Origin of the sequence: Nonomuraea sp. NPDC005650, assembly GCF_040605375.1 — a bacterium.
Taxonomy (GTDB): Bacteria; Actinomycetota; Actinomycetes; order Streptosporangiales; family Streptosporangiaceae; genus Nonomuraea.
Map to the genome: position 1 here is coordinate 120117 of NZ_JBEXCR010000024.1, position 54826 is coordinate 174942.

Sequence of the window (54826 nt, forward strand, 5' to 3'; positions counted from 1 at the left end):
CCGGACAGTTTGCCGGAATGGAACGCGTCAACCCAGGGCGTGATCGAGATTGAAGGCGGCGCTGATCAGCGCCAGGTGGGTGAACGCCTGGGGGAAGTTGCCGAGCTGCTCCCCGGAGCGGCCGATCTCTTCGGCGTACAGGCCCAGGTGGTTGGCGTAGCTGAGGATGTTGTCGAAGACCCGGCGGGCCTCCTCCACCCGGCCCGCCCTGGCCAGCGCCTCGACGTACCAGAACGTGCAGATCGAGAACGTGCCCTCCGAGCCCTGCATCCCGTCGGGGCTGACCTCGGGGTCGTAGCGGTACACCAGCGAGTCGGAGACCAGCTCCTCGGCGAGGGCGTCCAGCGTGGACAGCCATTTCGGGTCCATGGGCGAGACGAACTTGGCCAGGGGCATCATCAGCACCGACGCGTCCAGCACGTCCTCGCCGAAGTGCTGGACGAAGGCGTTGAGCGTGGACGAGTAGCCGTGCCGCATGATCTGGCGGTAGATGCCGTCGCGGGCCTCGCGCCAGCGCGGTATGTCGGCCGGGAGCCCGCGGTGGATGGCCATGCGCATGGCCCGCTCGATGGCCACCCAGCACATGAGCCTCGAATAGACGAAGTCCTTGCGCCCGCCGCGGGTCTCCCAGATGCCTTCGTCCGGCTGGTCCCAGTTTGCGGAGACCCAGTCGACCAGCGTGCACAGCTCGTCCCAGCGGTCGCTGGAGATGGGCTTGCCCCATTTGTCGTACAGGTAGACGGAGTCGATGAGCGCGCCGTAGATGTCCATCTGGAGCTGGCCGGCGGCGGCGTTGCCCACGCGTACCGGGGCCGATCCGCGGTAGCCCTCCAGGTGGGGGAGCTCGCGCTCAGGGAACTCGACGCGGCCGTCGATGCCGTACATGATCTGCAGCGGGCCCGAGTGGTCGCCGCGGCCGAGCGTGACGTGCTCCGACAGGAAGTTCATGAACGCCTCGGCCTCTTCGGTGAAGCCCAGCCTGAGCAGCGCGTACACGCAGAAGGCCGCGTCGCGCACCCACACGTAGCGGTAGTCCCAGTTGCGCGGGCCGCCGATCTGCTCCGGCAGGCTCGTGGTGGGCGCCGCGACGATGCCGCCGGTCGGCGCGTACGTGAGCAGCTTCAGCGTCAGCGCCGAGCGGTGCACCATCTCCCGCCACCTGCCGCGATAACGGGAGCCGGACAGCCACGACCGCCAGAACCGCACCGTGTCGGCCAGCTCCTGCTCGGCCTCGGCGAGCGCGCACGACTTCGGGCCGAGCCCCGCGCCCGCCCGGTCGAGGGCGAAGACGGCCTGCTCGCCCTCGGAGAGGGTGAACCGCGCCCGCACGTCGCGCCCGTCGCTCTCCAGCGGCACGGTCGAGGTCAAGGTCAAGGAGAGCTCGGATGACTCGAACGTGGCCAGCCCGTCGTGCATCCGCACGGTGTGCTCCTGCGCGGCGTAGTCGAACCGGGGCGCGACCAGCACGCGGAACGGCAGCGAGCCGCGCACGCACACCAGCCGCCTGATCAGCCGGTGCCGGTCGGCCTCATGCGTCTCCTCCTCGACGACCGGCATGAAGTCCTGGACCTCGGCCACGCCCTCGTCCGCGAAGAAGCGGGTGACCAGCACGTTCGTGTCGGGGATGTAGAACTGCTTGGTCCGGATGTCGAGGTCGGCGGCCAGCTCGAAACACCCGCCCCGCTCGGCGTCCAGGATCGAGCCGAACACGCTGGGCGCGTCGAAGCGCGGGCAGCAGTACCAGTCGATCGTGCCGTCCGTGCCGACCAGGGCGACCGTCCGCAGGTCGCCGATCAGCCCATGTTCGCCGATCGGCAGATATCCCATGACATCAAACTAGACCCGTCAAGGTCGGCAGTTGCCAAAACATCCGGCAAGGGATGTACTGCCTCGTGGGTCCGGACGGCCTCGGGGAGACTGCCACGATGGATTTCTCGATTCTGGGATCCTTGCGCGTTCAAGGCGCAGAAGAGCCGGTTCGGCTGAGCGCCAAGCAGCGCGCGGTCCTCAGCGTCCTGCTCCTCCACCCCAACGTCGTCGTTTCGACCGAGCGCTTGGTCGCTGCCGTGTGGGACGACCCGCCGCGCTCGGCCGTGGCGAACCTCCAGACGTACGTCTCACAGCTGCGCCGCGTCATCGGCGGCACCACGCTCCACCTGCGCACGGAGTCCTCCGGGTACGCGTGCGAGCTGGCGCCCGACCAACTCGACCTGCTCGCGTTCGAGGAGGCCGTACGCCGGGCGCGGCGCGCGCGGCAGTCGGGCGAGCACCAGGCCGCGGAGCAGGCCTACAAGGCGGCGGTGTCCCTGTGGCGGGGCCGGCCCGCGGAGGACGGCCGGCTCGGCAGCGCGATGGAGCCCAGGATCGCCGAGCTGGAGGAGCAGCTCCTCCTGGCCAGGTCCGAGTGGATCGACGTCCGGCTGGAGCTCGGCGGCGAAGACCTGGTGGCCGAGCTGCGCACGCTGGTGGCCGCCCACCCGCTGCGGGAGCGGCTGTGGGCGCAGCTCATGCTGGCCCTGCACAGGAGCGGCCGGCGCAGCGAGGCGCTCGACGCCTTCCGCCAGGCCCGCGCGGTGCTCAGCAACGAGCTCGGCATCGAGCCGGGCCGCGAGCTGGCCGACCTGCACGCCGCCCTGCTGGCCGGCGACCCCGCGCCGAGCGCCACCGTCTCCCACCGCGCGCCGCTGTGCCAGCTGCCCGCCGACACCTCCGACTTCGTGGGCCGCAAGGCCGAGCTGGACGCGCTGCTCCCCGCCGCGCGGGCCCGGCCGGACCGGATGTCGCCGCCCATCGTGGTCGTGTCGGGGCTGCCCGGGGTGGGCAAGACCACGCTCACCGTGCACGCCGCTCACCTGTTACGCGCCGACTACCCCGACGGCCAGGTCTTCCTGCGGCTGGGCCGGGACGCCGCCGGCCCGCGCCGCCCCGAAGACCTGCTCGGCGAGCTGCTGCGGTCGCTGGGCGTGGACGGCACGCTGGTCCCGGGGCCGCTGGAGGAGCGGGCGAGCCTGCTGCGGCAGCGCCTGGCCGACCTGGGCGTGCTCATCGTGCTCGACGACGCCCAGGACGAGACGCAGGTGCGCCACCTGCTGCCGGGCACCGCGCGGAGCTGCGTGCTGGTGACGTCCAGGTCGCGGCTGCCCGCCCTGGAGGGGGCCACCCGGCTGCAGCTCGATCTGCCCGGCGAGCACGACGCCCGGCTGCTGCTGGAGCAGGTGGCGGGTGGGGCGCGCTTCCGCGCGGCGCCGGAGGCGGCGCGGGCGATCCTCAAGGCCTGCGGGTTGCTGCCGCTGGCGATCAGGGTGGCGGGCGCGCGGCTGGCGATCCGCCCCTCCTGGCCGGTCGGCGTGTTCGCCAGCAGGCTGGAGGACCGGCGGCTCGACGAGCTGATCGTGGGCGGGCTGGACGTGCGGGGCACGTTCGGGGAGAGCTACGCGGCCCTGCCGGAGCCGGCGCGGCGCGCATTCAGGCTGCTCGGGCTGGCCGACCTGGGGAGCATCGCCGAGTGGTCGGCGGCGGCGCTGCTCGGCTCGACCGGGCTGGAGGCGGACGCGGCGCTGGAGACGCTGGTCGCCAGGGGGATGCTCGACTCGGGCGAGGTCGACGGGGCCGGGCAGCCGCGTTACCGGCTGCACGACCTGTTACGCGTGTACGCCGAAGAGCGGGCCCGGGTGGAGGACGACCCGGCGGAGCAGCGGGCGGCGCTGGCCCGGCACGTGCTGGAGTGCCTGCGCCGGCTCAGGGCGGCGACCAGCGACCTGCCCATTCCGACGGCGCCGCCCTACCCCCAGGCTGAGGCGCCGGCTGAGGTGGGCGACGGGGTCGGGATCGCGTGGCTGGCCGCGGAGCGCAGGACGCTCGTCCACAGCGTGTCGGCGGCCGTCGAGCTGGGGATGGCGGAGGAGGCGGCCGAGCTGGCGCACCATCTGTCGGCGTACCTGAACCTGGAGGGGTTCTTCGACGACGTGGAGCGGCTGCAGCGGATGGTGATCGCGGCGGCGCCGAGCGAGCGGATCGCGTTGCGGGCCGAGCTCCTGCTGGCCGCGGTGCCGCTGGCGCGCGGGGCCTACCCGTCGGCGGGGGAGCACTTCCAGCGGATATATCGGGATTGTTTGCGGATCGGGGACTCGCACGGGGCCGCGTACGCGCTGATCAACCGGGTGGCCTGCCTCCACGGGACCGGGCTGTTCGAGGAGGGGCTGGAGGACGCGTACCGGGCTATCGCCCTGCTGGAGGAGCTGGGCGACGAGGGCGGGCTCGACTACGCCTGGACGTGGCCCGTCTACATCCACATGGAGCTGGGCCGGTACGGCGAGGCGGTGCGGCTCTGCCAGGAGCGGCTGGCCAAGGCGGGGGACGACCGGCGGGCGCGCGGCGACCTGCTGCGGGCCCTGGGCACCGCCTGCTACCTGCGCGGCGAGGTGGCCGAGGCCGTGCGGTGCTACCGGGAGAGCTTGGTGGTCAGCGAGCTGATCGGGGATCGCGTCGCGGCCAGCAAGGGGCTGCGCAGGCTCGGGGAGGCGCTGGGGGCGCTCGGGCGGTTCGACGAGGCCGTGGAGGCGCTCGACCGGGCCAGGTCGCTCTTCCGCGAGTGCGGGGACGGGCTGGGGGAGGCGCTGGCCACGTACGCGCTGGGTGAGGTGCGGCTGCGGCAGGGGCGCGCCGCGGAGTCGCTCGGCCTGCTGGTCACCGCCCGCGACGGGCTCGGGCCGGGCGGGCCGCCGACCTGGCGGGCCCGCGTGCTCAGGGAGCTCGGCCGCGCGTACGCCGAGCTGGGCGAGCACCCGTGCGCGGCGGCGGTGTGGCGCGAGTCGGCCGAGCTGTTCGAGAGCGGCCCGGAACGGGCCCAGGTCGAGGCGCTTCTGGGCGCGGACCAGGGCTGACGGACCCGGGGTGACGGACTCGGGCTGACGGACCCGGGCTCGGGCTTGGGCTGACGGACCCGGGCTCGGGCTTGGGCGTGCGGCCTCATCCCGCCGGGCGGTGGCCTCATTCCGCCGGGCGGTGCCGCACCACGGGGACGGTCTCGACGCCCGCCTGCCGGGCCGCCCGCCGGGCGCTTCCCGGCGTGGGGCCCTCGCCCGCGAGGTCGCCGTCGGCCAGCGCCACCCACACGCCCGGAGGGATCGCCTCGCCCAGCGCCCGCTCCACCAGGGGTCGCGACGGCGCCGGGACGGGGCGGGTGCGCCAGAAGAGCCACTGCGCGACGATGAGCGGGCCGAGCGTGGTCAGCAGCGGGATCGCGCCGCTCCCGGCCAGGAAGGCCGTGGCCGCGGCGGCCAGGAGCGCGGCGTCGATCCCGGCGGCCAGCCAGCCGGCGCGCCTGCCGTACCTCTTGTACGCCACCAGCGGCCACAGCGTGAGCATGAGGCAGTCGCCCAGCCCGACGAGCGAGGCGTCGGCGCCGTAGCGGGTGGCCAGCACCGGCGCGAACGGCAGCCCGTCCAGCCGCGCCACGAAGTCGAGAGTGAGCGAGCTGAGCCCGGTGGCGAACGTGTCGTAGCAGGTCAGAGCGGCGGCCAGGGCGGCCACCTGGGCCGGGGTGACGGCCGTCTGGACCCAGAGGTTGACCACGCCGACGACGAGCAGGACCACCGCCACGTCGTTCAGCACGAGGACGGCGGGCTCCCAGCCGGCGAAGTACGCGGCCACGTCGCCGCCGCACAGCAGCCCCGCCGCGATCGCCGCCGCCCGCCCGCCGAGCACCGGCGCCAGGGTGAGCTGCGTGATCGTGAACACCACGACGCCGAAGACCGTCACGACGATGCCGACGGGGATGTGCAGGTACGCGAAGGGCATCGCGATCAGCGCCACGATCATGACGGCGATGTCGGACCCGACGAACTTGCCGACCGGCGGGCGCGGAATCTCGTACCGGGACAGGAACAGCGCCGCCAGCGCGACGGTCAGCGCGATGAGCGCGTGCAGGCCTAGGACGTGCGCGGTCATCGGACTCCGATCGGGAGGTGCGCGGCGTGCTCGAAGCTCTGCTCGATCAGGTCCGCCCGGACTTGGCAGGGGTGCGGCAGGTCGTCGGGGCTCTCGACCAGCACGATGCCCTTGAGCCTCGTCCCGGCGGCCCGCTCCTCCAGCCGGCCGAGCAGCGCCGGGTCGTCCTTGCCCGACACCACGTGCAGAATCCCGTCCTCGATCGCGAACCTGCTCGGCAGCGGCAGCGCGTGCTCGGCCTGCAGCAGGTCCAGCACGTCACGGGTGGTCACCTCGCCGTCCACGGCGCGTCCCAGGACGCGGGAGGTCGCCGGGATCGCCGCCAGCGCGCACGTGGGCGGCTCGGGCAGGGTTCTGACCAGGTCGCCGGTGACGTACCGGAGCAGCAGCGTGGTGTCGCGGAAGGTGGAGTACGGGGTGACGACCAGGACGCCGAGCGAGTCCGGCCCGGCGGGCTCCATGGTGACCGGGTCGAGCACCTCGACCAGCCCCTGGTCGGAGGGCAGGTGCAGGTGGCCGTCGGCGCAGACCCGGCCGGTGACGGGTGCGATCTCGGTCATGGAGTAGCCGTCGTAGACACTGGCCCCCAGGGCCTCCTCGGCGCGCAGGCGCAGCGCGTCGGTGAGCACCTCGCCGCCGGAGGTCACCTCGACCAGCCCGAAGTCGCGCGGGCTCCAGCCGCCGCGCTCGGCCTCCTGCACCAGCGCGGCCAGGTAGGAGGCGGTCACGTTCAGGTGTGTGATCAGGGGCTGCTTGCCGGGGACGTGCATGGGAGTGGCCAGCCGGTCGAGGGTGGCGCGCGGGTCGATCATGCCGAGGTGCACGAAGCCCGCGCCCGTCATCGGCACCGCCCGCTCGGCCACGATCTGGGCGATGGAACGGGAGCTGATGGCGTTGGCCCACAGATGCTCGGAGCGCAGGCCCCCGTTCAGCATGGCGGCGAGCGCGGCCATGGACGACATCAGCTCGATCTCGTACGCGGAGAACCACACGAGCGTGGGGCTGCCGGTCGTGCCGGTCGTGTGCGCGAGCACGGCGGGACGGGCCAGGTCGGAGACGAACGCGGCGGACATGCCGCGCAGTGCCTGCTTCGGGGTGGGCGGGACGGCGGCCAGGTCGTCCGACTCCAGGCCGCGGTAGTACGGGACCTCCGCGCGGGCGTGCTTGATCGTGCGGCGCAGGCGCCGCTTCGTGAGGTCCTCCTGGATCTCCGGGTCGGCGGCGGCCAGCATGTCGTCGGAGCCCTCCCCGGGCGATCCGAACGCCTCCATGGTCGCCCGCGTGTCCTCCACCAGCGCCCGCACGTCCTTGATCCGGAACCTGCGGCCGGACAGCATCGTCCACGCGTAGCCCAGTTGCCGCACCGCTGTGCCGAACACGCCTCACCCTCCTGTCGCGATGGTGCAGTGTCCCCCAGGCCGGGAGTGCCCGGGGGACACCCGGGTGTCAGCCGTTGAGGACGAAAACCGCGGTCGACAGCGTGCTGATGGCGTACTTGGCGTACCGGCGAACGGTCTTGACCATGGGACTCTCCCTCGTTGTTCGGGACGAGGGGCCTCTTGCGCCCCTCTGCCGTAAACGATCAGGCCGGGTCCTACAGGGCCGCTACAAACCCGCTACATGCCTGCGCCGCCGCAGGACCAGGCCGGTGGCGGCGGAGGTGAGGACGAGCAGGGAGCCCAGCGCGACCAGCGCCCGCCCGTCGGGCCCCGCCTCACCACCGCCCCCGGTGTCGGCCGCGCCCGCCGGGGTCCTGGTGGAAGTCGGCTTCGTGTGGGTTTCTGTGGGGTGGGGCTTGCGGTCTCGCTGGTCTCGGGGCTGGGGACCGTGGTCTGGCCGGTCCCGGGGATGGTGAGGGGTTCCGAACTGCTCGGGAAATGCGAGCGAACGTGAGCGAACGTGAGCGAACGCATGTTTCAATGAGTGCGTGAAGCTTGCTGAGTGGGCGCGGTCGCAGGGCATTCACCCGCAGACCGCTTACCGGTGGTTCCGGGAGGGCAAGATGCCTGTCCCGGCCCGCCGTCTGCCCACCGGCACGATCGTCGTGGACATCCCGGCTGCCGGGAACTCGGGCGGGGTCGCGTTGTATGCGCGGGTGTCTTCCCACGATCAGCGCGCCGACCTGGACCGGCAGATCGCTCGTCTGACCTCTTTCGCCACCGGTGCCGGACTGCGAGTGGCGGCGTCGGTGACCGAGGTCGGCTCCGGGGTGAACGGTCGGCGGCCCCAGCTGATGCGGCTGCTGGCGGATGCGTCCATCCCGGTCATCGTCGTCGAGCACCGCGACCGGCTGGCCAGGTTCGGCGTGGAATGCGTGGAGGCGGCGCTGGCCGCCCAAGGCCGCCGCCTGGTCGTGGCCGACCCCGGCGAAACCCCCGGCGAGGCCCCCGACGACCTGGTGCGCGACATGATCGAGGTGTTGACGTCGATGTGCGCGCGCCTGTACGGACGGCCCGGGGCTCGCAACCGGGCGCTGCGGGCGCTCACCGCCACCAAGGCCGCCGATCGGCAGACCCCATGAAGGTCGTCCAGGCCTACCGGTACGCGCTCGACCCCACCCCCTCGCAGGAGGGCGCGCTGGCCTCGCACTGCGGTGCGGCGCGCTTTGCGTTCAACTGGGGCCTGGGCCTGGTCAAGGCCGCTCTCGATCAACGGCAGGCGGAGAAGACCTACGGCATCAGCGGAGACCTGCTGACCGAGGTGCCCTGGTCGCTGCCCGCGCTGCGCAGGATGTGGAACATCGCCAAGGGCACGGTCGCACCGTGGTGGGCGGACAACTCCAAAGAGGCCTACAACAGCGGCTTGGATGGCCTGGCGCGGGCCTTGAAGAACTGGTCGGATTCCCGCAAGGGCGAACGGAAAGGCAAACGGCTGGGGTTTCCCCGGTTCAAGTCCAAGCACCGCGCCGCACTGTCGTGCCGGTTCACCACCGGCACCATCCGCCTGGAGGCTGATCGCCGTCATGTGAGGCTGCCCCGGCTGGGCAGAATCCGCACCGCGGAGTCGACCCGCAAGCTCGCCCGGCACCTGGAGCGCGGCACGGGGCGGATCATGTCAGCCGCCGTCCGGTACGAGGGCGGCCGGTGGTTCGTCTCCTTCACCTGCCAGATCGACCGGGCCGACCACGCCTCGGCCGAGCCTGATGCCGTGGTCGGCGTGGACCTCGGCGTCAAGGCGCTGGCGGTGCTGTCCACCGGTGAGACGATCGACAACCCCAAGCACCACCGCACAGCGCTGCGCAGGCTACGCAGACTGAACAAGGAACTGGCTCGCCGCCAGGGCCCCCGTACCCCGAGCGGGGGCAGGCGTGAGGCGTCGGCCCGCTGGCGCAAGACCAAAGGCGCGCTCGGCAAGGCACATGCGCGGGTGGCTGGCCAGCGGCGCGACGGCCTGCACCAGCTCACCAGCCGCCTGGCCGCCACCTACGGCACAGTCGTGGTGGAAGACCTCAATGTGTCGGGAATGCTCGCCAACCGCCGCCTGTCCCGCGCCATCGCCGACGTCGGCATGGCCGAGGTGCGGCGGCAGCTCACCTACAAGACCACCTGGAGGGGCGGCAGGCTCATCGTGGCCGGCCGTTGGTTCGCCTCCTCCAAGACCTGTTCCGGCTGTGGCGCGGTGAAAGCCAAGCTCGCCCTGTCGGAGCGCACCTACGCATGCGCCGCCTGCGGCCTGGTCCTCGACCGGGACGTCAACGCCGCACGTAATCTGGCCGCCCTCGCGGCCGACGTCGCCCAGAGTTGCGGGGAGACGCAAAACGCTCGTGGAGCCGGTGTAAGACCCACCCCGGGTGGGCTGTCGGCGGTGAAGCGGGAACCCCCGATAGGGGGAACGCCGGGCCGCAAGGTCACGGCTGCCTGACCTGTGCTCGCATTCGATCACATTTCAGGTAACGGTGACAGCTGGGACGAGCACGCACGCCTGGTTGACAGCGCCGGGCGCACTAGGGTGACGGCATGGGCTTCATCGTCACCACGGGTGTCACCGGCCGCCTCGGCGGGCGGGTGGCCGCGCTGCTCGCCGCCGCAGGGGTCGAGCAGCGGCTCGTCTCACGGCAGGCCGACCGCGTCGCCCCGCTCGCGGGCGCGAGCGCGGTCAGCGCCGAGTACGGCGACCCCGGCGCGATGCGGCGGGCCCTCGAAGGCGCCTCGACCGTGCTGTTCGTGTCCGCGTCGGAGAGCGCCGACCGCCTCGACCGGCATCGCACGTTCGTGGACGCCGCCCGCGACGCCGGTGTCGCGCACCTGGTGTACATCTCGTTCTACGGCGCCGCCCCGGATGCCACGTTCACCCTGGCGCGCGACCATTGGGCCACCGAGCAGCACATCCGCGGCAGCGGCCTGCCGTTCACCTTCCTGCGTGACAACCTGTACGCCGACTTCCTGCCGGGAATGGTGGGGGAGGACGGCGTGATCCGCGGCCCGGCCGGGCAGGGGCGGGTCGCGGCGGTGGCCCAGGACGACATCGCGGAGGCGGCGGCCGCGGTCCTGCTGGACCCGGGCGCGCACGAGGGGGCGACCTACGACCTCACCGGGCCGGCGGCCCTGACGCTGGACGAGGTGGCCGCCGCGCTGACCGGGGCGACCGGGCGGGCGGTCGCGTACCACCCGGAGACGGTCGAGGAGGCGTACGAGTCCCGCCGCGGCTACCACGCGCCCGACTGGCAGGTGGCGGCATGGGTGTCGACGTACCAGGCCATCGCGGCCGGTGAGCTGGAGGGGGTCGGCGACGGGATCCCCACGCTGACCGGGCACCCCGCGACCATGTTCGAAGAGCTCCTGGCCAAGGGGCAGGGCTAGTCCGGCCACTCCTCGCCCCAGCTTTCGCTGTTGCTGCAGATCTTCACCGAGGCGGTCTTCCTGAACCTCGTGGGGGTCACCACCTCGAAGACGATGCTGTACGTGCCGGCCCCCTTCCACGTGATGGACGGCAGCAGGGGTTTCGACGAGGATGTGCCCTCCTGCCTGCCCTGGTTCTGGCCGTTGACGAGCCATCGGTAGCTGTAGGTGCCCGTGGCCGAGACCTTGGCCCAGATGTTCGTGTCGTTTCGCCAGCAGCCGCTCAGCTGGTAGCCCTCGTAGGTGAAGGTCACGGACTTCACCCCGCCGCCACCGCTGGTCGCGGTCGGTCTGGACGTGCTGGGCTTCGTGGTGGGGCTCTTCGTGGGGCTCTTCGTCGGCCTCGTGGTGGGCTTGGACGTGGGGCCGACGCTGGGCTCCGCGGTGGGGCGGGGCGTGGTGGTGGCCTTGGGGGTTTTGGAGGTCTTGGGCGTTTTCTGGGACTTGGGGGTCTTGGCGGGTTCCTTGGCCCCGGCGCCCGTGTCGGAGGCGGTGGGGGTGGAGGCCGTGACGATGTTGGCGGTGGTGGCCCGGCCGGGCCACCAGGGCGCCCAGACCCAGGCGGCCGCCACGGCGCCGGTCACGACGACCGCGGTCCCGCCGGCGACGAAGGCGAGGATGAGCCGATTGCCGGAGGTTGATCGTCCGGGGTTGGTCCGGAGGTGGGAGACCGGCAACTGATGGGGAAAGGGGCCGCCGGGGGGCTGCGCGGGTCCCCGATTCGGACCGGGCCCGCCCGGGAAAGGCGCCTGACCGGGGACGGCCCCATGCGCGGGCCCTCCCGGAAACGGCCCCGGACCTGCGTGCCCCGGGCCTGCGTGGCTTGGGGCTGCGTGCCCTGGACCCGCATGCCCCGAGCTCCCGTGCCCTGGGCCCATGGGCGCTGAGCCCGGCCTTGCCGGACCGGGGGAGGCGACGTGGGCCGGCGGGGGTGCCTGGCCGCCGATGAGCTGGAAGAGGACGTCGTGCATGGCCGGGCGGGCCGCCGGGTCCTTGGCCAGGCACGCGTACACGATGCCCCGCAACGGATGCGGGAGGCCGCCGAGCTGCGGCTCCTCGTACTGGATCCGTCTGAGCACCGCGGGCACGGAGTCGTTGCCGAACGGCGGGGCGCCCGTGGCCGCGTACACCATCACGGCCCCCCACGCGAACACGTCCACCGCCGGACCCGCGGGCGCGCCCATGAACTGCTCGGGCGCCATGTACGCGGGCGTCCCCACGACGCTGCTGGTACGGGTCAGCGCGGCGTCCATCGCGCGGGCGATGCCGAAGTCGATGACGCGCGGCCCGTCGCGCCCGAGCAGGACGTTCGCGGGCTTGAAGTCGCGGTGGACCACGCCGGCCCGGTGGATGGCGGCCAGCGCGGTGGCCGTGGCGACCGCGAGCCGCTGCAGGTCGGCCCCGGTATGGAGACCGGCCTGCTGGAGCGAGGGGCCGTCCACGTACTCGGTCACGATGTACGGCCGCGCGCCCAGCGAGGCGTCGAGCACCTGCGCGATGCAGAACGGCTCCACCCGGCGCGCGGCCGCGATCTCCTTCGCGAACCGCCCGTCACCCGGCAGCCCCTCGCGCAGCGCCTTGACGGCGACCCGGGTGCCGTCGGGGGCGGTGGCCAGGTAGACCACGCCCTGGCCGCCCTCGCCGAGCTGCTTGACGACCCGGTACGGGCCGATGGACTCCGGCGTCATCATGTCGGGATGGCGCAGACGTTGAACGAGATGCTCTTCTGCGCCGCTGACGGAGAGGTGACCTTGAGGGCGACCGTGTGGCGCCCGGCCTTGAGCATGTACTGGCCGGAGGTCGACGCGAACGCGGTGTACCCGCCCTTGGACACCCAGGATCTGCTCCGCGAGACCGCCTTGCCGTCGAGCAGCCACGTGTAGGAGACCCACACCTCCTGCCGGGACGCCTCCACGTTGGTCTGGAAGTGGATCGGCGGCATGTAGCAGCCGCTTCCCTGGCTCTGGCCCGGGCCGCCGAACAGCTCGATCGCGAGAACGCTGATCCTGGTGTTCGCGACCGGCTTCTTGGTGGTCTTGATGGGGGTGGGAGTCGAGGTCGGGCGGGCCGTGGTGCGCTTGGGGGCGGGCGTCGTCGAGGGCGTCGTCGGCGTGGCCTTGGGGGTGCTCTTGTTCGTGGGTTCGCGGGTGGGCTTGCGGGTCTTCTGAGGCGGCGTCCTCGTGGCCGTGCGGTGTTTCGTGGTCTGGGTGGTTGCGGACGGGCTGGGCCCATCGGCGGCGAGCGACGCCTCGCCGGTCTGCTTCGACCAGGGGGCCAGCCAGACGACACCGCCGACCAGCGCCACCACCATGACCCCCGACACCCCGATGGCCACCGGCAGCACGATCCGCCGCCCCGCCGCCCCCCGCCCACGGGCCCCCACCACCGGCCCCTGCCCCGGCATGGCCCCCTGCATCGGCATCGACCCGTACCCTGGCCCCGCAACCTGCCCTGGCCCTGGCCCCGGCCCCGCAACCTGCCCCGGCCCTGGTCCTCCAACGTGCCCGTGCCCAGGCCCGGCAACCGGCCCTGGCCCAGCAACGTGCCCTTGGCTAGGTCCGTTTCCCGGCCAAGGAACCTGCCCCGACCCCTGCCCCTGCCCCGGCGCCAGCCCCTGGCCGGGCATCGGTCCCCAAGCGGACCCTGGCATCGGACCGGACCCCATCCCCTGGGGAACCCCGGGCATCGCTCCCGACCCCGCCCCTAACCCTTGAGGCGTTCCCGATCCCGGCGGCTGGAAGAAGTGCTGTGGCGGTTGAGGACCCTGCCCGCCGCCGGCGGGATTCTGCCCGCTCAGCAGCCGCAGGATGACATCCCGCATCGTCGGCCGGGCACGCGGATCCTTGGCCAGGCATTCGTACAGGATGCCCCGCAACGGATGCGGGAGTTCGCCCAGTTGGGGTTCGTTGTGGAGGATGCGGTTGATGATGGCCGGCAGCGTGTCGTGCCCGAACGGCGGCGCCCCGTTGGCCGCCCACACGATGACCGACGCCCAGGCGAACACGTCCGCGGGCGGCCCCACCGCCTGCCCCGCCAGTTGCTCGGGCGCCATGTACGCGGGCGTGCCGACGATGCTGCTCGTATGCGTGACGGCGTCGTCCATGGCGCGCGCGATGCCGAAGTCGATGACGCGCGGTCCTCCGGGGCCGAGCAGCACGTTCGCGGGCTTGAAGTCCCGGTGCACGATGCCCGCCTGGTGGATGGCGGCCAGCGCGGTGGCCGTGGCGACCGCGAGCCGCTGCAGGTCGGCCCCGGTATGGAGACCGGCCTGCTGGAGCGAGGGGCCTTCCACGTACTCGGTCACGATGTACGGTCGCGGGCCGTTCAGCGAGGCGTCCAGCACCTGGGCGATGCAGAACGGCTCCACCCGGCGCGCGGCCGCGATCTCCTTCGCCAGCCTGTCGTCGAACCCTGCGCCCTCGCGCAGCACCTTGACCGCCACGGGGCTCCCGCCGGGAGCCTGCCCGAGGTAGACGGTCCCCTGACCGCCCGCGCCCAGCCGCCCGAACAGGCGGTATTCCCCTACCTGCGCCGGGTCATCCTCCCGCAGCGGTTCGACTTGCGGCATGAGAGAAGTGACTCCTGAGACGGGGGCGGCTGATCGTTACGTACGATAGCGACTGCATACGGATTTGTGGCGAAGTTCCGGATCTGTCGGAAACCTTCCGGCCACTCGGGGCCCGGCCAGAAGGGTGCGATCATGCCGCTGACCACGGACGACGAGCTGGAGGGCTCGCCCGTCGTGGCCAACAGCCTCATGAACCGCGAACGCCGCCTCCCCTCCTACAACCGCGAGCTCGGCATTGACGTCGTCGACGTGCTCCGCGCCACGGGTGCCCGACCGGCGCGCTGGCTGGACCTGTGCTGCGGTACGGCGAACGCCCTCAACGAGGCCACCGGCCTGCTCGGGCAGGACGCCGAGATCGTGGGCGTGGACCTGGTCGACTTCTTCGCCTGCCCGCCGAGACCTCCGGGGCTGCGACTGATCGCCGCCTCCGCCGCCACCTGGCGCCCCGAGGCCCCCTTCGACCTCATCACCTGCGTGCACGGCCTGCACTACGTCGGCGACAAGCTCGCCCTCCTGGCGAAGGCCGCCGACTGGCTCACCGAAGACGGCCTCTTCGTCGCGAACTTCGACACCCGGAGCATCCGCCTCCCGGACGGCTCCCCCGCCGACCGCCGCCTGACCGCCGCGCTGCGCTCGCAAGGGATGACGTACGACGGGCGTACCAGGAGGATCAGCTGCCGGGGCCGCAAACGCCTCGACCTCCCGTACCGCTACCTGGGCGCGGACGACCAGGCCGGCCCCAACTACACCGGCCAGCCCGCCGTCAACGCGCACTACGCCCCGGCCTGAGCCTCCCGGAACTGTCGGTGCGGCCTGGCAGAGTGTCCCCGGATCGGCCACCAGGGGCGTGTGCCGACGTCACGCGAACGCGGGGAAGGGAGCACGGTGTCCGATCACAACCACCGAAGCCCAGCCCAGCCCCACGCCCCCGACACACCGAACACCCACCACCCCACCTTGAGCACCACGGCCGCCGAGACCAACGCCCAGCCCGCCATGAACGCCCTGCCCACCATGGGCGCCGAGGTCAACGCTCAGCCCGCCACGGCCCCGCACCCTGACGCCGCCGCTCCAGCCGCCACAGCCAACGGACGGGAGGCCGGGGCCCGATCCGTCACCGACGCTCCAGCCGTCACAGGTGTCCGGCCTGGTGCCGAGGCTCGGCCGGATGCCGACTTCCCGCCCGATGCCGACTGCCCGCCGGCATCCGGCCTCCCGCCGGATGCCGACCTCCCGCCCGATGCCGGTGCTCCTGCCGTGGCGGGCATCCAACCCGATCCCGGCGCGGGTGGGCAGCGCGAGGCAGGTAGGCGAGGAGCCTCGGTGCGTCTGATGTTCGCGCCGCTGGCGGCCACCGACTTCCGGCGCTACTACCTGGGCCAGACCGCCTCCGCGTTCGGCGACTCGCTGACCCCGCTGGCGATCGCCTTCGCCGTGCTGCACCTCACCGGATCACCCGCAGACCTGGGGATCGTGGTCCTGAGCACCCGGCTGCCCGTCATCCTCCTGACCCTGCTGGGCGGCGCGGTCGGCGACCGGTTCTCCCGCAGGACCGTCATGCTGCTCGCCGACCTGACCCGCTTCGCCGCCCACGGCATGACCGCGTTCCTGCTGCTCACCGGCACCGCGAACCTCTGGATGCTGGTGGCCCTGCAGTTGGTCGCCGGCGCCGGATCGGCGTTCTTCGCCCCGGCCGCGGCGGGCCTCGTCACCGGGCTGGCGGGCAGGGAGCACGTGCAGGCGGCCAACTCCCTGATCTCGATCTCCAGGAGCGCGGCGTCGATCCTGGCGCTGGGCGCAGCCGGAGCCCTGGTGGCGCTGGTCGGGCCGGGCTGGGCCGTCCTGGTCGACGCGCTGACGTTCCTGGTGAGCGCGGCCTTCCTGTACCGCCTGCCTCTGGAGGCGGGACGACCGCGTCCGAGCGGCGGCGTGCTGGCCGGCATCGGCGGTGGGATCGCGGAGTTCTCCCGGCACCGGTGGCTGTGGATGTGGACGCTCCACAGCGCGCTCACGAACGTGCTCGTGGTCTCCCCGATCCTGGTCCTCGGCCCGTACATCGCCGACCGGCACCTCGGCGGCGCCCCGGCCTGGTCGGCCATCGGCATCGCGTACGCCGTCGGCGGGCTGGCCGGCGGCTTCGTCGGGGCCCGCTGGCGGCCGGGGCGGCCCATGGTCGCGGCGCTCCTCTTCTTCCTCCTGATCACCCCGCTCCCGGCCCTGCTGGCGATCCCCGCCGAGACCTGGGCACTGGCGCTCGCCGCGGTGGCCGCCGGCATGGAGCTGGTCGTCTACAACGTCCTCCAGACGACCTCCATCCAGCGCCACCTCCCCGAGGCGTTCGTTGCCCGCGCCACCTCCGTCACCATGCTCGGCGCCCTCGTGGCCGCGCCCGTCGGCATGGGCCTGGCGGGCCCCGCGGCGGAGCTCTTAGGCAGTGGGCCCGTCCTGAGCGCGGGCGCGGTGATGGCCGTGCTCCTCACGGCCGTGACGTTGTGCGCGCCGCCGGTGTGGCGTATTCGTAGCGAACCCGGCTGAACTTTCCGCCGGGTTTGCCACTCGAAGCATGCGTACCGTTTGACACAGGGGAGATCATCGTGAAGAAGCTGCTTGTGGCCGTCCTGGCAGGCGGGGCTCTGCTCACCGCCGGCACGCCCGCGCTCGCGCAGTCCGCCGCTACCACGCTGGGGCCGTACGGCTACGGCAAGGTCAAGCTCGGCATGAGCGCGAAGCAGGCCAAGGCGACCGGAGCGGTTGTGCCCAAGACGTCGGGTCAGGACGGCACGTGCTCGGGCTGGGACCTGAAGGCCCTCCCCAGCGGCAAGGACAGCGTGGGCCTGTACATCTCCAAGAAGCGCGGCGTCGCTGTGATCTTCGCCGCGAAGGGGGTCAAGACGCCCGAGGGCATCGGCCTCGGCTCCACGATCAAGCAGATCAAGAAGGCGTACCCCCGCGTCAAGACCGCGGCGAGCGGGTACCCGTACACGGCCGTCCCCGGCAACTCCAAGGCCTACTACTCGTTCCTGCTCTCGAAGGGCAAGGTCTACGAGATGGCGCTCGGCCTCAATACCCAGGACTGCGTCAACTGACCGAGCGGCCGGTCAGGGGAGGACGGATCGTACGGCCTCCTCGGACCGGCCGACCACCGTCGTCCCGTCGTCGGCCGTGATGATCGGCCGCTGGATCAGGATCGGGTTCTCCGCCAGCGCCCCGATCCACCGGTCGCGGGCGTCGGCGTCCCGCGGCCAGGTGTCCATGCCGAGCTCGGCCGCCCGCGCCTCGCCGGTCCTGGTGATGTCCCAGGGTTCGAGGCCGAGCCTGGCCAGGACCGCGCCGATCTCGGCCGCGCTGGGCGGGTCCTCCAGGTAGCGGCGCACGGTGTACTCGGCGGCCTCGGCGTCCAGGATGGACAGCGCGGAGCGGCACTTCGAGCACGCCGGGTTGATCCAGATCTCCATGACACCCGACAGTACCGAGCTAATGGGGGGCGAGCGGCAGCGACGCGGTGACGACCAGGCCGCCGCCCTCCCGGGGCTGGGCCCTGACGTCCCCGCCGTGCGCCACCGTCACCGACCGTACGATCGACAGCCCCAGCCCCGCGCTCCTGGCCGTGATCACGCGCTCGGCCCCGTGCCGGTGGAACGGCTTGAAGAGCTGCGGGATGTCGTACGGCGGCACGCTCGGCCCGGTGTTGCTGACCTCGACCTCGGCCAGCCCACCCGATTCGCCGGCCACGGTACGGCTGACCACCCGCACCCAGCCGGTCCCGTCGTCCACGTTGTGCCGGATGCCGTTCTCGACCAGGTTGTGCACCAGCCGTTCGAGCAGCAGGGCGTCCCCGGCGGTGGGCGCCTGCGCGGTGACCTCGTACACGGTGACCTTGGACTCGTGGGCGTCCGCGGCGGTCTGCCTGACCACGTGCGTCACCACGTCGGCCAGGTCCACCGGGGAGCGGTCCGCGACCTCCTGCTCCGACCTGGCCAGCAGCAACAGCCCGGAGATGAGCCGCTCGTGGCGGGCGTTGATCTCCAGCAGGCTCTCGCCCAGATCCTTGATCTCGGCCGAGGCCGTACGGCGGTGCATGGCCAGCTCGACCAGCGCCCGGTTCAGCGTGAGCGGCGTGCGCAGCTCGTGCGAGGCGTTCGCCACGAACCTGCGCTGCCCGTCGAAGGACTGGTCCAGCCGCTCCACCATGGTGTCGAACGTGTCGGCCAGCGTCTTGACCTCGTCGTCCGGCCCCGCCAGCGCGATCCGCTCGTGCAGCCCGCGCTCGGCCATGGGCGCGGCGGCGATCCTGCGCGCCGTCTCGGTGACCTGGTGCAGCGGGCGCAGCACCCGTCCGGCGACCACCCAGCCGAGCAGGACGGCCGCGGCGCCGACCACGACCAGCGCGATCAGGCCCTGCGTCAGCAGTGACGTGACGGCCGCGCCGCGCAGCTTCAGCTCCTGCTGCCGCAGCCACTCGTACGCCGCGTCGCCGGTGAGCTTGACCCCGTTCTCGACGAAGATCAGCTGCTTGAACCGGCCCGGCGGGGCGGCGAACCTGCTCTCGAACGTGTTCGTCAGCTGCTGGTTGAACAGCAGGTAGGTGACGCCGAGCAGACACAGCCCGGCGAGCATGAACACGGCCCCGTACAACAGGGTGAGCCGTAGCCGCAGCGTGGGCCGCGGGCGTACGAGCCGTCTCAGGAAGCTCATGAGATCCGGTACCCGACTCCCGGCACGGTCTCCACCACCGGCGGGTCGGCGAGCTTGCGGCGCAGCTTGAGAATGGTGAGCCTGACCGCGCCCGTGAACGGGTCGGCGTGCTCGTCCCACGCCTTCTCCAGCAGTTGCTCGGCCGAGACCACGTTGCCGTTCGCCCGCATCAGCTCCGTCAGGACGGCGAACTCCTTCTTCGCCAACGGGACGAACCGCCCGTTCCTGAAGACCTCCCTGCGCGCCGGGTCCAGCGTGATCCCGGCCCTGCGCAGCACCGGCGGCACGGCCGGTCGCGAGCGCCGTCCCAGCGCCAGCACCCGCGCGGCCAGTTCGGGGAACGCGAACGGCTTCGACAGATAGTCGTCGGCCCCCAGGGACAGTCCCGTGACCCGGTCGTCGAGCTGGGCGGCGGCGGTCAGCATCAGCACCCGCGCGTCGCGCTCGGACGCCACCAGCTCCCGGCACACGTCGTCGCCGTGCACGCGCGGCAGGTCGCGGTCCAGCACGACCACGTCGTAGTCGTTGACCGCGATCCGTTCCAGCGCCGCCTCGCCGTCATGCGCCAGATCGACCGCGTGCGTCTCCTCACGCAGCCACTCGGCGATCGCGTCGGCGAGCAGCAGCTCGTCCTCAACCACCAGCACCCGCATCGTGCACCTTTCTTCTGCCTACGGAGCCGAGTGTGGCGTAGTCGGCATTTGGTCAAAATAAGCCGCCGGCGGAAACGCTGAGGAAACAGCGGCCCCTATTGCATCTCACCTCGAACCACGTTCATTCGATGGAGGAGAAACCCATGCGAGGACGAGCCCTCAGCGTGTTGGCCCTGGCGCTCACCCTGACCCTGGCCGCCTGTGGCTCCGGCGACGGCGGCGGCTCCGACGTGGCGTCGGTGTCCGGCACCGGCACCCAGGCCGCGGCCAGCGCGAAGCCCAGCGAGGACCCGCACGAGCGCGGCCTCAAATTCGCCCAGTGCATGCGCGAGAACGGCGTCGAGGTCCCCGACCCCGAACCCGGCAAGGGCATCATGATGAAGTTCGACGGCAGCGTCCCGCAGGAGAAGGTCCAGGCGGCCCAGGAGGCGTGCAAGCAGTACGCGCCGACGATGGGCGGGCAGGGCGGCAAGATCGACCCCCAGCGGGCCGAGGCCCTGCGCAAGGTCGCGCAGTGCATGCGTGACAACGGCGTCGAGTCCTACCCCGACCCCGAGGGCGGCATGGTCCGCATCAACGGCGACGTCGCCCAAGACCCCGACTTCAAGTCCGCCCAGGAGAAGTGCCAGAAGGAGCTCTCTGAGGCGGGCATGGGAGGCATGTGATGGGGATGGCCACCATTGACGGGAAGGCGGAGCCCGGCTCCCCGCCTTCCCGGCCGCGCCGCCGTCGCGGCCGGGGCAAGGTGGTCGCCGGGCTCCTGATCGCGCTGGCCGCCGCGGGCGGCGGGTTCGTCGCGATCAACAGCGCCGGCCTGCTGAAGGGCGGCGCCGGCCCCACCCAGTCGGCCGCCGCCGTGCCGCCGGCCACCACCACGGTGACCAGGCAGACCCTGAACGACACCAGGGACGCCGACGGCGAGCTCGGCTACGGCCCGGTGACCACGGCGGTGAGCAGGAAGCCCGGCACGATCACCTGGCTGCCCGACAGCGGTGCCCAGATCACCCGCGGCCGGTCCCTGTACCGGGTGGACAACCAGCCGGTCATGCTCATGTACGGCGACACGCCCGCCTACCGCGACCTCAAGGTCGGCGTGGAGGGCAAGGACGTCGAGAACCTGGAGCGCAACCTCAAGAAGCTCGGCTACGACGGCTTCACGGTCGACGACGAGTACACCTACGACACGGCCGAGGCCGTCAAGGAGTGGCAGGAGGACCGCGGCCTGGACGAGACCGGCGTGGTCGAGCTGGGCCGGGTCGTCTTCGCCCCCGGCAAGGTACGGGTGGAGAGCCTGGAGTCCGAGAAGGGCCAGCCGGCCGCGCCTGGGCAGAAGGTCCTGACCTATACCGGCACCTCCAAGGTGATCACGGTCGAACTGGAGGCCGAGGACCAGCGGATGGCCAAGAAGGGCGCCAAGGTCCAGGTCACGCTGCCGGACGGCAAGAACGTACGGGGCAAGGTCACCGAGGTGGCCACGGTCGTCAAGCCGGGCGAGGGCCAGAACGCCGAACCGGAGACCCGCGTCGAGGCGCTCGTCTCGATCGGCGACTCCAAAGCCGCCAAGGGGCTGGACAAGGCGGCGGTGGGCGTGACGTTCACGGCCTCCCAGCGCAAGAACGTGCTGACCGTGCCGGTCGCGGCGCTGGTGGCGCTGCGCGAGGGCGGCTACGGCCTGGAGGTCGTCGAAGGGGGCGGGTCCCGCTACGTCAAGGTCGAGACGGGGCTGTTCGCCGGGGGACGGGTCGAGGTCAGCGGTGACGGGCTCACCGAGGGCATGGCCGTGGGGATGCCGAAATGACGTACCCCATGATCGCGCTGGCGGACGTGTCCAGGACGTACCCCGGTGGCGTGGCGGCGCTGCGGGAGGTGTCGCTGCGCATCGAGCACGGCGAGCTGATCGCCATCGTCGGGCCGTCCGGCTCGGGTAAGTCGACGATGCTCAACGTCGTCGGCACCCTCGACCGGCCCACGTCCGGGACCATCCACATCGACGGGTACGACGTCTCCAAGCTGTCCGACAACCAGTTGTCGGCGCTGCGGGCCACCACGATCGGGTTCGTGTTCCAGTCGTTCCACCTCGCCGCGAAGGTCCCGGCCCTGGACAACGTGGCCGACGGCCTCGTCTACACCGGCCTGAGCCGGTCGGAGCGGCGCCGCCGCGCGGCCGAGGCGCTCGAACGGGTGGGGCTCGGGCACCGGATGGACCACGAGCCGCACGAGCTGTCCGGCGGCGAGCGGCAGCGCGTGGCCATCGCCAGGGCGGTGGCGGGCGACCCGCCGCTGCTCCTGGCCGACGAACCGACCGGGGCCCTGGACTCGGTGTCGGGTACGGGGGTGATGGAGCTGCTGCGCGAGCTGAACGCGGCCGGCACCACCATCGTGATCATCACGCACGACCGGGAGATCGCCGCCAGCCTGCCCAGGCAGGTGCGGATGCGCGACGGCCGGATCATCTCCGACACCGCGCGGGTCCCGCTGGAGGCGGTGTGATGACCGTATTGGAGGTGGCTCGGCCGAAGTTGTCCCCGGCCAGGATGCGGCCCCGGGACGTGATGCGCGTCGGGGCGGTCGGCCTGCGTACGCGACCGCTGCGGGCCTTCCTGTCGGCGCTCGGCATCGCCATCGGCATCGCGGCCATGGTCAGCGTGGTCGGGCTCTCGTCCTCGTCGGGCGCCGAGCTGGACCGTACGCTCTCCGCGCTGGGCACCAACCTGCTCACGGTCTCGTCCGGCACCACGCTCATGGGCGAGGCCGCGCAGATGCCGACGGACGCGGAGGCGATGATCGAACGGATCGGCCCCGTCCAGGCGGTCTCGTCGATCGGGCGCATCGGCGACGCCAAGGTCTACCGGTCGGAGCAGATCCCCAAGGCCCAGACCGGCGGCATGACCACGTACGCGGCCCGCCTCGACCTGCCCGCGACCGTCGGCGCGACCCTGCGCAGCGGGACCTGGCTCAACGCCGCCACCGAACGCTACCCGGCCGCCGTGCTCGGCTCCTCCGCCGCCCAGCGGCTCGGCGTCGGCTCGATCGGGCCGGACACGCAGGTCGTGATCGGCAGCGTCCGCTTCGCGGTCGTCGGGGTCATGAACCCGGTGGCGCTCGCCACCGAACTGGACAGCGGCGTCCTGGTCGGCTGGCCGGTGGCGGAGTCCCGGCTGGGCTTCGACGGGCACCCGACCACGCTCTACACCCGTTCGGAGGAGGCCAAGCTGGAGGCCGTCCGCCAGGTGCTGGCCGGCACCGCCAACCCGGAGGCGCCCAACGAGGTGGACGTCTCCCGCCCGTCCGACGCCCTGGCCGCCAAGCAGGCGACCAGCCAGGCGTTCGCCAACCTCCTGCTGGGGGTGGGGGCCGTGGCGCTGCTGGTGGGCGGGGTGGGGGTGGCCAACACGATGGTCATCTCGGTGCTGGAACGCCGCGCCGAAATCGGCCTCCGCCGCTCGCTCGGGGCCACCCGGGGGCAGATCCGCACCCAGTTCCTCGCGGAGTCGCTGCTGCTGTCGGGCCTGGGCGGGGGAGGGGGGATCCTCCTGGGGACGGGGGTCACGATGGGGTACGCGCTGTACAGCGGCTGGCCCTCTGTGGTCCCGGCCTGGGCCACCGGCGGCGGCCTCGCCGCCACCCTCGCCATCGGCGCCGTGGCCGGCCTCTACCCCGCCATCCGCGCCTCCCGCCTCTCCCCGACCGAAGCCCTCTCCACCCCTTGACCCTCCGGGCCCGACACGGCCCGGGGGCTCACCAAGGGGCGCTTGCGGTGGTGCGGCGCTTGTGGCGATGGGGGAGTGCGGGTGCAGGGGGGTCAGTCGGCGGTGTAGCAGGTGGTCTTGCCGATGACGCGCACGCCCGGCTCGTCGCCGGACAGCACGGTCAGCTCGAACGTCAGCCGAGTCTCAGGATTCCGCAACACCGAAACGTCCTGATCCCCATCCCGCAGATCCAGATCGTCGACCACCTTGTCGTACCCCATCGCCTGGAGCCGGGCGAGCAGCCCGGCGGAGGCGGAGGCGAGGTCGCTCTCGGCGCGGAAGTACCGCCGCACCTGGCCGGGCACGCACGAGTCGTCCTCTATCGGCGCGTCCGGCGACAGGCGGAGGCCGGCGGCGCGGAGCAGGGCGCTGCCGTCGGAGTCGAGTTGCCGGGCCGCGTCTTCGAGGGTGGGGAGTTCGGAGGCCGCCGTGCAGGCCGTCATTGCCGCGACGCAGAGGAGCGCCGCGGATAAGCCGTGACGGCAGGCGCGCACGTTCGGACCATATCCGAGATCGCCCAGGGCCACCGGCGAAAGGCGGAAAACGTCATCGGCGCCGGGTGCGGCCGCCGCGGAGGCGGGCGAGCAGGCCCAGGTCGTTCGCGCAGGCGCCGAGGCCGAGGGCCACGCACTCCAGGGGCTGTTCCGCCTGACGTACCGGCATGCCCAGGGACTCCCGCAGCCGCGGCGCGAGGCCCGCGAGCAGCGCGCCGCCCCCCACCAGCACCGTGCCGCGCTCCCCGAGGTCGGCGGTCAGTTCGGCGGGGCAGCGTTCGACGGTCTCCATCGCCGCCCACACGATGGACTCGATCGTCGGAGCCGCCGCCTCCCGGATCCGTTCCACGGGCAGCCGTACGACGTGCTCGTTGCCGGTTTCCGGGTTCCGGGCGCGTACGGTCACGTCTTCTTGTCCGGTGTGGCGTTTGGCCGTCTCCGCCTCGTGTTCGTCGAGGGTGTGGCCGTGCTCGTGTTCGACCAGGCGGGCGATGGCCCGGTTCACGGCCCGGCCGCCGCTCGGGACCGCCGTCGTGGCCACGGCCTCCCCGCCGGAGAGCACGGCGATCCTGGCGGAGTCGCGCCCGACGTCGATGACCATGCCCCCCACGTAGTCGCCGACCGGCAGGCCCGCGCCGAGCGCGGCGGCGAGCGAGTGCGGGATCAGCACGATCTGCCTGGCCTCCGCCTCGTACGCCACGTCGCGCAGCGCGGCCCGCTCGATCGGCGTGGCCCCGTCGGGCAGCGCCATGACCAGGCGCGGCCTGGCGAGCGGACGCCGCTGCACCTTGCCGAGGAAGTGCCTGACCATCCGCCGGGCGAGATCGCCGTCGGCCGGCAGGCCCCCGCTGACCGGCCAGCACGTCTCGTCGCCCGTGGCGTCCGAGCCGTACCCGATGATCTTGCCGGTACGGGCGTCGATCGTCACCGCGGAGGGTTCGTCGAGCACGATGCCCTTGCCCCGGACGTAGATCCGCGTGCGGGCACCCCCGAGGTCCACCGCCAGATCGCGGCCGAGGAGACTCATGACAGGACTGAGGACTTGGTGGTCGTGGCGGGCATGCCGGGTCTATTTCCTGGGCCGTTCCAACCCAACACCAGGAACGGAGTGGTTCCCCTTTACCTGAGCGCCGGGCTCAGCCGCTCCTGAGGATGGCCAGGGTCTCGTCGGCCCATTCGAGGCCGATGCGGACCTGCGCCAGGCCGAGGCGCAGCGCGTGGTTGCCGACGCCGGTTCTGCTCTGGCAGTCCAGGACCGCCAGCCTGGCCTCGTACCCGGCCTTGATCCGCTCGACCACCGTGATCGCCTCCTCCGTGGGGAGCAGCGGCAGCAGGAACGCCTGCAGCGCGGTCTCGCTGCGTACGACGAAGACGGGCTCGTGCTCCACCAGCCACGTGTGCAGCTCCCGCGCCCCCTCCGGGGTGATCGTGTAGATCTTGCGCCCCCTGGCGCCCTCCGACGAGGCCGCCACCAGGCCGTCGGCGGCCATCTTCACCAGCTCGGGATAGATCTGCGTGTGCCCGGCCTGCCAGACGTGGTTGAGCGAGTGCTCGAACTTCTTGGTCAGGTCGTACCCGCTCGCCGGGCCCACGGCCTCAAGCAGCCCGAGAAGCGCGATCCGTAGGGACATGCCGGCAAGCATATCGAAGACTTGACATGTCATGACTTACATATCAATCTTCACATGTGAATGATGACATGAAGCCTCAAGGGCTCCTCTTGCTCGCGGTGCTCGGCGGGATGTTCCTGGCGATGCTCGACCAGACGATCGTCGGCACCGCGTTACCGCGGATCACGGCCGAGCTGGGCGGCACCACGCTCTACGTCTGGGTGGTGACGGCGTACCTGCTCACCTCGACGGTCACCGTGCCGCTCTACGGCCGGCTGTCCGACCAGCACGGCAGGAAGCCGCTGCTGCTGATCGGGATGGTGGTGTTCGTGGCGGGATCGGCGTTGTGCGGGGCGGCGCAGGACATGCCGCAGCTCATCGCCTTCCGCGCGCTGCAGGGGCTCGGCGCGGGCGCGCTGCTGCCGCTGTCGATGGCGTTGGTGATGGAGATGTTCCCGCCGGGCACGAACGGCGCCCGCGTGCAGGGCGCGCTCGGCGGCGTGATGGGGCTGACGTACCTGGCGGGGCCGTTCCTCGGAGGGCTGTTCACCGACCACGCGAGCTGGCGGTGGGCCTTCTACGTGAACGTGCCGCTCGGCCTCGTGCTGATCGCGATCGTCGCGCGCAAGCTGCCGAGGCGGCCGGGCGTGGGAGGCGGCGGGCGCCCCGACTACGCGGGCATCGGGGTCTTCACCGTGGCCGTCAGCGCGCTGCTGCTGGGCCTGACGGAGAAGGGCATGGACGGCCACACCTGGACCGACGCCGCCGTGGCCGGGCCGATCGCGCTCGCGGTCGCGTTGCTGGCGGTGTTCGTGCTGGTCGAGCGGCGGGCGGTCAGCCCGATCATGCCCATGCACCTGTTCGGCAACCGCACCTACACGCTCGTGAACGTCACGTCCTTCTTCACGGCCTTCTGCATGTTCGCGGGAGTGGTGTTCCTGCCGCGTTACTTCCAGGAGTCCCTCGGCGTCAGCGCCACCGAGTCCGGGCTGAGGATCTACCCGATGACGCTGGCCATGGTCCTGGGCAGCGTCCTCATGGGCACGCTCATGTCCAGGACCAGGGTCTACAAGCCGTGGCTGCTCGCCTCCCCGTTCCTGCTGGCCGCCGGCGCCCTGCTCTGCCTGAACCTGACCGCGCACACCGACGGGCTGCTGCTGGCGGGCTGGATGTTGCTGATCGGGCTCGGCATGGGCCCGATGTTGTCCGGCCTGACCGTGGCCGCCCAGCAGTCCGTCGAGCCGCAGTACATCGGCATCGCGTCGGCGAACCTGACCTTCTTCCGCCAGATCGGCGGCTCCGTGGCGCTGGCCGTCGGTGGCACCCTCTACACCTCCACGGTCGCCGCGGACGCGCCGGCGCACGGCCTGGCCGCCGCGCATGCCTCCGCCGCCGCGGCGGTCATCCCGTCGCTGGGAGTGGCGGGGGCGCTGCTCGCCCTGGTGGCGCTGGTGGTGATGCCGGGTCGGCGGCTGGAGGTGCCCGCCACGCCGCAGGCCAGGGCTGAGGCCAGTTTCGCGTCATAAGCGGCGCCATGCGAAGCTGTGATAGTCCCCAACACCATGGAGGTCCTCATGGCGGATACACCGGAGCCGGAAGTCAGCGAGACTCCCGAGGACGAGATGAAGCGCAAGTTTCGCGAGGCGCTGGAGCGCAAGCGTAACCAGCACGCGGACTCGGGCGCCGGTGGCAAGGGCGGCGACCCGTCGAAGATCCACGGGGCGCACGGTCCGGCTGCGAGTAAAAGATCGTTCAGGCGCAAGAGCGGCGGCTGAGGCCGGGAATTTCTAGGGGGTACGGCAATGCCGTGCCCCCTTTCATTTTGCCGAGGCGGGTAGATCTTTAGTCCGATTCATGACGAAGTGTTTGTGTTTGTCCGGAATACGTGGTTAGAGTGTTGGCCACTTACCAGCTGGTGGCATGGCCCTTACCCAGAGGGGACCAGCCGGCTGGCGCCGAATCCCGATCGCTCGGGAACCGGGGACCCACCTCCCTGGGGTGAATCCGACCTTGTGTCGGTAGGGCAACTCCACGCCCGAACCCGTCAGCTAACCCGGTAGGCGAGATGGAGAGGACATATGCATTACATGAATGATCACGTAGAACACCCCTACCGCGTGATGACGACCGCCCTCTGAGCGGCCCCTTCTCCAGGCTTGTTTCGCGCTCCGCGTAGCTCTCCCCCCGTCAGGTGCTTGTCCTGCTACGCCCTTTTTCAAGCGAGCGCAACCTCCCTGCCCCCTCGCGAAGGACTTACTTTTCATGTCTGCACGTTTTGGCCTGCGTACCCTCGCTCTGCTCACCGCCTCCGCCGTCAGCACTCTCACGATCGCCTGCACCGCGGCCCACGCCGACTCCAACACGGATGAGAAGGTCCTGCTCAAGGGCTCGACCACGGCCTCGTACTTCTGGGACGACTCCTCCGGCCGCGCCGGGGACACCGGTCTGCCCGCCAGTGGCAAGCCCATGCAGAAAGGCCTGGCCGCCAGCCCGAGCTGGCCGCTCATGACCGAGGGCTACGTGATCCACGACGGCAAGAAACTGCCCTTCTTCGTCGGCGACCGCGGCCCGGGCATCCCCTCCAACAACGGGGTCATGCTGGACCTGGACGGCAAGACGTTCGCGGAGCTGACCGGCGGCACGTTCAACACCGACACGCTCGGCGTCGACGGCGTCGGCGGCCAGGGGCACATCAAGGTCGACTACGTCATCACCAAGTGGGGCGACGGGCCCGGCAAGAAGAACTACCCGGTGCCGTTCTCGACCGGCGCCTGGTCCGAGCACGACGACAACCCGGCCGAGCCCCCCGCGGGCGGCGTGGCCGTGCCTCGGGCGCGCGAGGCCGAAGAGTGGAGCTCCAGCGCGGGCGCGGTCGTGGCCAGCGCCGTGGCCGTGGCGGGCGGCGGAGTGGCGCTCGCCAGTGAGCGCGTCCGCAACCTCCTCATGGGCTGAGCTTTACGGACCCCGGACCAGAATGTCATTCTGGTCTTCGTGACCATCCGCGCGGCCGCGAACGGCATCGAAATCGCCTACGAAAGCTTCGGCTCGCACGACGGGCGCCCCCTGCTCCTCATCATGGGGCTCGGCGCCCAGCTCATCCACTGGGATGAAGGGCTCTGCGAGCTGCTGGCGGACCAGGGACATCACGTCGTACGGTTCGACAACCGCGACGTCGGCCTGTCCACGCACTTCCACGACAAGGGCGTTCCCGCCATGGGGGCGCCTTCGCCGTATCTGCTGGACGACCTGGCCGACGACACGGCCGGACTCATGGACGCGCTGGGCTGGCCCGCCGCCCACGTCGTCGGGGCGTCGATGGGCGGCATGATCGCCCAGGCGCTGGCCATCCGCCACCCGGGCCGGGTGCTGACCCTGACCTCGATCATGTCCACGCCCGGCCCCTCGGTGGCCCCGCCCACGGACGCCGCGCTCGCCGCCCTCATGAGCAGGCCCCCCGCCGACCGCGAGGCGGTCCTGGAGCAGGCGGTGCGGACCTGGTCGATCATCGGCTCGCCCGGATACGAGCTGGACCGCGAGCGGATCACCACGCTGGCCGGACTCGCGTTCGACCGCTGCTTCGACCCCGACGGGACGGCCCGGCAACTGGCCGCCGTCATGGCCTCGGGGGACCGCACGGCGTCGCTCGCCGGCGTGGGGGTGCCCGCGCTGGTGCTGCACGGGGAGGCGGACCAGCTCATCCCGGTCGCGGGCGGGCAGGCCACGGCCGCGGCCATCCCGGGCGCCCGGTTGGTGACCTACCCGGGCATGGGCCACGACCTGCCGCGCCCGCTCTGGTCCTCCGTCGTGCAGGAGATCACCAAGCTCACCGCCGCCTAGCCGAAGTGGGCGCGAGTCTCCGCGAACGCCTGGTCCGTGCCCTCCAGCGCCCTGGCCACGTCCGCCTCCGTGTGCGCGGCCGACATGAACCAGTTGTGCCACGGATGCAGGTAGACCCCGTGCCGCAGGCAGGCGTCGCTCCACCACATCGCGACGGACAGGTCGGCGTCCCCGTCGAAGCTGAGCCACGGGATCGTGACGGGCCCGGTCTGGTTCACCACGAACCCGTGGGACTTGGCCTGCGCGTAGAGCCCCTCGCGGAGCTGCGTGCCCGCCCGTTCCATGGCGCCGATGCCGTCGGTGTCGCGCAGCGTCTCGATGGTCGCCTTGGCCGCCGCCATGGCGACCGCCGAGAACCAGAACGACCCCGTCGAGTACAGCGTCTGCGCCGGTCCGCGCAGCGCGTCCGTGCCGGTGACGGCGGCGATCGGGTAGCCGTTCGCCATGGCCTTCGACCAGGCGGTCAGGTCGGGCCGCACCCCGTACGGCTCCCAGGACCCCCGCAGGTCGACCCGGAACCCGGCCCGCACGTCGTCGATCACCAGCGCGGCCCCGAGCCGGTCGGCCAGGGCGCGGGCGCCCCGGGCGAAGGCGGGCTCCACCAGCTCCTGGTCCTCGAACGAGTCGTGCTTGAACGGCGTCACGATGATCGCCGCCACGTCGCCCTCCACGGTCGCCGCCGCGGCCTCCAGCGAGCTCAGTGAGTTGTACGTGAACTCCACCAGGTCGGCCCGCTCGTTGGGCGTCGTGCCCGACAGGGAGGGCGTGCACCAGGGGTCGGCCCCGTGGTAGGCGCCGTGCGCCATCAGGACCTTGGTCCGCCCGGTGGCGGCGCGGGCGACCATGAGCGCCTGCGTGGTGGCGTCGGTGCCGTTCTTGGAGAACATCGCCCAGTCGGCGCTGGGCACGGTGTCCACGAGCAGCTCGGCCAGCTCCACCATGATCGGGCCGGGGCCGTTGAGGCAGTCGCCGAGCGCGGCCTGCCGGGCGGCGGCCTCCTCCACGCGGGGGTGGCGGTGGCCGAGCACGACCGGGCCCCAGCTGCACATGAAGTCGATGTACTCGCGACCGTCCACGTCCCACTGGCGGCAGCCCTCGCCGCGTTCGAAGAACTGCGGGAAGCCGGGGGCGAAGAGGGCGGCGTTCAGGTGCCCGTACATGCCGCCGGGGACGACCTTCAGTGCGCGCTGACGGAGTTCTGCGTCGGTCATCCGAGAATCCTTAGAGTCGAGTCGAGGTCGATGAGGCCGGCGTCGGAGCCGAGCCCCGTGGCGACGTGGGCGGCGGCGGCCGTGCCCCAGCGGGCCGCGGTCAGCACGTCCTGCCCGTGCAGGAGACCCGTCAGGAACCCCGCGCAGTACGCGTCCCCGCAGCCCGTCGTGTCCGCGACGTCCACCTTGAGTGCGGGCACCGACTCCGCTCCCTCCGCGGTGACCACGAGGCTGCCCGCGGCGCCCAGCGTGACGAGCACGCCGCGGGGCCCGTCGGCCAGCAGGGTCCGGGCGGCCTCGCCGACGTCGGAGGCGCCGGTCATGAGGAGGGCCTGCGACTCGTTCGGCAGCACGTAGTCCACGTGCGGCAGGAAAGCGCGGGCCATTCCCAATAAGTCGGGCAGCTCCGAAAGGAGGTCCATGGTGACGAGGGTGCCGGCCGCGCGCACCTCGTCCAGGAGGGCGAAGAACGCCGGATCCCCGAGGCCGAACGTCACGTCCATCCCGCCCAGGTGGATCGCCCGCACGCCGCGCAGCACGTCGGGGTCCAGGTCCGCGTACGTCACGCCGAGGTTCGCCCCCGGCACGTGGAAGCTGGGCCGCCCGCCGTCGGGCCTGATGGGCAGGATCGACGCGGCCGTCTGCTCGCCCGCCCGGCGCACGAGGCGCGAGACGTCGACACCGCGCTTGGCGAGCACCGCCACCAGGAAGTCGCCCAGCTCGTCGTCGCCGGCGGCTCCCATCGTGATCACGGAGTTGCCCAGCTTGACCAGATCGACGGCGGTCCCGGCGGCGGCGCCGGCGGCGGTGAGGCGGATCTGGTCCACCAGAACGGTGTCCTGGCCCTCGGGGATGTGCTCGATGGGCCTGGCGAGAATGTCGACGATGTGGACGCCGACGGTGGCGACGGTCATAGTCTAAATAGACAGACGTCCGAATAAAAAGTCAATGGAGGAGCCGATGCCCAAGATCGTCGATCACGACGAGCGCAGGCGCGAGGTCCTGTCAGCCGCCCGCCGGGTGATCGTCAGGGACGGCATCGACGCCGCCACCACGCGGGCCATCGCGAAGGAGGCCGGATACTCCAACGGCGTGCTCGCCCACTACTTCGCCGACAAGGACGAGATCCTGCTGTCGGCGCTGCGCCAGTCCCACCAGCGCATCCGCGACCGGCTGACCCGCAAGGTCGAGGGCGTGACCGGGCTGGCCGCGCTGCGCGAGCTGCTGCTGGACAACCTGCCGCTGGACGCCGAGCGCACCCAGGAGTCGCGCCTGGAGGTCAGCTTCTGGAGCCGCAGCCTGGCCTCGGAGCGCCTGGCCGAGGTCCAGCGCGCCGAGGCGGACGAACTGCGCGCCGCCGTACGCGACCTGCTGGCCCAGGCCCGCGCGGCCGGCGAGCTGCGCACCGACGACAACCTCGACGACCTGACCGAGCACCTCCTCGCCCTGGTGGACGGCCTCAGCCTGCACCTGCTCCTCTACCCGGGCCGGCTCAGGCGCGTCGACATCGAGCGGCTCATGCTCCAGGCACTCGATCGCCTGTGACAAGGATTGCCGTAATTCGGACGACCGACTACATTGCCGACGCATGAGCCTGCGCGAGCAGTTGTGCGAGTACGGCCGGCGCGCGGTCGAGCTCGGCCTGGTCATCGGCACGTCCGGCAACCTGAGCGTGCGCGAGGGGGACCTCGTCGCGGTCACCCCCTCGGGGGCGGCGCTCGACCGGCTGACCCCGGAGATGTGCCCCGTCGTTGACGTCGACGGCTATCTCGTCGAGGGCGAGCTGCAGCCGTCCAGCGAGACCCCCATGCACCTGGCCGTCTACGCGACCACGGACGCCCGGGCCATCGTGCACACGCACTCGGTGTTCGGCACGATCGTGGCCAGCACGATGACCGAACTGCCCCCCGTGCACTACAACGCGCTGATGCTCGGCGGGGTGGTCAAGGTGGCCGAGTACGCCACGTACGGCACGCCCGAGCTGGCTGCCAACGTCCGCGCGGCGATGGAGGGCAAGAAGGCCGCCCTGATGGCCAACCACGGCGGGGTGACCGTCGGGGCGACGCTGGAGGAGGCGTTCGAGGCCACCCGGCTGCTGGAGTGGCTGTGCGAGGTTTATGTCCGGGGGCTCAGCGTGGGCAAGCCCACGATCCTCACGGACGAGCAGCTCAACGCGGTGGTCGAGCGCGCGCTGAACCCCCCGGCGTTCCCGCGCCGCCTATGAGAGCGCCGCCTGCTCGGCCAGGCCCAGCGGCAGCCCGCCCGACCCGGCGATCCGGTCGTGGAACTCCTTCAGCGACCCCTGGAACGACTCCCGGATGCGGTCGATCTCGATCGCGCCCGTGAGGTAGGAAGGCGCCTGCGTGGGCCACGCGCAGTAGCGGTTCACCTCGCCCTGAGCGGTGCCCGGCGACAGCGACGCCCTGGTCGCCATGAACGTCTCCGCCTCCTCGATCGACATGTCCTCGCAGTGCAGCGCCGTGTCCACGACGATCCTGGAGGCCCGGAAGATCCGGCAGTCCAGGTGGGCCAGCTCGGTGGCGGGGGTGTCGAAGTAGCCCTGCTCGTGCAGGAGCTTCTCGACGTACAGGGCCCAGCCCTCGGTGAAGTACGGGGTGCGGAAGACCTTCCTGACGGTACGGGGATTGCCCGCCATGTACGACAGGTGCCAGTGATGCCCCGGGTAGGCCTCGTGCACGGCGATCGAGGGCATCTGGGCCCGCGAGTTCGTCCGCAGGCGCTGGCGTACCTGCTCGGGGGTGAAGTCGTCGGGCGTGTAGGGGACGAAGAAGACGCCCTTGCGCGAGGCGCTCAGCGGGGGCGGCGAGAGGTAGTGGGCGACGGACAGAACGGGACGGGTGTACTCGGCGGACGGGAGCACGTCGCACTCCTCGCCTCCGGCGAACGTGACCAGGTCCCGCTCCCGCACGAACTCCCTGGCCCGCTGGGTCTCGGCCGCGTACTCGGCCCGCATGTCGGCCAGCGTCGGCGGATGGTCGTCCATGAGGAACTCCATCGCCGCCCGCCAGTCCTCGCCGCCGTTGACCCGCAGCGCCACCTGGCGCATGCGCGCGTCCAGCTCGGTCCAGGCGGCCTTGCCCTTCTCGTGCAGCTCGGCGGCGCCGTAGCCGAGCATCTCGCGGTCGCGCAGCAGTGTGGAGTAGAGCTTCTCGCCCATCCGCCAGGTGCCGCCGCACTCGAAGCCCTCAAGGAAGGCGACCAGCTCGTCGAACGCCCGCGCCGCCGGTTCGGCGGCCTCTGCCAGCCGGGCGGCCAGGTCGGGGTCCTGGACCATGGACGGGATCGTCCGGGTGAGGAAGTTGCGGCCGGTGCGCGCCTGACCGAGCCCGCGCTTGACCAGCAGCGGGGCGGCCAGGTCGGGGTCGAGGTTGGCGCGGCAGGCGGCCAGCACGCCGGGCACCTCGGCCAGCCGGGAGACGGCCGACGACACCAGCTCGGGCTCCGGCTTGAGGCGCCGCTGGAACGGCGCGTACATGGAGGCGAAGATCGCGGAGAGGTAGGCGGCCGGGTCGCGCCGCCACTCGGGCCAGGCGGCGAGTGCGATCGAGCCTCTCAGCTGGGAGAGGACCAGGTCTCTGTCGATGGCGTCGTCCAGGGTGGCGGCCTCGATGCCGGAGAGGCGGTCGAGCCAGCGGGCCTCCTCCCGCTCGCGGGCGGTCCAGGCGGAGGCGGTGAAGTCACCGAGGGTGTGATCGTAACCGTCGGCCCCTAACGAGCTGGCCAGGACGGGACGGTCGGAAAAGTACCACTTGAGAAACTCGTCCACCAATGCACCATATCCTGTGGAAATGCCCCTGCAGATCACTGGCGCGCTAGGCGACCCTGACCTGATCCGCCTCCCTTGGGAGGTCCCCCTCCAAGACTGGCCGCAGTACCATCTCGTCGATCTGCCGCGCGGCATATCCCGGCACGTGGTGCGTTTCGCCCGGCTGTCCGGCAAGGTGTACGCGATCAAGGAGATCAGCGAACGGTACGCCAAGCGCGAATACCAGTTGCTGTGGGACCTGGCCCGGCTCGACGCGCCCGCCGTGGAGCCCGTCGCGTACGTCACCGGCCGCGAGGAAGGGCTGGACGCGGCGCTGATCACCCGGCACCTGCAGTTCTCGCTGCCGTACCGCGCCGTCATGTCGGGCACGCTGCGGCCCGACACGCTCACCCGCCTGCTGGACGCGCTGGCCGTGCTCTTGGTGCGACTGCACCTGAACGGGTTCTACTGGGGCGACTGCTCGCTGTCCAACACGCTGTTCCGCAGGGACGCGGGGGCCTTCGCCGCGTACCTGGTGGACGCCGAGACCGGCGAGATGCACCCGATGATCAGCGAGGGCCAGCGGCTGGCCGACATCGACACCGCGCACATGAACATCTTCGGCGAGATGCTCGACCTGGAGGCCGGCGGGCTGCTGCACCCGTCCATCGACCCCATGGAGACCGCCGAGGACATCGTCACCCGCTACCACCGCCTCTGGGACGAGATCACCCAGAGCGAGATCATCGAGGAGGTCGACTGGCACCGCGTGGAGCAGCGGATCCGGCGGCTGAACCTGCTCGGCTTCGACGTGGCCGAGATGATGGTGCGGCGCAAGGTCGGCACCGGGCGGCTCATCGTCCGGCCCAAGGTCGTCGACTCCGGACACCACCAGCGGCGGCTGCTCCGGCTGACCGGGCTCGACGTGGAGGAGAACCAGGCGCGGCGGCTGCTCAACGACCTCGACGGGTTCAGGGTGGCCAAGGGGCTGCGGCACGAGGACGAGGCCATCGTGGCGCACCGGTGGCTGGCGGAGATATTCCAGCCGACGGTCGAGGCCATCCCCGCGGAGCTGCGCGGCAAGCTGGAGCCCGCGCAGCTCTTCCACGAGATACTCGACCACCGCTGGTACCTGTCCGAGGAGTCGGGCGCGGACGTGGGGCTGGCCGCGGCCGTGAAGTCGTACGTGGACAACGTGCTCGTCCACAAGCCCGACGAGAAGGCCCTGCTCCCGGACGAGCCCGCTCAGTAGGCGACGGTGATCCGCCTGCGCGGGTGCAGGTCCTTCTCGAGCTCGTCGGCGATCGCGACCGCGTAGTCCTCGGCTGAGATGAAGCTGCGGCCCTCGGCGTCGGCCAGCAGCGTGTCGCCGCCGATGCGGTAGACGCCGGTACGCTCGCCCGGCGCGATCTCCGCCGCCGGTGAGATGTACGTCCAGTCCAGGTCCTCGACCTCCCGATAGAGGCCGAGGGCCGACCTCTGGGCCTTGGACTCCTTTTTGTAGATCTCCGGGAAGCCGGGCGTGTCGACCAGGTCCTGCCCCGGCGCGACCTGGAGGCTGCCGGCGCCGCCCACGACGACGAGCCTGCTTACGCCGGCCGCGCGCACGCCCGCGATGAGCGCGCGGTTGGCCTCCATGAACGGCGGCTCGGGCTCGGTGCCGTCGCGCGGCGGGGCGATGGCGGAGACGACGGCGTCGTAGCCCTCGGCCAGGGTGGCGGCGTCGTGGACGTCACCCTTGACGGGGCCCTTGCGGCTGACGGCGGTCACCTGGTGGCCGCGATTCGCCAGCTCGGCGGCTATGCGCTGACCGACCATGCCGGTCGCGCCAAAGAGCAGGATCTTCATGCGCGCCAGAGTATCCATCGGATACTGGTTACTTCATCGTGCTATAGGTACCTCATGGTTACCGAGCCGCTCTCGGCTCGGCACTTGCCGCCCGCGTCCCCGTCCACGATGCTGTGGTCAGGCGAGGCGATCACGGCAAGGTCACGTCTCGATTGCGCCCCCTTGACGCGCGTCGGGGGCCGTCCGTACGTTCGGGCAAACGTTTAGGAAACTTTCCTAATTCGGGAGTCCCCATGACCCATCCGGGCGAGATCACCCGGCGTCAGCTGCTGCGCCGCCTCGGTATGACCGCGTTCGTCGCCGGCCCCGGAGCGGGCCTCCTGAGCGCCTGCGCCACGGCCGGCACGGGAGGCGAGCCGTCGGCCGCCCCCAGCATCACCGCCTCCGCCGACACCAAGAACCCGTTCGGCGTCGACCCCAAGAAGCCGCTGGAGGTGGTCATCTTCAGCGGCGGGTACGGCGACGCGTACGCCAAGGACCTGCACGAGCAGCTCTACAAGAAGGAGTTCCCCGGCGTACTGGTCAAGCACACCGCCACCCAGCAGATCGGCACCCAGTTACGCCCGCGCTTCGTCGGCGGCGACGCGCCCGACGTGCTCAACAACTCCGGCCCCGACTCGATGGACCTGGCCGCGCTGGCCGCCGAGAACCACCTCGCCGACCTGACCGTGCTCTTCGACGCCCCCTCGATCGACGACCCGGCCAAGAAGATCCGCGACACCGTCACCCCCGCCGTGATCGACAACGCCAAGATCAACGGCAAGGACCTCGTCCTCAACTACACCGTCTCCCACCGCGCGCTCTGGTACAACGCCAAGCTGTTCGCGTCCAAGGGGTGGTCGGTGCCGAAGACGTGGGCCGAGTTCACGGCGCTCGGGGACACGGCCAAGCAGGAGGGCATCCTGCTCTTCGCCTATCCGGGGCAGAAGGGCCCGTACTACCAGCTCTGGAACGTCCTCTACACGGCCGCCAAGATCGGCGGGAACCAGGTCCTCATCGACATCGACAACCTGGTCGACAACGCCTGGAACGCCGAGCCGATGAAGCAGGCGGTCACGGCCTGGGTGGACATCCAGGCGAAATATGGCGACAAAGCGTACTTTGGCCTCGACCACACCCAGACCCAGATCAAGCAGCTCCAGAACAAGCTGCTCTTCTACCCCGTGGGCTCCTGGATCGAGAACGAGATGGTCAAGGACAAGCCCGACGACTTCGAATACGCCATCGCCCCCATTCCCGACGTCACCGCCGCCGACAAGATGCCGTACGGCGCCATCCAGGTCGGCGTCGGCGAGAACTTCGTCGTCGCGGCCAAGGGCAAGAATCCCCAGGGCGGCCTCGAATACCTGCGCATCATGCTGTCCAAGGAAGGCGCGCGCGGATTCACGGAGAAGACCGAGAACCTCACCGTGGTGAACGGCGCCGCCACCGGGCTCGACCTGCCCGCCGGCCTGATGAGCGCCGCCAGGGCCCAGGACGCGGCCGGCCAGAACATCATCACCGACGCGCGTTTCGAGGGCTGGTACAAGGAGCTGTTCGACTACGGCACCCAGCAGATCAACGTGGTCATGGCCGGGCGCGTCACCCCGGAGAAGTTCTGCGCCGACATGCAGAAGAAGGCCGACGAGATCAAGAAGGACGACGCGGTGGCCAAGCAGACGCGGAGCCAGTGACCAGATGGATCGGCTGCGCAAGTACGGGTTCGTCGCCGGATTCCTCGTCGTCCCCCTGGCGCTCTATTCGGTCTTCGTCATCAGCCCCTATGTCCAGGCGTTCCAGCTCTCCCTGACGAGCTGGAACGGATACAGCTCGATCGTGCGGTACGTGGGGCTGGACAACTTCGGCCGGCTGTTCGACGACGAGGTGTTCTGGCAGGCCCTGCGCAACCACGGGATCATGCTGCTCGTGCTGCCGATCGCGACGATCGTCATCGCGCTGTTCCTGTCGTTCCTGCTGAACCTGGGCGGCGGCACGCGCGGCGCGGGCATGAGAGGGGTCTGGGGGTCGAGGTTCTACCGGGTGGTGTTCTTCTTCCCCCAGGTCCTGGCCGTGGCCGTGGTGGGCGTGCTCTTCCAGGCGGTCTACCGCCCCGACGCGGACGGCGTCATCAACGGCGTGCTCGCCAGGTTCGGCGCCGGGCCCGTCGGCTGGCTCACCGAGCCGGGCCTGGCCCTCTGGTCGATCATCGCGGTGATGATCTGGCAGGGCGTCGGCTTCTACGTGGTGCTGTTCTCGGCGGGGATGGCGGCCATTCCCAAGGACTATTTCGAGGCCGCCGCGCTCGACGGCGCCGGACGCGTGCGGCTGTTCTTCGCGATCACGCTGCCGCTGCTGCGCGACACCATCCAGGTCGGCTGGATCTATCTGGGGATCGCGGCCCTCGACGGATTCGCCTTGGTGCAGGTGCTGGCGGGCGACAAGGGCGAGCCCGACGGCGCCACGACCATTCTCCCGGTCACGATCTACAAGACGGCATTCGCCTACAACAAGGTCGGATACGCCTCCGCGATGGGCGTGGCGCTGTTCTTCCTCACCGTGACGTTCGCCGTGCTGACATTGCGTACGACCAGGCGTGAAAGGGTTGAGCTCTAGAGATGGCCAGAAACCGGCCCAGGTCGCGGCCCGGCGTGCTCAACGGGCTCTCGCACGTGGCGCTGGCCGTGTGGGCGCTGCTGATCATCCTGCCGCTGCTGTGGACGTTCCTGGCGTCGTTCAAGAACAACACCGAGATCTTCGGCGACCCGCTGCAGCTCCCGGGGGCGCTGCGGCTGGACTCGTGGGGCCGGGCCTGGGACAAGGCGCACATCGGGCAGTACATGTTCAACACCGTCGTCGTCGTCTTCTTCGGCACGGCGGGCACGATGTTGTTCGGGTCGATGGCGGCGTACGTGCTGGCTCGCTACCGGTTCATCGGAAACAAGCTGATCTACTACTACTTCGTGGCCGGGCTGGCGTTTCCGGTGTTCCTGGCCCTGGGGCCGCTCTTCTTCGTCGTCAAGCAGTTCGGCCTGCTGAACTCGCATTTCGGCCTCATCCTCGTGTACATCGCCTATTCCCTCCCGTTCACGGTCTTCTTCTTGGCGGCGTTTTTCCGGACCCTGCCGGAGACCGTCGCCGAGGCGGCCATGATCGACGGCGCCTCGCACACCCGGACGTTCTTCCAGATCATGGTGCCGATGGCCCGGCCCGGCCTGATCAGCATCACCATCTTCAACGTCCTCGGCCAGTGGAACCAGTATCTGCTGCCCCTCGTCCTCCTGGCCGGCGACCCGGACAAGTGGGTCCTCACCCAGGGCATCGCCAAGATCTCCACCCTGGCCGGGTACGAGGCGGACTGGCCGGGCCTGTTCGCCGCGCTGAGCATGACGATCCTGCCGGTCATGGTCGTCTACATCATCTTCCAACGCCAGATCCAGTCCGGGCTCGGATCGGGGGCGCTGAAGTAACGTGGCGCCATGAGTGAGAACCTGCCCGAATGGCGGCGCGAGGGCGACGAGATCCGGCGCACGATCGAGGCGCCCGACTTCCCCACGGCCATCCGCATCGTGGACGAGATCGCGGTGCAGGCCGAGGAGCTCAACCACCACCCCGACATCGACATCCGCTGGCGCACTCTCCACCTGGCCCTCACCACCCACGACGCGGGCGGGCTCACCGACCTCGACTTCACGCTGGCCGCGATCATCGACGACATCGCGGCGAAACACGGCGCCTAACCGACGAATACTCACCGTAGTAGCGCGATTACTCGTTAGAGTGGGTGCCCTCCCAGGGCCCTCCTGTCGTAGGGGCTCGAACCATGGAGGGTCTCATGCGCGTGCCCGCACTCCTGCTCATCATGCTCACCGCCGCCTGCGCGGGCCCGCCCGCCCCGCTCCAGCAGGCCATGGGGCCCAGCGAGGGGCCCGCGGGCGGGGCGATCAGGCTGGCGGGCGAGGGGGAGTTCACCGCCTCCGACACCTCGGCCATCGCCTACGACCGCAAGCTGGTCCCGAAGGGGGCCCAGGGCAGCGCCCACGTCGAGTCGTCCGACGGCAAGACCCGCACGACCCTCGTCGTCGAGGGCCTGCTCCCCAACCGCCACTACGGCGCCCACCTCCACGTCAAGCCCTGCGGCAAGAAGCCCGACGAGTCGGGGCCGCACTACCAGCACACGGCCGGCGAGGTCAGCGCGGCCAGCGAGGTCTGGCTCGACTTCACCACCGACGGAGAGGGCGCGGGCCGCTCGACCGCCCGCAACGACTGGGTGCTCGACCCGGCCACGCTGCCCGGCGCGCTCGTCATCCACGCCAAGGCCACCAAGACCTCGGGCCTGGAGGTGGGCACGGCGGGGGATCGCGTGGCCTGCCTGACCCTTAAAAAGGTGTCGTAATCCTCCGACCACGGGCATAATTACACAATTACATAGCGGAAGGTGTAGTTGTGACCCAGTGGCAGCCACCCAGATTACGGCTGTTCGAAGACGCGCATCGCAGGGCCACCTGGCTGGAGCTCCTGTACGACCTCGTCTTCGTCGTGGCCGTCGCCGAACTGGCCGACGTGCTTCCGGTGAGCCTGCCGGCATTCGTGGGCCTGTTCGTACCGATCTGGTGGGCCTGGCTGGGCTACGTCTTCTACGCCAACAGGTTCGACACCGACGACGTCAGCCACCGGTTGCTCGCGCTGCCGCAGATCCTGGCCGTGGCGATCATGGCGGCCAGCGTGAGCGACATCGAACAGCGCTCTGGACTTTTCGCCATCGCGTACGTGGTGGTCAGAGTGCTGCTCATCGTGGCCTATGTCCGCGCCGGTCGCCATGTGCCCGAGGCCAAGCCCCTGACGACCCGCTATGCCATCGGGTTCACGGTGGCGGCGCTCATCTGGCTGGCCTCGCTCGCCGTCGAGCCGCCCCAGCGCTACGCGTTCTGGGCCGTCGCCATCGCGATCGACCTCGTCACGCCCCTGCTGGCCAGGCAGTACCAGGGCAAGCTGCCGCCGCAGACCGAGCACCTGCCGGAGCGCTTCGGCCTGTTCGTGGTGATCGTCCTGGGCGAGGTCGTGGCGGCGGTCGTCCTCGGGCTGAAGGGCCACGACGTGACGCCGGGCACGCTGCTGATCGCCCTGGCCGGGGTGGCGATCGCGATGGGCTTCTGGTGGCTGTACTTCGGCCACACCGACGAGTCCGTCGTCCTGCGGACCCGGCTGGCCGGGCAGGTGTGGGTCTACTCCCATCTGCCGCTCTCGCTGGGCCTGGTGGCGTTCGGGATCGGGATCGAACACGCGATCATGGAGCCGTCCTCGTCGAGCTGGTCCTTCGGGCTGCCCGCCGCCGTGGTGCTCGCCGTGCTCGGCCTGCAACACCTGTGCTCGTCCGACCGGCGGGCGGGCGCCATCCGCCTCGGCGCGGCGGTGCTCACGCTCGCCACCTCGGCGCTTCCCGTGGCCGCCGCGCTGCCGCTGATCCTCCTGTACGCGGCCGCGCAGGTGGCGTACGACCTGTTCCGCCCGCAGCCGGAAGGTGCCGCATGACCGCCGAGGACCTGTTCGACCGCCAGCTCGCCGCCATCGCCGACCGCGACCTGGAGGCCCTGCTGGGCCAGTACCACGACGATGCCACGGTCGTCCGCTTCGACCGGGTCGCCCGGGGCTCCGCCGAGATCAGAGAGCTGTTCGCCGCGTATCTCTCGGCGGAGCCCAAGGTGGACGAGATCGTCTCGATGCGGACGACCGACGACGTGATCTTCTACAACGCGCTGATGACGGTCGCGGGCAACCGCGTCACCACGTACGGCACCCTGGTGATCAGGGACGGCAGGATCTGGCGCCAGACGGCGGCCGCCGCGCCGCTCACCTGATCGCGGCCGCCATCGGCTGCCACGGCGCGGCGTCGAAGATCAGCATGATCGTGCTGATCTTCCCGTCGTGCAGCCGGAAGTGCTCGGCCGTGCGCTGGATCCCGGCCGGGGTCGCCGTGTGCACGTCGTAGACCAGCGTCGCCTCCGTCTCCCCGTACAGCTCGCTGATCAGCTCCACCTCCGTCACCACCCGCAGGAAGCCTGCCAGCCCCGCCAGGTGCCCGGTCGGGTCGGCGGAGGCGATGAACGGGCTCCTGAACGAGAACGGCTCGCCGACCAGCGCCGCCGCCTCCTCGACCGCGCCCCGGAAGCGGGCGTCGTGATAGGCCCTGACGACCTCGCGCGCGCTCATCGGGCCTCCTGGGCGGTCAGGTGCTCGGCCAGCCGCTGCTGGTTGTCGGCCAGCCGCAGGCACAGGTGGCGCAGCGACGTCAGCTCCTCGGGCGAGAACCCCCGGAAGATCGCCGCCATCGCGAGCTGCGACGGCCTCCTGAACGCCTCGATCCAGGACAGCCCCTCGGGGGTGATCCTGGCCAGCACCGACCGCCGGTCGCGCGGGTCCTGGACCCGCCGCACGAGCCCGTCCTTTTCGAGGGTGTCGACGAGGCCGGTCACGTTCCTCGAACTCACCCCCGCCGACTGGGCCAGCTCACCGATGCTGACGCCGTCGTCGCCCGCGTCGCTCAGCCGCAACAGGAGGTCCATCGCTCCGGAGCTGAGCCCGCGGCCCTCGCTGCCGTGGGCGCGCATGCGCTCGATGGCCTGGAAGGCGGTGCGGACGGCGGCGGCGGCTTCGAAGGTGAGGGTGTCGTCGCCGGCGAGCCTGCTCATGGCGGCTCGGGCGCGGGGGTCGTAGAGCAAACCGGCTGAATCATGTTCCATCTTCATAATGAAGCAGCACTTTATTACGTACTTCCATAAATCGCCACCCAGGCCGGCCGGCGGGGGCGGATCAGCCTGTGGCGTCGGCGCCGGCCGTGGCTTCCACGTTCTTGCGCAGCGCCGTGGTGATCGGCTCGATGGGCGCCGACAGCTCCTCGACCCGGCGCCGATGCCGGCGCCACTCCCGGGCGGGCAGGACCGTCTTGAGCCGGGCCGCCGCGGCCAGGGCGGCCAGGACGCGGAGGTCCTGGCTCAGGCGGCTGACGGGCCGCCCGCCGTGGACCGCCCGCGACACCTGCTCGGCGAGCCTGCGCGAGAGGTACGGCTTGCGCGGCGTGACCCGCTCGACCGGGAACATCAGGATCCGACGGCGCTCCACCCGCACCAGCCGGGCGGCCTCCAGCTCGTCGCGGACCAGGCGGTACGCCTGCGAACGGTCCTTGCGGATCCAGCTCCGCCACGACCGGGGCGGCGAGCCGGAGATCTGCTCCCAGACCGCCGCCTGCAGGGGGCCGGGGGAGGCGGGGGCGGTGACCGCCCGCGCCTTGCCCGACTCGTCCGCCAGGCTGCCGCTCAGCATCAGCTCGGCGAGCGCCGCCGCGCGCAGGAGGTAGCCCAGCTCGCGGCGGCCGGCCGGCCTTTCCCGGCGGACGTCGAAGGCCAGCAGGAAGGCCGACCTCGGTGGGGAATCACCCTGCTGTGTCGTCGGCTGCGGTGCCATCCGTCGTCTCCCCTCCTTCCGGGGCTTCTTCCGTCTCCGGGGCCTTGCGCGGGCGCCCCCGTGGGCGCATCCGCCCCACTCCGTCGGGCAGGCGACCGGCCTCGGAAAGGACCTTGCGCAGCAGGAACTCGATCTGCGAGTTCGTGCTGCGGAGGTCGTCGGCGGCCCACTTCGCCAGCGCGTCGTGGACCGCCGGGTCGAGTCGCAGCAGGATCTTCTTCCGCTCCACGGTGATTACTGGTAGAGCGTGCCGGCATTGACCACCGGCTGGGTGTCGCGGTCGCCGACCAGCACCACCATGAGATTGCTGACCATGGCCGCCTTGCGCTCCTCGTCCAGCTCCACCACGTCGTGCTCGGCGAGCTTGGCCAGCGCCGTCTCGACCATGCCGACCGCCCCCTCGACGATCCGCTGCCTGGCCGCCACCACCGCGCCGGCCTGCTGGCGGCGGAGCATCGCGTGGGCGATCTCCGGCGCGTACGCCAGGTGGATGATGCGCGACTCGATGACCTTCACCCCGGCCGAGGACACCCTGGCGCCGATCTCCGCGGACAGCCGCTCGTTGATCTCGTCGGCGTTGTCCCGCAGCGACAGCCGCGGCTCACCGTGCGAGTCGTAGGGGTAGATGCCCGCGATGTGCCGCACGGCCGTCTCCGCCTGGATCGCGACGAACTCCAGGAAGTCATCCACCTCGAACATCGCCTGCGCCGTGTCCTGCACCTGCCAGACCACCACGGTCGCGATCTGGATCGGGTTGCCGTCGGCGTCGTTGACCTTGGTCACCTCGGTCTCGTGGTTTCGGATCCTGGTGGACACCCGCCGCCGCATGGTGAACGGGTTGACCCACTGGAAACCGGGCGTCCGCAGGGTGCCGACGTACCGGCCCAGCAACTGGACGACCCGGGCCTCGCCGGGCGCGACGGCGGTGAGCCCGCCGGTCAGCACCGACCCGACGACGATCATGAGGCTGGCCACCACGACCAGCCACGTGCCGCCCTGCCCGCCCCCGCGGGCGAGCGTGATGATCCCCAGGGCGAGTAATCCCGCCCCGGCCAGGATCAGCGCCGCCGCGACCCCCAGCAGCACGAATCCGTTGGCCGCCCGGACCGGGTGCTCGCTGGTGTGCGGCGCCGGCATGTCCACGACGGTCCCATGAAGCGATGTGTCGGTCATCGCCTATCCCCCTTGTCTGCCCGACTTTGTCTGCTATCAAAGTGATATCACTTTTTGGGCATGCGGGGAAGAGGTCACCACTGGTGGGGCGGTCAGCCGAAGACGGCGGGCGGCGGGACGGGGGCGAGGACCGGGTCGCCGTCCTTGATGGGGGCGGCGCCGGCGATGAAGTTCGTCAGCGCCTCGCCGTGCACGCATCTCGCCTGCGTCAGCCCGCCCGCCGCGCGCCGCGTCAGGACCTCCACCGGCAGGGCCGTGCGGGAGGCGGCCACGATCAGGTTGCCGAATCGGCGGCCCCGCATGATGCCCGGCTCCGCCAGCAGGGCCACGTGGCCGAACGTGCCGGTCACCGTGGCGAGCACGCGCCGGGCGAAGGCCAGGCCCTTGCCGTCGGCCATGTTGATCAGGAGGGTCCCGCCCGGGCGCAGGATCCTGGCGATGTCGCCCATGTACTCGGCCGTGGCCAGGTCGACGGGCATCGTCGCCCCCGTGAAGGCGTCCAGCACCACCAGGTCCGCCGACTCGTCCCAGACCTTGGCGGTGCCCTCGCGGCCCCCGGCCACGATGACCTTCAGACGGGGCACCGAGCGCAGGTCCAACTGCTCGCGTACGAGGTTGACGAGGAGGCCGTCGGGCTCGATGACGATGTGGCGGGAGCCGTGCCGCGTGGAGGCGATGTAGCGGGGGATGGTGCAGGCGCCGCCGCCCACGTGTACGCAGCTCAGCGGCCCGTCCGACAAAAGGTCGATCACATCCGCCATGAGTCGTACATACTCAAATTCCAGAAATGTCGGGTCTTGTAGATCAACGTACGACTGAGGTACGCCATCCTTGGACAGCACCCAGCCGTCCTGCCGGTCCAGGTCACGGAGAAGCTCGACTTCACCGAACGTCACCGGATACAGGCCGGGCATCGGTTCCCGCTGTCCTCGTGCCACGCTGATCCCCTCCTGGGAGAAACCGTATGCGACGACGAAGGCTGATTGTGCTCGTTATCGCACTTGTCGCGGTAGTTGGGGCGGGTGCATTCGCGGTTGTGGCGTCGAACCGGGTCAAGGGGAGCGCTGCCAAGACCGCCGAGGAGTACTTCGACGCCTGGCGCGAGGGTGACGTGTCACGGATGGCGCGCCTGGTCTACCAGCCGCCGGCCGACTTCGCCATCAGGCATCGCCGGCTGACGGAAGAGCTGCACGTCGAGTCCATCAAGCTGACCCCGGGCCGGTTGAGGAGCACGGGGGAGGGGGCCGCCGAGGTGCCGTTCGCGGGAGTGCGGCAGCTCGCCGACTTCGGGGCGTGGCCGTTCGACAGCACGTTGCGGCTCGGCGTGCGGGATCGGACCTGGAAGGTGCTGTGGGCCCCCGAGACGCTGCACCCCCTGCTCAAGGACGGCGGCACGCTGGAGGTGGACGAGATCGACGCGTCGGTGACCGAGCTGGTCACCGGCGAGGGCGAGCGGATCCCGAACGACAGCTACGCGGACGCCTATCTCAACCAGCTCAAACCCGAGTTCGGGTCGTCGTCCAACGGCTGGGAGCTGGTGTCGAAGCTGCCGGGGCAGCCCGCCAGGCAGCTGCTGGCCCGCCGGCCCGAGGCGAACGTCGAGCGCACCACGCTGTCGCGTCCCGTGCAGGCGGCGGCCGCCAGGGCGCTGGACGGGGTCGACGACTCGGCGATCGTCGTCATCCGGCCGAGCACCGGCGAGATCCTCGCGCTGGCCGACCGCCTCAAGAACAACTACAGCGCGGTCAAGGACGTCTTCCCCCCGGGGTCGGTGTTCAAGACGATCACGGCGGCGGCGCTGCTCGGGAGCGGGCTCGACCCGGCGGCGCAGGTCGAGTGCCCCGGCACGTACACCATCCCGTTCCACCGGCCCTTCAAGAACGACGGGGAGGTGGACCGCGGGCTCGTCAGCTTCGCCGACGCGTACGCCTACTCCTGCAACACCACGTTCGTCGAGCAGGCCACCACCCGGCTCACCGCGGACCAGTTGCGTGAGACGGCGGACGAGTGGGGGTTCGGCCGCCAGATAGCGACCGGCATCGGCGGCACCTGCGGCAACATGCAGGAGACCGACGACCCGGACATGTTCGGCCTCGACGCGATCGGCCAGGGCCAGGTCGTCGCGACGCCGTTGTGCATGGCCACGCTCGCCGCCGCCGTGCAGAGCGGCACCTGGCGCTCGCCCCGGCTGCTGTCCGACGCGCAGGTACGCCGGATCGACGGCATCCCGCACAAGGACGTGCCGATGGACGAGGGGGTCGCGGCCTCGCTCAGGACCATGATGGCCGCCGTGGTCGATCACGGCACGGCGAGCGACATGGGGCTGCCGGAGGGCGTGGCGGGCAAGACGGGGACGGCCGAGGTGGACGACGAGGGGGAGTCGCACGCGTGGTTCATCGGTTACCGGGATGACCTCGCCTTCTGCGTCTTCGTGCGGCACGGCGGCTCGGGCCGGCAGGCCGCCGTGCCGATCGCCGCCCGTTTCTTCAGTGGCCTCTGACCTGCGCAAGGGCCGTGTCGGGCGGGCCTGGCAGAGGACGTGCGCGTAACCTACGGTACCGTAGGTTTCATGACGACCATCACCGTCAAGCCCAGGCTGCGAGGCTGGTTGCACACCGGGGCGCTGCCCGTGACGCTGGTCGCGGGGTTCGTGCTCGTGGCGCTCGGCCCGACTCTGCAGGCGCGGGTGGCCTCCGCCGTCTACGCCATCACGTCCGGATTGTTGTTCGGGATCTCGGCGACCTATCACCGGGGCACGCTGGGGCCGCGGCTGGCGGAGCTCCTGCGCCGGTTCGACCATGCCAACATCTATTTGATCATCGCCGGCACCTACACGCCTTTCGCCCTGCTCGCGCTGGACGGGGTGGCCAGGATCGCGGTGCTCTCCGTGATCTGGGGCGGCGCGCTGGCCGGGGTGCTGTTCCGGGTGTTCTGGATGAGCGCGCCGCGCTGGCTCTACACCGTCCTCTATCTGGCGCTGGGCTGGACCGCGATCTTCGTGATGCCGCAGTTGCTGGAGGGCGCGGGCGTGGCCGCCGTCGTGCTGGTGGCCGTCGGCGGCGTCTTCTACTCGGCCGGCGCCGTCGTGTACGGCCTGCGCCGCCCGGACCCGTCGCCCCGCTGGTTCGGCTTCCACGAGGTCTTCCACGCCTTCACGCTGGCCGCGTACCTGGTCCAGTACATCGCGGTGTCGATTGTGGTTTATTCGCACGTGTGATGAACCTTGGGGCTGAGCAGTACATCTCGGTGACCACGTACCGGAAGGACGGCAGCGCCGTCGCGACCCCGGTGTGGGCCGTCCAGGACGGTGACGCGGTGGTCTTCTGGACCGTCGCCGACTCCGGCAAGATCAAGCGGATCAGGAACAATCCCGAGGTCAGCGTGGCCGGATGCGACGTGAGGGGCAACCTGACGACCGAGCCCGTCAGGGGCCGGGCCGTGGTGCTGGACGCGGCGGAGAGCGAGCGGGTGCGCGGGCTGCTGCGGCGCAAGTACGGCCTCATGGGGCGGATCGTGCTGCTCGGCAGCAGGCTCCGCAGGGGGAGCACCGGTACGGTCGGGGTGCGGGTCACCGACATTTGACCCCGCGCTGGTCTGATTTCGGGCATTACCTGGAAATCAGACCAATATGGGAGATATCACACGGTCGTGGTGGCTTCTACTCATACGCGGCCTCGCATCGCTGATCTTCGGCATTCTGGCGCTGATCTGGCCGGCGATCACGTTGCTCGTGCTCGTGATCTTCTTTGGCGCGTACGCGCTGGTCGGCGGCGTGGCTGAGCTGTTCGCCGGGTTCCGGCACGAGGCCGAGCCGCGAGCCTGGCTGATTTTCTCGGGAATTATCGGGATATTGGCCGGTATCGCGGCATTTGTCTGGCCGGGCATCACGTCGCTGGCCCTGCTCTACGTCGTGGCCTTCTGGGCCATCTTCGCCGGCGTTTCGGAGATCCTCGCCGGCATCAAACTCCGCAAGGTCATCGACAACGAATGGATGCTCATCATCGGCGGCGTCCTGTCGCTGATCTTCGGCATCCTCCTGCTCATCTGGCCGGGTGCGGGTCTGCTCAGCCTCGTCTGGCTGGTCGGAATCTTCGCGATCCTGCACGGCATCGCCATGATCGCTCTGTCGTTCCGCGTGAAGAACTTCACTCACGGGGTAGGTATGCCGTAAATTTTGCGTAGATGCCCGTGTTCCTCAAGAGGAACATCCGGTCAGACCGACGCACGTGGAGTCGCCATGGACGTACACGCCCGCCTCGCCCGCCACCTGCTCGTCGACGGATACCGCCTCGTGCTCGATCTCGAGCTCAGCCGCGGCTCCTGGCTCGTCGATGCCCGAAACGGCCGCCGATACCTCGACTTCTACACGTTCTTCGCCTCCGCCCCGCTCGGGGTGAACCCGCCCTTCGACTCCGACTTCTCCCTCCTGCTCGGCCAGGTGGCCCGGAACAAGCCGGCGAACCCCGACATCTACACCGAGCACCTGGCGGACTTCGTCGACACCTTCGTCCGCGTGCTGGGCGACCCCGAGCTGCCGCACCTGTTCTTCGTCGAGGGCGGCGCGCTGGCCGTCGAGAACGCGCTCAAGACCGCCTTCGACTGGAAGAGCCGCCGCAACGAGGCCGCCGGACGGTCGCGTGACCTGGGCACCAAGGTCCTGCACCTGACCAAGGCCTTCCACGGCCGCAGCGGCTACACCATGAGCCTCACCAACACCGAGCCGGGCAAGACCGACCGCTTCCCCAAGTTCGACTGGCCGCGGATCGACGTGCCCGCCATCCACTTCGGCGACGTGGAGGCGGCCGAGGCGCGCGCGCTGGCCCAGGCCCGCGAGGCGTTCGAGCGGAATCCGCATGACATCGCCTGCTTCATCGCGGAGCCCATCCAGGGCGAGGGCGGCGACAACCACATGCGGCCCGAGTTCCTGCAGGCCATGCAGCACCTGTGCCACGAGTACGACGCCCTGTTCATCCTCGACGAGGTTCAGACGGGCGGCGGGACGACCGGGACGCCGTGGGCGTACCAGCAGCTGGGTCTTGCGCCGGATGTGGTGGCCTTCGCGAAGAAGGTGCAGGTGGGCGGGATCATGGCGGGCCGCCGGGTCGACCTGGTGCCGGACAACGTGTTCCAGCAGAGCGGGCGGATCAACTCGACCTGGGGCGGCGGCCTGGTGGACATGGTGCGCAGCCGGGGCATCCTGGAGATCGTCGAGCGCGACGGCCTGATCGCCCGCGCCGGCACCCTCGGAGACATGCTGATCGAGCGCCTCACCAAGCTGGAGGCCGAGCGCCCCGAGTCGATCTCGAACGTCCGCGGCCGGGGCCTGATGTGCGCGTTCGACCTGCCCGAGCAGGCCGCGCGCGACGCGCTGGTGACCCGCCTCAGGGAGGAGCACGGGGTGCTGGTGCTGCCCTGCGGCCCGCGTTCGATCCGCCTGCGGCCCGCGCTGAACATCCCGGAGGCCGACGTCGACCACGGCCTCCGGGCCCTGTCCGAGGCTCTTGCCGCGCCTATTACTGGGCCTATTACTGGGCCTCTTACTGGGTGACGCTGGTGGCCGAGCGGCGCGGCCCGAAATAGCGCCAGAAGAAGTTCAGGAGCACCGTCATGCGGTTGCGCCCGCCCAGCAGGTACGCCACGTGCACGAAGATCCACGCCAGCCAGGCGGGCAGCCCGTACGCGATCAACCCGTTGGACAGCTGCAACACGGCCTCCGCCTTGCCGACGGTGGCCATGATGCCCGGATCCTGATACTTGAACGCCGCCAGTGGCCGCCCCCGGTGGAGCGCCACGATCTGCCTGCCCACGTGCTCGCCCATCTGGATCGCCGGCTGGGCGAGCTGGGGGAGCGGGTGGGGCGGCCCCGCCAGGTCCCCCGCCACGAAGATCTCGGGGTGGTCCGGCACGTTCAGCGCCTCCGTGACCGTGATCCGGCCGCCCTTGCCCTGCGGCAGGCCCCAGTCGCCCGCCTGCTTGGGCGCGGTGACGCCGAGCGCCCACACGGTCACGTCGGACGGCAGCCGCGTGCCGTCGGTCAGCACCACGGCGTCCGGCTCGACGGAGGCCACCGTGGAGCCCAGCCGCAGGCGCACCCCTCTCTTGCGCAGCGCCGCGGCCGCCCTGTCGCGCAGCCGCGGCTTGTACGGCGCCAGCACGTAGTCGAACCGCTCCACCAGCGTCACGCTGGTCTGGTCCGGCGTGATCTCGGGATGCGTCAGCGGCAACGTGCGCCGCCGCAGCTCGGCCAGCGTGCCCGCGGTCTCGACCCCGGTCGCGCCCGCCCCGACCACCACGACGTGCACGCTCTTGCGCCGGCCCGCCGCGGTGTCCTCCAGGTAGTGCTGGAGCCGGCGGCGCAGCGCCGCCGCGTCGCCGAGCGAGTAGATGGGCAGCGCGTTCTCCTGCGAGCCCTCGATGCCGAGCCAGTTGGTGGTCACGCCGGTGCCCAGCACGAGGTAGTCGTAGTCCACCCCGGTGCCGTCGTCGAGCTCCACGCGCCGCTCGGCCGGGACGATCTTGCTCAGCGCGGCCCGGCGCGCCCGGACGTTGGGCCATCTGGCGGCGAACGTGCGGATGGGGTACGACACGTCCGCGCTGCTCATGCTGGCGGTGGCCACCTGGTAGAGGAGGGGCTGGAAAGTCGCGTACGGGTTGCGGTCGATGAGCGTCACCAGCGCTCCGGCCCTGGCCAGCTCCTTTGTGGCGGCCAGCCCGGCGAATCCCGCGCCCACCACCACGACTCGCGGTCTTTGCACCATGCCAAGGGGTCTGCCCCTGAACGTGCTCACGGAACCGGCGCACCCGTGGGCGGCCCGCCGGGTCGGGAGGCGGGCCGCTCGTGGTGGTTCACGGAGAGCGGGCTACTCCTGGCGGGACTGCCACAGGCCGATGGCGGTGACCCTGGAGTCCACCCCTAGCTTGGCGTAGATGCGATTGACGTGGTTCTTGACCGTCTTCTCGCTGAGGAACAGCCGTTGCGCGATCTGCCCGTTGGACTGACCGGTGGCGATCAGATCCATGACCTCGGCTTCACGCTTGCTCAGGGACGTGAACACGCTATCGAACGCTGCGTCGTCGACTCTCATCCGGCCTCCGGGGGGCGCGCAGACGGTCAGATCGCCGATGGCCCCCGTGCTTCCGGCGTTAGCGGTAGACAGCGAGCATAACTCGCATTGTCATGATTTGGGGGCGTTGTTGGGAGAAAACGACAACGGCCGGTCCTTCAGGACCGGCCGTGCGCTTGGGGTGAGTGAAGGGACTTGAACCCTCGACATCCAGGACCACAACCTGGCGCTCTGCCAACTGAGCTACACCCACCATGAGCCACCGCTGTGTGGTGGCACAGGAAAAGTGTAGCGGGGTTCGGGAGTCTTTACGCCACTCCTTTAGCCGCTGACCCGCTCTGCCAGGGATCTCGCGGTCGCGGAGTCGGGCCCGGGCTGGGCGACGAAGATCGCCGCGCGGTAGTAGCGAAGCTCCCTGATGCTCTCCGTGATGTCGGCCAGAGCCCGGTGCCCGCCCTGCTTTTCGGGCGCCGCGAAGTAGACGCGAGGATACCAGCGGCGCACCAGCTCCTTGATCGACGAGACGTCGATCATCCGGTAATGCAGGTAGCCGTCGACCCCGGGCATGTCGCGCGAGATGAACGTGCGGTCGGTGCCGATCGAGTTGCCGCACAGCGGCGCCTTCTTCGGCTCGGGGATATGCCGGCGGATGTAGTCGAGCACGACCGACTCGGCCTCCGCCAGCGTCACGCCGCCCGCCAGTTCGGGCAGGAGCCCCGAGGAGGTGTGCATCTCGCGTACGACCTGCGACATCTGCTCCAGCGACTCGGGCGGCGGCTTGATGACCACGTCGACACCCTCGTCCAGCTGATTGAGCTCGCTGTCGGTGATGACGCACGCCACCTCGACCAGCGCGTCGCGCCCCAGGTCGAGCCCGGTCATCTCGCAGTCGATCCAGACCAGCAAGTCACTCATTCGATCTCCTCGCCCAGCGGCTCGGAGCAATCCGCCCGCTTGTATATCCTCACCAGCCTAGTGCCACCGATTAGGCGGGCTTGAGCGAGCTGAGAACCTTGGCCAGGACGTCGGTGCCCAGATTGTCGGGAACGGAGGCGTACACGATGGCCGGCCGCTGCCCGTCGCCGCGGTCCATGAGCACGATCGCGCCGTTCTCCTTCTTCCACTTGTAGCCCTTCTCCTCCGAGACCTTGGAGAAGTCGAGCTGGAACTGCAGCACCCAGGCGTCCTTGTCGCCGATCTTCATCGCCTTGTCCTCCACCACCTTGGTCTCGTGGGCGAGCTGGTAGAACTTGGTGGAGAAGTCGACGAAGACCGCCTTGGCCGTGTCGCCCATGCCGGAGACGCCGGAATAGGGGTAGAGCTCGTTGAGTTGCCCGCTGTAGATGTTGCCGATCCAGTCGCCCTCGCCGTCGTACTTCGCCTGCGAGACGGCCTGCACCCCGCCCGACCACAGCTGCTGGGTCGGGTTCGGGTTGGGGCCGTTGACCTGGGCGGCCTCGGGCACCGTCCAGCTGTCGGGCACCTCGAAGGAGACGCCGGCCTGCGGGTCGGCGACGCGGCCGCCGACCGGCTGGGGCAGCTCGGCGACGCCCTGGGAGGGCTGCGGATCGCTCGACGGAGGCTCCTGGCTGGGCGGGTCCTCCTGCTCGAACGTGTCGGCCGGCGTCGGGCGCGAGGCCGTCGGCGAGGAGTTGGTGTTGATGAAGACGATGCCGGCCACCACGATCAGCGCGACCACCACCAGCGCCGCCAGGCCCCCGAACACCCAGGGCAGCGGGTTGGACTGCTTCGGCGGCGGGCCGTAGGTCACTCCCGGCAGGGGCGGGCCGCCCCACTGGGTGGGCGCCGTGGGCTGGCCGTAGGTCTGCTGCCCGTAGGTCGGCTGGCCGAACTGGAGCGTGGGGTTCGCGGGCGTCGCCGACCAGTCGGGGCTCGACGGGGGCTGCGACTGCGGCTGGGGCTGGGGCTGGGACTGAGGTTGCGGCTGCGGCTGCGGCCCGGAGGGCTGCTGCGGGGGCCGGCCGGGCCCGGGCTGCTGCGCGTGGAGGGCGTCGGTCCACTGGGTGCCGTCCCACCAGCGGAGCTGGGGCTCTCCGTACGGGTCCGGGTACCAGCCCGCGGGGGTCTGCGTGGTCATGTTCGCCAGATTAGTAAGAACCTCCTTGATATGCATTGTCGCGAGGCCATCAGCACTTGTAGGTGAAGCTCGCCTTGTCGCTGCGCACCGGGCCGGGCGTCAGGATCCGGAGGGTGGCGGTGGCCTTGACGTTGCTCCTGCCCTGGAGCGTCCACCGGAGCGGCACCTCGTACGTCGTCTGGTCCGCCTTCGTGCGCAGCGTGCCCTTGACGACCTCCTTGTCCAGGTTCTTGCGCCACTCGTAGGTGATCTCGCCGGGCGCCCCGTTGGTGACCACCGTGCCCGTGATCAGGACGGCCTTGTTGCAGCCCTGGGTCTTCTTCGGCGCCACCACGTCGATCGACTTGACCGCCAGCTCCGGCGTGTTCCCCACGTAGAACCAGGCCAGGATCGCCCCGGCCATGATGACCGCGAACAGGGCCGAGGCGGTGATCGTGCGCCGGCGCCGCTTCCGGGACGCCTTGGCCAGCCTGACGCCGGGGCGGTGCTCGGTCGCGGCCTGGTCGCGCCCGGCCCGCCAGATCCGCTCGGCCGTCGTCTCCGGCCGCTGCTCCTGCGTGCGGACCCCCGGCCCGAACTGCACCGGCCCCGAGGACCTGCCCGGGACGTGCAGCAGCGTGACGATGTCGCCCTCGTCCTTGGGCGGCAGGACGGGCGGCGGCGCGTACGCGCGCGCCTGGGCGAACGCCGACCTCCCGCGGGCGGCCTGCGCCAGCCCCTCCCTGCCGGCGGCCTGTCCGGCCAGCATGTCGCGGGCGGCGGCCAGGCCCAGGGTCCCGGCCGTGACCGCGGCGCGCTCGAACAGCTCGGCGACCTCCTGCCGGCCCGGCCCGAGC

The 54826-nt window shown here is 70.8% G+C and carries 55 protein-coding genes, 1 tRNA gene, 1 pseudogene and 1 riboswitch (1 of these 58 running past the window's edge); of the genes and pseudogenes, 30 read left to right on the forward strand and 27 right to left on the reverse strand.

What is annotated here, in order from left to right; translation table 11 throughout:
• Positions 1–27: 27 nt before the first annotated feature.
• On the reverse strand, positions 28–1827 hold the full coding sequence (locus ABZS69_RS36865; protein WP_355380220.1) for a glycoside hydrolase family 15 protein: 1800 nt from the start codon (positions 1825–1827) through the stop codon (positions 28–30).
• A gap of 122 nt (positions 1828–1949) precedes the next feature.
• Here ABZS69_RS36865 and ABZS69_RS36870 point away from each other — a divergent pair, with 122 nt between their 5' ends.
• Entirely contained in the window at positions 1950–4883 is a 2934-nt protein-coding gene (locus ABZS69_RS36870; RefSeq protein ID WP_355380222.1) for a BTAD domain-containing putative transcriptional regulator, read from the forward strand.
• Between the two features lie 106 nt (positions 4884–4989).
• On the opposite strand, the gene ABZS69_RS36875 is transcribed toward ABZS69_RS36870, so the two are convergent.
• Together ABZS69_RS36875 and ABZS69_RS36880 are read right to left on the reverse strand one after the other, a co-directional pair.
• Positions 4990–5949, reverse strand: a complete 960-nt coding sequence (locus ABZS69_RS36875; protein WP_355380224.1) for a hypothetical protein — start codon at positions 5947–5949, stop codon at positions 4990–4992.
• The gene (locus ABZS69_RS36880; RefSeq protein WP_355380226.1) at positions 5946–7328 is read right to left on the reverse strand and encodes an AMP-binding protein; all 1383 of its coding nucleotides are present in this window, start codon (positions 7326–7328) and stop codon (positions 5946–5948) included. Before ABZS69_RS36880 ends, ABZS69_RS36875 begins: the two co-directional genes overlap by 4 nt.
• 548 nt (positions 7329–7876) lie before the next feature.
• Here ABZS69_RS36880 and ABZS69_RS36885 point away from each other — a divergent pair.
• From ABZS69_RS36885 to ABZS69_RS36895, 3 genes are all read left to right on the forward strand, one after another.
• Complete coding sequence (locus tag ABZS69_RS36885; protein WP_355380229.1) at positions 7877–8470, forward strand: IS607 family transposase; 594 nt, start codon at positions 7877–7879, stop codon at positions 8468–8470.
• Positions 8467–9810, forward strand: a complete 1344-nt coding sequence (tnpB, locus tag ABZS69_RS36890) for an IS607 family element RNA-guided endonuclease TnpB (RefSeq protein WP_355380231.1) — start codon at positions 8467–8469, stop codon at positions 9808–9810. The genes ABZS69_RS36885 and tnpB overlap by 4 nt, the downstream gene beginning before the upstream one ends.
• A gap of 95 nt (positions 9811–9905) precedes the next feature.
• Positions 9906–10748: an SDR family oxidoreductase gene (locus tag ABZS69_RS36895; RefSeq protein WP_355380233.1), complete on the forward strand. Its 843-nt coding sequence runs from the start codon at positions 9906–9908 to the stop codon at positions 10746–10748.
• Here ABZS69_RS36895 and ABZS69_RS36900 read toward each other — a convergent pair.
• Both ABZS69_RS36900 and ABZS69_RS36905 read right to left on the reverse strand, forming a co-directional pair.
• Positions 10745–12478: a protein kinase gene (locus ABZS69_RS36900; protein ID WP_355380235.1), complete on the reverse strand. Its 1734-nt coding sequence runs from the start codon at positions 12476–12478 to the stop codon at positions 10745–10747. The genes ABZS69_RS36895 and ABZS69_RS36900 overlap by 4 nt on opposite strands.
• Positions 12475–14355 carry a protein kinase gene (locus ABZS69_RS36905; protein WP_355380236.1) on the reverse strand — a complete coding sequence of 627 codons (1881 nt, stop codon included), beginning with the start codon at positions 14353–14355 and terminating at the stop codon, positions 12475–12477. The genes ABZS69_RS36900 and ABZS69_RS36905 overlap by 4 nt, the downstream gene beginning before the upstream one ends.
• 132 nt (positions 14356–14487) lie before the next feature.
• Here ABZS69_RS36905 and ABZS69_RS36910 point away from each other — a divergent pair, with 132 nt between their 5' ends.
• The 3 genes from ABZS69_RS36910 (at position 14488) to ABZS69_RS36920 (ending at position 17441) form a co-directional block, all read left to right on the forward strand.
• Positions 14488–15144 (forward strand): methyltransferase domain-containing protein, encoded by a 657-nt coding sequence (locus ABZS69_RS36910; RefSeq protein WP_355380237.1) that lies wholly within the window; start codon positions 14488–14490, stop codon positions 15142–15144.
• A 168-nt stretch (positions 15145–15312) separates the two neighbouring features.
• Entirely contained in the window at positions 15313–16890 is a 1578-nt protein-coding gene (locus ABZS69_RS36915) for an MFS transporter (protein ID WP_355380239.1), read from the forward strand.
• Between the two features lie 59 nt (positions 16891–16949).
• Positions 16950–17441 (forward strand): hypothetical protein, encoded by a 492-nt coding sequence (locus ABZS69_RS36920; protein WP_355380241.1) that lies wholly within the window; start codon positions 16950–16952, stop codon positions 17439–17441.
• A 12-nt stretch (positions 17442–17453) separates the two neighbouring features.
• Here ABZS69_RS36920 and ABZS69_RS36925 read toward each other — a convergent pair whose 3' ends face one another.
• The 3 genes from ABZS69_RS36925 to ABZS69_RS36935 are packed head-to-tail and all read right to left on the reverse strand — an operon-like array spanning position 17454 to position 19703.
• Positions 17454–17810, reverse strand: a complete 357-nt coding sequence (locus ABZS69_RS36925; protein ID WP_355380243.1) for an arsenate reductase family protein — start codon at positions 17808–17810, stop codon at positions 17454–17456.
• Between the two features lie 19 nt (positions 17811–17829).
• Positions 17830–19050, reverse strand: a complete 1221-nt coding sequence (locus tag ABZS69_RS36930; RefSeq protein ID WP_355380245.1) for an ATP-binding protein — start codon at positions 19048–19050, stop codon at positions 17830–17832.
• Entirely contained in the window at positions 19047–19703 is a 657-nt protein-coding gene (locus tag ABZS69_RS36935) for a response regulator transcription factor (protein WP_355380247.1), read from the reverse strand. Before ABZS69_RS36935 ends, ABZS69_RS36930 begins: the two co-directional genes overlap by 4 nt.
• Before the next feature lie 143 nt (positions 19704–19846).
• On the opposite strand from ABZS69_RS36935, the gene ABZS69_RS36940 reads away from it, so the two are divergent.
• The 4 genes from ABZS69_RS36940 to ABZS69_RS36955 are packed head-to-tail and all read left to right on the forward strand — an operon-like array spanning position 19847 to position 23413.
• The gene (locus ABZS69_RS36940) at positions 19847–20368 is read left to right on the forward strand and encodes a hypothetical protein (RefSeq protein ID WP_355380249.1); all 522 of its coding nucleotides are present in this window, start codon (positions 19847–19849) and stop codon (positions 20366–20368) included.
• Positions 20369–20373: 5 nt separating this feature from the next.
• Positions 20374–21501 (forward strand): peptidoglycan-binding protein, encoded by a 1128-nt coding sequence (locus ABZS69_RS36945; RefSeq protein ID WP_355380252.1) that lies wholly within the window; start codon positions 20374–20376, stop codon positions 21499–21501.
• On the forward strand, positions 21498–22193 hold the full coding sequence (locus ABZS69_RS36950; protein ID WP_355380254.1) for an ABC transporter ATP-binding protein: 696 nt from the start codon (positions 21498–21500) through the stop codon (positions 22191–22193). Before ABZS69_RS36945 ends, ABZS69_RS36950 begins: the two co-directional genes overlap by 4 nt.
• Positions 22193–23413: an ABC transporter permease gene (locus ABZS69_RS36955; RefSeq protein WP_355380256.1), complete on the forward strand. Its 1221-nt coding sequence runs from the start codon at positions 22193–22195 to the stop codon at positions 23411–23413. Before ABZS69_RS36950 ends, ABZS69_RS36955 begins: the two co-directional genes overlap by 1 nt.
• Before the next feature lie 92 nt (positions 23414–23505).
• On the opposite strand, the gene ABZS69_RS36960 is transcribed toward ABZS69_RS36955, so the two are convergent.
• The 3 genes from ABZS69_RS36960 to ABZS69_RS36970 all read right to left on the reverse strand — a co-directional run bounded on the left by ABZS69_RS36960 (position 23506) and on the right by ABZS69_RS36970 (position 25577).
• Complete coding sequence (locus ABZS69_RS36960) at positions 23506–23895, reverse strand: hypothetical protein (protein ID WP_355380258.1); 390 nt, start codon at positions 23893–23895, stop codon at positions 23506–23508.
• Positions 23896–23998: 103 nt separating this feature from the next.
• Entirely contained in the window at positions 23999–24973 is a 975-nt protein-coding gene (locus ABZS69_RS36965) for a rod shape-determining protein (RefSeq protein ID WP_355380260.1), read from the reverse strand.
• Between the two features lie 109 nt (positions 24974–25082).
• Positions 25083–25577 carry a PadR family transcriptional regulator gene (locus tag ABZS69_RS36970; RefSeq protein WP_355380262.1) on the reverse strand — a complete coding sequence of 165 codons (495 nt, stop codon included), beginning with the start codon at positions 25575–25577 and terminating at the stop codon, positions 25083–25085.
• Positions 25578–25645: 68 nt separating this feature from the next.
• Between ABZS69_RS36970 and ABZS69_RS36975 the strand changes: the two genes are divergently transcribed.
• The 4 genes and pseudogenes from ABZS69_RS36975 (at position 25646) to ABZS69_RS36990 (ending at position 29393) form a co-directional block, all read left to right on the forward strand.
• Positions 25646–27082, forward strand: coding sequence for an MDR family MFS transporter (locus tag ABZS69_RS36975; RefSeq protein WP_355380264.1), 1437 nt, complete (start codon positions 25646–25648; stop codon positions 27080–27082).
• 48 nt (positions 27083–27130) lie between these two features.
• On the forward strand, positions 27131–27331 hold the full coding sequence (locus tag ABZS69_RS36980) for a DUF5302 domain-containing protein (protein ID WP_355380266.1): 201 nt from the start codon (positions 27131–27133) through the stop codon (positions 27329–27331).
• 168 nt (positions 27332–27499) lie between these two features.
• A riboswitch (cyclic di-AMP (ydaO/yuaA leader) is annotated at positions 27500–27634 on the forward strand.
• Positions 27635–27932: 298 nt separating this feature from the next.
• A pseudogene (locus ABZS69_RS36985) lies at positions 27933–28316 on the forward strand (hypothetical protein); the annotation flags it as partial.
• A gap of 231 nt (positions 28317–28547) precedes the next feature.
• The gene (locus ABZS69_RS36990; protein WP_355380268.1) at positions 28548–29393 is read left to right on the forward strand and encodes an alpha/beta hydrolase; all 846 of its coding nucleotides are present in this window, start codon (positions 28548–28550) and stop codon (positions 29391–29393) included.
• Here the strand turns inward: ABZS69_RS36990 and ABZS69_RS36995 are convergent.
• Together ABZS69_RS36995 and ABZS69_RS37000 are read right to left on the reverse strand one after the other, a co-directional pair.
• On the reverse strand, positions 29390–30604 hold the full coding sequence (locus ABZS69_RS36995; protein ID WP_355380270.1) for an aminotransferase class III-fold pyridoxal phosphate-dependent enzyme: 1215 nt from the start codon (positions 30602–30604) through the stop codon (positions 29390–29392). The genes ABZS69_RS36990 and ABZS69_RS36995 overlap by 4 nt on opposite strands.
• The gene (locus ABZS69_RS37000) at positions 30601–31518 is read right to left on the reverse strand and encodes a carbohydrate kinase family protein (RefSeq protein WP_355380272.1); all 918 of its coding nucleotides are present in this window, start codon (positions 31516–31518) and stop codon (positions 30601–30603) included. Before ABZS69_RS37000 ends, ABZS69_RS36995 begins: the two co-directional genes overlap by 4 nt.
• A 46-nt stretch (positions 31519–31564) precedes the next feature.
• Here ABZS69_RS37000 and ABZS69_RS37005 point away from each other — a divergent pair, with 46 nt between their 5' ends.
• Together ABZS69_RS37005 and ABZS69_RS37010 are read left to right on the forward strand one after the other, a co-directional pair.
• Positions 31565–32149 (forward strand): TetR/AcrR family transcriptional regulator, encoded by a 585-nt coding sequence (locus tag ABZS69_RS37005; protein WP_355380274.1) that lies wholly within the window; start codon positions 31565–31567, stop codon positions 32147–32149.
• A 43-nt stretch (positions 32150–32192) separates the two neighbouring features.
• Positions 32193–32828, forward strand: coding sequence for a class II aldolase/adducin family protein (locus ABZS69_RS37010; protein WP_355380276.1), 636 nt, complete (start codon positions 32193–32195; stop codon positions 32826–32828).
• Here ABZS69_RS37010 and ABZS69_RS37015 read toward each other — a convergent pair.
• Positions 32823–34391: a DUF885 domain-containing protein gene (locus ABZS69_RS37015; RefSeq protein WP_355380278.1), complete on the reverse strand. Its 1569-nt coding sequence runs from the start codon at positions 34389–34391 to the stop codon at positions 32823–32825. The genes ABZS69_RS37010 and ABZS69_RS37015 overlap by 6 nt on opposite strands.
• Before the next feature lie 22 nt (positions 34392–34413).
• Here ABZS69_RS37015 and ABZS69_RS37020 point away from each other — a divergent pair, with 22 nt between their 5' ends.
• Positions 34414–35622 carry a DUF4032 domain-containing protein gene (locus ABZS69_RS37020; RefSeq protein WP_355380280.1) on the forward strand — a complete coding sequence of 403 codons (1209 nt, stop codon included), beginning with the start codon at positions 34414–34416 and terminating at the stop codon, positions 35620–35622.
• Here the strand turns inward: ABZS69_RS37020 and ABZS69_RS37025 are convergent.
• Positions 35616–36218: an NAD(P)-dependent oxidoreductase gene (locus ABZS69_RS37025; RefSeq protein ID WP_355380282.1), complete on the reverse strand. Its 603-nt coding sequence runs from the start codon at positions 36216–36218 to the stop codon at positions 35616–35618. The genes ABZS69_RS37020 and ABZS69_RS37025 overlap by 7 nt on opposite strands.
• Positions 36219–36451: 233 nt before the next feature.
• On the opposite strand from ABZS69_RS37025, the gene ngcE reads away from it, so the two are divergent.
• The 7 genes from ngcE (at position 36452) to ABZS69_RS37060 (ending at position 42052) form a co-directional block, all read left to right on the forward strand.
• A complete protein-coding gene (gene ngcE, locus ABZS69_RS37030) occupies positions 36452–37891 on the forward strand; it encodes an N-acetylglucosamine/diacetylchitobiose ABC transporter substrate-binding protein (protein ID WP_355380284.1) in 1440 nt (479 codons plus the stop codon).
• Positions 37892–37895: 4 nt separating this feature from the next.
• Complete coding sequence (locus ABZS69_RS37035; protein ID WP_355380287.1) at positions 37896–38810, forward strand: sugar ABC transporter permease; 915 nt, start codon at positions 37896–37898, stop codon at positions 38808–38810.
• 2 nt (positions 38811–38812) lie between these two features.
• Entirely contained in the window at positions 38813–39664 is an 852-nt protein-coding gene (locus ABZS69_RS37040) for a carbohydrate ABC transporter permease (protein ID WP_355380289.1), read from the forward strand.
• Between the two features lie 9 nt (positions 39665–39673).
• On the forward strand, positions 39674–39934 hold the full coding sequence (locus tag ABZS69_RS37045) for a 4a-hydroxytetrahydrobiopterin dehydratase (protein ID WP_355380291.1): 261 nt from the start codon (positions 39674–39676) through the stop codon (positions 39932–39934).
• A 95-nt stretch (positions 39935–40029) separates the two neighbouring features.
• On the forward strand, positions 40030–40590 hold the full coding sequence (locus tag ABZS69_RS37050; RefSeq protein ID WP_355380293.1) for a superoxide dismutase family protein: 561 nt from the start codon (positions 40030–40032) through the stop codon (positions 40588–40590).
• A 50-nt stretch (positions 40591–40640) separates the two neighbouring features.
• Positions 40641–41726, forward strand: a complete 1086-nt coding sequence (locus tag ABZS69_RS37055; RefSeq protein WP_355380294.1) for a low temperature requirement protein A — start codon at positions 40641–40643, stop codon at positions 41724–41726.
• On the forward strand, positions 41723–42052 hold the full coding sequence (locus ABZS69_RS37060; RefSeq protein ID WP_355380296.1) for a nuclear transport factor 2 family protein: 330 nt from the start codon (positions 41723–41725) through the stop codon (positions 42050–42052). The genes ABZS69_RS37055 and ABZS69_RS37060 overlap by 4 nt, the downstream gene beginning before the upstream one ends.
• Here the strand turns inward: ABZS69_RS37060 and ABZS69_RS37065 are convergent.
• From ABZS69_RS37065 to ABZS69_RS37090, 6 genes are all read right to left on the reverse strand, one after another.
• Positions 42045–42404 carry a hypothetical protein gene (locus ABZS69_RS37065; protein ID WP_355380298.1) on the reverse strand — a complete coding sequence of 120 codons (360 nt, stop codon included), beginning with the start codon at positions 42402–42404 and terminating at the stop codon, positions 42045–42047. The genes ABZS69_RS37060 and ABZS69_RS37065 overlap by 8 nt on opposite strands.
• A complete protein-coding gene (locus ABZS69_RS37070) occupies positions 42401–42934 on the reverse strand; it encodes a MarR family transcriptional regulator (RefSeq protein ID WP_355380300.1) in 534 nt (177 codons plus the stop codon). Before ABZS69_RS37070 ends, ABZS69_RS37065 begins: the two co-directional genes overlap by 4 nt.
• Positions 42935–43004: 70 nt before the next feature.
• Positions 43005–43655: a GPP34 family phosphoprotein gene (locus ABZS69_RS37075; RefSeq protein ID WP_355380302.1), complete on the reverse strand. Its 651-nt coding sequence runs from the start codon at positions 43653–43655 to the stop codon at positions 43005–43007.
• A complete protein-coding gene (locus ABZS69_RS37080; RefSeq protein ID WP_355380384.1) occupies positions 43624–43890 on the reverse strand; it encodes a hypothetical protein in 267 nt (88 codons plus the stop codon). The genes ABZS69_RS37075 and ABZS69_RS37080 overlap by 32 nt, the downstream gene beginning before the upstream one ends.
• Entirely contained in the window at positions 43890–44828 is a 939-nt protein-coding gene (locus tag ABZS69_RS37085) for an SPFH domain-containing protein (RefSeq protein WP_355380304.1), read from the reverse strand. The genes ABZS69_RS37080 and ABZS69_RS37085 overlap by 1 nt, the downstream gene beginning before the upstream one ends.
• Positions 44829–44920: 92 nt before the next feature.
• Positions 44921–45742, reverse strand: coding sequence for a fused MFS/spermidine synthase (locus tag ABZS69_RS37090; RefSeq protein WP_355380386.1), 822 nt, complete (start codon positions 45740–45742; stop codon positions 44921–44923).
• 122 nt (positions 45743–45864) lie between these two features.
• Here ABZS69_RS37090 and ABZS69_RS37095 point away from each other — a divergent pair, with 122 nt between their 5' ends.
• The 5 genes from ABZS69_RS37095 to lat all read left to right on the forward strand — a co-directional run bounded on the left by ABZS69_RS37095 (position 45865) and on the right by lat (position 50376).
• Positions 45865–47328, forward strand: a complete 1464-nt coding sequence (locus tag ABZS69_RS37095; protein WP_355380306.1) for a penicillin-binding transpeptidase domain-containing protein — start codon at positions 45865–45867, stop codon at positions 47326–47328.
• Between the two features lie 69 nt (positions 47329–47397).
• On the forward strand, positions 47398–48045 hold the full coding sequence (locus ABZS69_RS37100) for a hemolysin III family protein (RefSeq protein WP_355380308.1): 648 nt from the start codon (positions 47398–47400) through the stop codon (positions 48043–48045).
• Positions 48045–48410 carry a PPOX class F420-dependent oxidoreductase gene (locus tag ABZS69_RS37105; RefSeq protein ID WP_355380310.1) on the forward strand — a complete coding sequence of 122 codons (366 nt, stop codon included), beginning with the start codon at positions 48045–48047 and terminating at the stop codon, positions 48408–48410. Before ABZS69_RS37100 ends, ABZS69_RS37105 begins: the two co-directional genes overlap by 1 nt.
• 46 nt (positions 48411–48456) lie before the next feature.
• Entirely contained in the window at positions 48457–48999 is a 543-nt protein-coding gene (locus ABZS69_RS37110; protein WP_355380312.1) for an HdeD family acid-resistance protein, read from the forward strand.
• 66 nt (positions 49000–49065) lie between these two features.
• Entirely contained in the window at positions 49066–50376 is a 1311-nt protein-coding gene (gene lat, locus ABZS69_RS37115; RefSeq protein ID WP_355380314.1) for an L-lysine 6-transaminase, read from the forward strand.
• On the opposite strand, the gene ABZS69_RS37120 is transcribed toward lat, so the two are convergent.
• The 6 genes from ABZS69_RS37120 to ABZS69_RS37145 form a co-directional block, all read right to left on the reverse strand.
• Positions 50366–51586: an NAD(P)/FAD-dependent oxidoreductase gene (locus tag ABZS69_RS37120; RefSeq protein WP_355380316.1), complete on the reverse strand. Its 1221-nt coding sequence runs from the start codon at positions 51584–51586 to the stop codon at positions 50366–50368. The two genes, lat and ABZS69_RS37120, sit on opposite strands and share 11 nt — an antisense overlap.
• A 102-nt stretch (positions 51587–51688) precedes the next feature.
• Complete coding sequence (locus ABZS69_RS37125) at positions 51689–51883, reverse strand: LuxR C-terminal-related transcriptional regulator (protein WP_355380318.1); 195 nt, start codon at positions 51881–51883, stop codon at positions 51689–51691.
• A 186-nt stretch (positions 51884–52069) separates the two neighbouring features.
• Positions 52070–52145 (reverse strand) — tRNA-His (locus tag ABZS69_RS37130).
• A gap of 68 nt (positions 52146–52213) precedes the next feature.
• Entirely contained in the window at positions 52214–52807 is a 594-nt protein-coding gene (gene orn / locus ABZS69_RS37135; RefSeq protein ID WP_355380321.1) for an oligoribonuclease, read from the reverse strand.
• A gap of 70 nt (positions 52808–52877) precedes the next feature.
• Positions 52878–53990, reverse strand: a complete 1113-nt coding sequence (locus ABZS69_RS37140; RefSeq protein ID WP_355380323.1) for a DUF2510 domain-containing protein — start codon at positions 53988–53990, stop codon at positions 52878–52880.
• Between the two features lie 49 nt (positions 53991–54039).
• Positions 54040–54826 carry the 3' portion of a hypothetical protein gene (locus ABZS69_RS37145; protein ID WP_355380325.1) on the reverse strand. It continues 551 nt past the right edge of the window, so only the last 787 of its 1338 coding nucleotides appear in the window; its start codon lies off the right edge, out of view — the gene reads right to left on this strand; the stop codon is at positions 54040–54042.

Bases quoted from the DNA above. Each gene is read 5' to 3' on its own strand.
- ABZS69_RS37085 (WP_355380304.1), bottom strand. From the start codon at position 44,828: ATGACCGACACATCGCTTCATGGGACCGTCGTGGACATGCCGGCGCCG.
- orn (WP_355380321.1), bottom strand. From the start codon at position 52,807: ATGAGTGACTTGCTGGTCTGGATCGACTGCGAGATGACCGGGCTCGAC.
- ABZS69_RS36975 (WP_355380264.1), top strand. From the start codon at position 25,646: ATGAAGCCTCAAGGGCTCCTCTTGCTCGCGGTGCTCGGCGGGATGTTC.
- ABZS69_RS36925 (WP_355380243.1), bottom strand. From the start codon at position 17,810: ATGGAGATCTGGATCAACCCGGCGTGCTCGAAGTGCCGCTCCGCGCTG.
- ABZS69_RS36930 (WP_355380245.1), bottom strand. From the start codon at position 19,050: ATGAGCTTCCTGAGACGGCTCGTACGCCCGCGGCCCACGCTGCGGCTA.
- ABZS69_RS37100 (WP_355380308.1), top strand. From the start codon at position 47,398: ATGACGACCATCACCGTCAAGCCCAGGCTGCGAGGCTGGTTGCACACC.
- ABZS69_RS36970 (WP_355380262.1), bottom strand. From the start codon at position 25,577: ATGTCCCTACGGATCGCGCTTCTCGGGCTGCTTGAGGCCGTGGGCCCG.
- lat (WP_355380314.1), top strand. From the start codon at position 49,066: ATGGACGTACACGCCCGCCTCGCCCGCCACCTGCTCGTCGACGGATAC.
- ABZS69_RS37035 (WP_355380287.1), top strand. From the start codon at position 37,896: ATGGATCGGCTGCGCAAGTACGGGTTCGTCGCCGGATTCCTCGTCGTC.
- ABZS69_RS36965 (WP_355380260.1), bottom strand. From the start codon at position 24,973: ATGAGTCTCCTCGGCCGCGATCTGGCGGTGGACCTCGGGGGTGCCCGC.
- ABZS69_RS36950 (WP_355380254.1), top strand. From the start codon at position 21,498: ATGACGTACCCCATGATCGCGCTGGCGGACGTGTCCAGGACGTACCCC.
- ABZS69_RS36995 (WP_355380270.1), bottom strand. From the start codon at position 30,604: ATGACCGACGCAGAACTCCGTCAGCGCGCACTGAAGGTCGTCCCCGGC.
- ABZS69_RS37110 (WP_355380312.1), top strand. From the start codon at position 48,457: ATGGGAGATATCACACGGTCGTGGTGGCTTCTACTCATACGCGGCCTC.
- ABZS69_RS37025 (WP_355380282.1), bottom strand. From the start codon at position 36,218: ATGAAGATCCTGCTCTTTGGCGCGACCGGCATGGTCGGTCAGCGCATA.
- ABZS69_RS37075 (WP_355380302.1), bottom strand. From the start codon at position 43,655: ATGGCACCGCAGCCGACGACACAGCAGGGTGATTCCCCACCGAGGTCG.
- ngcE (WP_355380284.1), top strand. From the start codon at position 36,452: ATGACCCATCCGGGCGAGATCACCCGGCGTCAGCTGCTGCGCCGCCTC.
- ABZS69_RS37005 (WP_355380274.1), top strand. From the start codon at position 31,565: ATGCCCAAGATCGTCGATCACGACGAGCGCAGGCGCGAGGTCCTGTCA.
- ABZS69_RS37010 (WP_355380276.1), top strand. From the start codon at position 32,193: ATGAGCCTGCGCGAGCAGTTGTGCGAGTACGGCCGGCGCGCGGTCGAG.
- ABZS69_RS36900 (WP_355380235.1), bottom strand. From the start codon at position 12,478: ATGATGACGCCGGAGTCCATCGGCCCGTACCGGGTCGTCAAGCAGCTC.
- ABZS69_RS37105 (WP_355380310.1), top strand. From the start codon at position 48,045: ATGAACCTTGGGGCTGAGCAGTACATCTCGGTGACCACGTACCGGAAG.
- ABZS69_RS37070 (WP_355380300.1), bottom strand. From the start codon at position 42,934: ATGGAACATGATTCAGCCGGTTTGCTCTACGACCCCCGCGCCCGAGCC.
- ABZS69_RS36865 (WP_355380220.1), bottom strand. From the start codon at position 1,827: ATGGGATATCTGCCGATCGGCGAACATGGGCTGATCGGCGACCTGCGG.
- ABZS69_RS37045 (WP_355380291.1), top strand. From the start codon at position 39,674: ATGAGTGAGAACCTGCCCGAATGGCGGCGCGAGGGCGACGAGATCCGG.
- ABZS69_RS36960 (WP_355380258.1), bottom strand. From the start codon at position 23,895: ATGACGGCCTGCACGGCGGCCTCCGAACTCCCCACCCTCGAAGACGCG.
- ABZS69_RS37090 (WP_355380386.1), bottom strand. From the start codon at position 45,742: ATGCCCGGCCTGTATCCGGTGACGTTCGGTGAAGTCGAGCTTCTCCGT.
- ABZS69_RS37000 (WP_355380272.1), bottom strand. From the start codon at position 31,518: ATGACCGTCGCCACCGTCGGCGTCCACATCGTCGACATTCTCGCCAGG.
- ABZS69_RS37140 (WP_355380323.1), bottom strand. From the start codon at position 53,990: ATGACCACGCAGACCCCCGCGGGCTGGTACCCGGACCCGTACGGAGAG.
- ABZS69_RS36955 (WP_355380256.1), top strand. From the start codon at position 22,193: ATGACCGTATTGGAGGTGGCTCGGCCGAAGTTGTCCCCGGCCAGGATG.
- ABZS69_RS37060 (WP_355380296.1), top strand. From the start codon at position 41,723: ATGACCGCCGAGGACCTGTTCGACCGCCAGCTCGCCGCCATCGCCGAC.
- ABZS69_RS37040 (WP_355380289.1), top strand. From the start codon at position 38,813: ATGGCCAGAAACCGGCCCAGGTCGCGGCCCGGCGTGCTCAACGGGCTC.
- ABZS69_RS36935 (WP_355380247.1), bottom strand. From the start codon at position 19,703: ATGCGGGTGCTGGTGGTTGAGGACGAGCTGCTGCTCGCCGACGCGATC.
- ABZS69_RS36980 (WP_355380266.1), top strand. From the start codon at position 27,131: ATGGCGGATACACCGGAGCCGGAAGTCAGCGAGACTCCCGAGGACGAG.
- ABZS69_RS37120 (WP_355380316.1), bottom strand. From the start codon at position 51,586: ATGGTGCAAAGACCGCGAGTCGTGGTGGTGGGCGCGGGATTCGCCGGG.
- ABZS69_RS36905 (WP_355380236.1), bottom strand. From the start codon at position 14,355: ATGCCGCAAGTCGAACCGCTGCGGGAGGATGACCCGGCGCAGGTAGGG.
- ABZS69_RS36945 (WP_355380252.1), top strand. From the start codon at position 20,374: ATGGCCACCATTGACGGGAAGGCGGAGCCCGGCTCCCCGCCTTCCCGG.
- ABZS69_RS36910 (WP_355380237.1), top strand. From the start codon at position 14,488: ATGCCGCTGACCACGGACGACGAGCTGGAGGGCTCGCCCGTCGTGGCC.
- ABZS69_RS37020 (WP_355380280.1), top strand. From the start codon at position 34,414: ATGCCCCTGCAGATCACTGGCGCGCTAGGCGACCCTGACCTGATCCGC.
- ABZS69_RS36875 (WP_355380224.1), bottom strand. From the start codon at position 5,949: ATGACCGCGCACGTCCTAGGCCTGCACGCGCTCATCGCGCTGACCGTC.
- ABZS69_RS37050 (WP_355380293.1), top strand. From the start codon at position 40,030: ATGCGCGTGCCCGCACTCCTGCTCATCATGCTCACCGCCGCCTGCGCG.
- ABZS69_RS37065 (WP_355380298.1), bottom strand. From the start codon at position 42,404: ATGAGCGCGCGCGAGGTCGTCAGGGCCTATCACGACGCCCGCTTCCGG.
- tnpB (WP_355380231.1), top strand. From the start codon at position 8,467: ATGAAGGTCGTCCAGGCCTACCGGTACGCGCTCGACCCCACCCCCTCG.
- ABZS69_RS36940 (WP_355380249.1), top strand. From the start codon at position 19,847: ATGCGAGGACGAGCCCTCAGCGTGTTGGCCCTGGCGCTCACCCTGACC.
- ABZS69_RS36895 (WP_355380233.1), top strand. From the start codon at position 9,906: ATGGGCTTCATCGTCACCACGGGTGTCACCGGCCGCCTCGGCGGGCGG.